Here is a 57,671-nt window from a genome sequence, read left to right as displayed (position 1 = left end):
TCGTGCTGCATCACGCGGTCTTGTAACAGATGATCAATGGAGTCAAGACTCCCTCTATACAGTAGAACCGTAAAAATCACCGTAAGTAGAAGCAAAATATGTGCTAACTTTACTCTCAAGGTTCGTTTCTCCAATCTATGTATTATGCAATGAGTCCGAGCCAGCGCTATAATAAGCGTTCAAATACGTTGGTAATTGATAAGCAAAGAAGAAGGGGGCAGTGGATAACAGAATAAGGAATATAAGCAATCATGGATGAATACCCATTCCTGCGCCAATTGGAAGAAGTGCCGTAACAAGGAGAATAACTGCCGGATCATCGTGAATAACTAGTGTAACAACGAAAGATATCATTATGACTGCCAGCAGGAAGCTAGATTATGTCTATTAAAAATTTATTCAAAAATATTATATATGAAAAATCATATGAATAGTAAGAATTTCCTGCTTTGCTAGAAGAAAAGGAATATAGAATGCAAAAAATGACAAAAAGCAGGCCAGAGTTACCTCTGCCTGCCTTTGCCATACTATTCTTATAAATTGATTATTCCATATAACAGTTTTGCAATTTCAGCACGGGTTACTTTGCCACGAGGATCGAAATGATTGTCGCCCTTACCGTCAAGGATTCCCTTAGCTTGCAATTCACTTACCGCTTGCTTCGCCCACTCTGATACGCTGTTTATATCCTTAAAGCTTGCAGTAGCAGCAATGGAAGACTGCACTCCAGCTTTGTATTGTATCAATTTCTGCAGGACAACAGCCGCTTCTTCACGTGTAATTGCATCTTTAGGACGGAACTTGCCATCACTGCCTTGGATGAGTCCAAGCTGGACAGCTTTGTCTATCGATGATGCATAATAAGCATCTTTTGATACATCTACAAAAGCACCATTCCCCGTAGTTTCACTTGTCTCATTCAATCCGAGTGAACGAATGGCTAGTGTAACAAAATCTGCACGGGTTACATTCGCTTGTGGACCATAGTGCGTATCGTCGATACCCTTAATCACATGCTTAGCCGTCAGCTTGGAAATGTACAGTTCTGCCCAGTGACCAGCGGTATCCCTAAATTGCTTATGGTATTCCAGTACCGCAAAGGAAGAGAAATGATCTGTTGTAAAGGTAACGGTATTATCCTTAAACACTCCACCCAAATATTCCAACGTGCTGCCATTTACATAATATACACCCGCAAAATCTGTATCCAGCTTAGCAAGCTGTTCTTTGGTCAGCGTCAAGGTAATCGTAACAGCACCTTTAAGCTGGTGGATAGCCGTTTCTTTGCCCCCTGCTGATATACTGAGGTTCAGAATAACGTTAGCTCTGGATGGACTCATTCCAGCGACATTGCTTTGTACAGCTGTCGTACTTGTATCAACGCTCAGCAGCAGCATGTCACTTCCGGCCGGGATCGCTGGTAAAGAGCTTGTTGGTACGCTTAATGTAACGCTGGAAGATACAATATTCAGATTCAGCTTCTTGTCGGCAGCCTGTTGGATGCTCGTTGCATCAAGTGCAATTCTAATCTGATCTTGAGCCGAGGTTGCTCCGCCTACGCTAATCTTTAGGCTTCCCCCTGTAGCAGCTTCCTCTATCAGCTTCTTCAAGGCTGACGGATCAGCTGTATACGTTCCATTACTTCCTAATGCCAGTTCAATGTTTCCTTTTCCCGCTCCAGGTGTGGCTGTAGGCGTTGGAGTCACTGTTGGCACTGGTAAAACTACTGGAGGTGCCGATGTCACCTCTGGTGCTGGTGTCGGCGTCACTTCTGGCGATGGCGATACCTCTGGTGTTGGTGTTGGTGTTGGTGTTGGTGTTGGTGTTGGTGTTGGTGTTGGTGTTGGTGTTGGTGTTGGTGTCACCTCTGGTGTAGGTGTTACATTCTCTTTCCCAGTGTAGAAGCCCCAAATGTCTGAAAGCACACTACCAGAGTTATCATCCTCGACTTTTGTATACCACTGGTAGTAGCTTTCTGGATTTAGCTTACTCCAAGTGACCTGAGTCTCCGTACCGCTCTCTACTTGCTGCTGGGTCGCGATTGTCTGATCACTGTAAACCTTAACTCCAATGTAATCGGTAGCTACACGTTTGGTTACAGGCTGCAGATCGAGATCTAGTACGAACTCATCTTTGCCAGGGAACTCATTTTCATCATAATAATTATAATCATCCAAGTAAGGCGAATAAGTCTTCACACGAAGCTTGTTGTTAGCTACATCGAACTGAAGCAGACGAATATAACCAAGTCCACCCTCTTCGGCACCTTGATAATCTGCCAGCATTTGATATACACTGCGGTCCGCAATGCCATCTCCATTATCATCCAACTCATCTACCTTAAGCTCCGCATCATGATAATGACCGGACAAAGCTGCGATTACGTTCTTGTTAGGTTTTACAACCTTTTCAAAGATCGTATCGGCAATCGGTGCGCGGTTATTAGATACGAGCAGGTATTCATGAAGACAAAGAATCGCTTTACGTTCTGGATAACGAGCAACGATCTCATTCATCCATTCAATTTCTTCTTCAGCCAGTCCCCAGCCCATATATACGATAATGAAGTCATTTCCGTTCGCAGATACTAAATCATAATGGCCCCGGTTGTTGTCATAGGATCCGCCAAAGGTTGGCATGTCCTTAAATCTCCATTCCCCAAAGTATTGCCAGAATTTCGTGTAATCTCCGGTTTGATGGCCTACATCATGATTACCCGCAAGAACACCATATGGAATACCTGCATCCTCAAGTACCTTCATATCCCGATCGGCTTCTTCCCATTCATATTCCTGATAGGATTTGTCCACTATATCTCCGGTATGAATTACATATTTCAAGTTCAAATTATCCTTATTGTCGGCAATCCACTTTACATTTTTCTGATAAATGTAAGGGTAGCTTTGAGAATAATATTGCGTATCAGACATCCATACAAAAGAAAAATCATAGGTATCCTGCGTAACTGTAGGTGCAGTCTTAGTCGCGGACGCAATCTCATCCTGAACCATGACAGCAATGCTACCTCCGCTAGCGAATTCTCCAACAGTCACCGTAGATTTCAGTTCAAAATCCTCAGTACCAGCAATCAAATGATCCAGCTGTATCCACTTCTCTTCAGCAGGACTCCACGCGTAGAGACTTACTTTACGACCTGGAAGTGAATTACCCTTCCATTCAATATCCACACGATCTGAAGCCTTCACCGATTCATCCAGCTTAATTTCATAGCGCTGATATGGGAATTGCAGGGCCGCATCGTTAATTAAGTACTGTCCGTCAACTGCACTTATTTTGCTGTATTCGTCACTGCTAAGGGCTTTTTCGCCCGCAGGAACGGATTGCTTCGGCGGTTCTGTATCGGATGCGTTCTTAAATCCAGTAAATCCTTGCTCTGGATGGTTACCATCGTACTTGAAGCCTCTATAGAAGGTAACATCCATCTTATCCTGGTTAGGATCTTCAACCTTAACCTTCAAGGTCGGATTCGTGCCCACACCAATCTCCCAGTTCTGAGGTGAGATCAGGAGTGGTGCAAATGGATTTTCATTCGGTACATGGAATGTAATTACCTTTTCCACCTGATTACCTATCTTATCCAATGCGGTGATAGAAAGCGTATGGTCTCCACCGGACAACTTTCCGGATGAAGTAGCATAAGGCAGTTCAATAACATTGCCGTCCAGCTTCACGCTAACTTTATCTACACCTGCGTAAGTATCCTTGATCTCAGCAGTAATTACGAAATTACCACGATAAGTTTTTCCATCTTCAATCGATGCTTTAATAGATGGTGGCGTGTTGTCTACAACTACGTTTGACGATACCTTGGATCCACCTTCGGTCACTGTTACTTTATGTTCTCCGTCCGTTATTTCTGTAGTATTCCAGTTATAAGCCTTCGAACGGAACAAATCAGATTTCAGATCGAACCGGAAGCCGATGGATTCATGCTTACCTGCGCTGTCCCCCATCTTAATTTCTTTATCACGTTCTGCATAAGCAGGGTCCCAAACTTCAGTACCGTCTGCAAGTAATAGGCGCACATTCTTTACTTCAAAATCATCTTTATTCTCCTCGGGACGAGGGTCAAAAGGCGATGATTTAGAGCCCGCCCGAATGTAGATCACATTATCCTTGCCCACTTGCAAAGCGGCAGAGGAGATCGGGAAGGTCAATGTCGTATACGTAGTAATCGGGTCCATAAAGGTGTATAGAATACTCGCATCCCCTAATTCTTCTGGTCCCATGGTGATACCGTTTTTGAAATAATAATCTACATTCTTCGCATCAAATACAAAGTAAGCATCATTCTCAAGCGCGGCATATACCTCGTTATTGCCAAGCACCTTATTGTCGATGCTCAGGCCCACTTCATCAGCCTTTGCGGTAGCAGAGGTTCCTTTTACCGTCATAGAGCCATTAATGAATTGCCCATCCTTCACATTCAAACGAAGTGATGATTGATCTGGACCACCTGTAATTTTCACTTTCATTACCGGAGATTCAGTCTCATTTGTGCCATCGGAAACGACGAAATAATATTGTATTTCATTTCTGCCGATCAAATCAGCAGACGACAATTTATAATGATACAAGCTATCGTTAAAGTCTTGGGATAAATTATGGCTGACAAAATCAGGCTGCTTATCCGAAGCTACCCTTACTTCTACAGACGTAACGGCTTTATTGTCATCCGCGAAAGCCTTCAAATCCAGACTCATAGACTGATCAATCTCCGTTACAGCAGTCAGATCATTTACCGTCGGATTTTCGGTATCCGGATCCACATGGATCGGTGTGTTAGGAAGCAGTGCAACATCTACCTGCCCTGGTGACGGAACCGCTGATCCTGTGCTAATCTTGAGCATTTTACTTTGCCCATTCACAGGATACTTGTATAGAAGGGCTTTATTTTCTTTGGTGTCGTCACCTTTAGCCCCACCATCATAGGTAAGATCAGCATCATAATACGCAGAGGAGATTTCTTTCTCGGTATTACTTTTGATTACGACGGCCCGGCGGCCAGAGTTCGCCATCCCATCGCTTTTGATTTGAAAGAGATTCGTGCCATCCATCAGATTAGTGTTGAATTCTGCATTAAAATCACTAGCGGTGTATGTACTGTTAGCACTATTAATAACCCAAAACACTACGGACTGCTGTGCAGGAATTACAAAACTCTCTTTCGTAGAGGGCCACTTCACATCAGAAGCATTGCCTTTATCAGGATAGCGATAATAGATCTTGTAGTTTTTAAAATCAATCGGCGCATCAGTATTGTTATACACCTCAATGAATTCAAAAGCATCGCTGCTCGTACCTTTTACATTCGTCGAATTGGGCAGCAGCTCTGTAATTAACAGCGGCGGCACACTATTCGAATCGAATGCAGGCAGGTTCACATGAACAGAATAGCTCTCTGTTACATTGTTTACACGAATGCTGTAGTGCAGTTCTGGTTCTTCCAGTGCAGCCGCAGGAATCACGGCCGTATATTCCCCATCACCTTTTGAGGTCATGGTGATTACCGTATCTTTCACCTGAGAAGGAGAGCCGTATTGCAACTTCACTACCGGTAGTGTTCCGTCTGGTCCAATCTCTAGGTTCGTAATCTTCGCGGTGATGGGAAGGTCCGCTGGATCCACATTGCTCTGCGAGTGGTGTTCAATTACCGGTTGCTTGTCTCCAGGATCTAGCTCAGGCAGTTGTTCTGGATCTACGGTTCCTGGTGTAGCCGCAACCGTTCCCGAAATCGCCATGAGACTCATCATAGAGCTGTCGGATTGCGAATACTTATAGAAAATCCCGTTGTTTTCCTTCACCTGTTCTTTTCCATAAGAAGCAGAGACAATAAGAGCATCTCCTGCTTTACTTTTAATTTGTAAGTTGCGCGCAGAAGCGTTGGCCATACCACCGCCACCGTTAATACGGAACAGGTTTACACCTTCCTGAAGAGATGCAGAAGGATTAAAGTTTTTGATGAAATCCTCGGCAGGAACACTCAGATTATTGCCGTTCATAATCCAGAAGACGATATTTCCATGCGCCGGTATGACCGCATCGCCATTTGGTGTCCAAGTATCTTTGTCATTATAAAAGAAATAATAATCCTTAAAGTTAACCGGCTCGTCCGTATTATTGTAAACCTCAACAAATTCGTAACCATCTACAGAGCTACCATCCGCGCCTTTTACATTTTTAGTATCTGGAACAACCTCTGTAATAAGTAAAGAGCCTGGATTGGTTGGTGTCGCGTATACATCTGTCATTACAGTCGGTTGACTTAAAAGCGTGTTGAGCTCAACCTGTTCATCAAAATGTGCTCCTAATTCGGAAGATGTCTGCTCCGTATCCGGCTGCTGTTCTTCCGCATATCCTGCTGGAACCATGATCCCCAACATCAGACTACTTGCAATTACGCTGGATAGATAACGTTTAGCTTTTGCTGTTATTCTCAAAACTCCGAACACTCCCCGTAAGTTTGATTGTGACCCTTCTGCATAAATATGCAATTTAGATCATCTGGAAATTATACTAGGGGTATATTATCGCTATATCATTTCAATGTTAAATCTTTAGGTTATCTTAAATATTGTTTAAGCTTCAGCTCAGCTTTCCGGGTTATAATAGAAATAAGTTAAACCACAACCATCACAGACACTTTCAACAGAAACCATAGAACGTTATTCGTAAAATAAGAAAAGAGGACTCTAATGGATATAAAAAGAGTGATTATAGTAGGAACCGTAGTTATAGTAATGTCTTTCGGAAATGCTTGGAGTAGCCTTACTGCTAACGCAAGCTCGTCAACTCAATGGTCCACCACAAGTGTTGCGGATAAAGACGAATTATTATTGAAAGCCCTTAACCAACCCACAGATGATGATCTGTACGATGCCTTATATGACGGCAAATCACTTCAAGATATTGCAATAGAACAAAACACAGATATTGAAGATGTGATCGATCTACAGGTAACCCAGCTAACGGAACAGCTAGATTCACGACTAGCTTCCGGAAATATTACAATCGAGCAGTATGCAGCACACAAAGCGGAGCTGAGGGACATCGTTACGGAGAGCGTTCTCACTTCTTTCGGCTAAGAAAGATACATACATTGGCCGTACAACATTTCTCCGCGCCCAAGCTATAACGCCTTGGACGTCCCTAATGGACGGTAAGCGTTTATGCGAGAAATATAAGGATAATATATAGCTTGGAGATTATAAATTCTTATATTTAAATAAAGAGGGTGATCCGATAGCCATTGAATGGCTATCGGATCACCCTCTTCGTATATTCAACGCTATTTAACTGAATTCCTAAGTCTCTATCTTGTTATCTCTATTGATCTCCAGTATATCCAGGAAGAATACAAAAATTGGAATACCGAGAATTAGACCCCATACGCCCATATAGTGCTCAGAGAAGAGAAGTACGATAAAGGTGTAGAACATAGGCAGGTTCATTTTGGATGACATCAGTTTTGGATTTAAGAAGTAACCCTCGACAAAATGTAGTATGGCGATCATAACCAATACATATATCGTCATTGCTATACCACCAATGTTGTAACCAATAATACAAAGTGGTATTAAGGAGATTACAAAGCCTACAACTGGAATCAAACTAAGCAGGAAGATCATAATCGATAAGGCGAATAAATACGGAAAACCTAAGATCCAGAGTCCGATCACCGTAAAGCATGTATTAAACAGCGCGATCAGAATTTGCGCTTCGATCACTTTACCAAACGATGAGATGAATTTTCTACCGAAATACTCAAGCTCAACATAGAACCAGGAAATCTTGCTCTCTTTAAGACGGGCAGTGAAACTGACAATTCTGTTCTTCTCAAGGATAAAGACAAAGCTCAGAATGGTGGATAATACGAAGCTTGTGCCCCAATTACTTATTTTCAGGACGTATTCAAGACCATCTTTCACATAAGACTGGTAGTTCAAATCCTTAAGCTGGGCAAATAAATACTGCACGATTTCGTTCTGCGGAATGTTTGCAGGGGTTAAACTGGTCAGAAAATTAGTTAACTGCTTTATCTGTGTGAAGACCTTCGGTAAATAATTCACTAAGGTCACTACGATCAGAGCAATCAGAGCTAAATACAAAATAACAATAATGACTTTACTGTTGACCGCAACATATTTATTGATTCGCTTCGTGAGCAGCACCTGAAAGCTGTTCATTACATAAGCAATCAGAAATGTTAACAGTACTAAATTGAGCATATCTCTAATACTGAATAGCAGCAGGGCAACCAGCCCCAAAATAAAAAAACGCCGGACCGTTAAATTCGCGTAATAACGCTTAAATACTTCCATCTGTTCTCTCCATTCGCCTACCAATTAGTACTCTAATTATAGTCTACAGTAAGGAATTCACTTATAGCAACTAGTGATTCGCCCAAATTGGCGAAATTTCTCACTTTTTGTAAACTCCTAATGAACATAGGGAAAGCTGATATCCATTCCATACATTTCCTTAGCCGTTTATGAGCCTCCCGTTGTGTTCATTAACTTAACGATTCGACTCTTCTGATCGTAGTTGAGATCAATATGTAGATCCTTGCATAATTGTATAAACGGAACCATCAGGGTCCCTTTCCTCATTTCGGGCGCACTTCCTATCAGAGCTACTCTTTGGTTATTCAAGGTTAATTCCATAGGTGAATCTATATGTTTAACCTGCTCAAGAGTTTGGACTGCAGTTAGACTCTGACTTCCCCCGTTGATCCGGGAGGCATTCCGGTCCGTTCTCGCATTGATCCCATCCTGGATTTTAAATGTTAGCGAAATTCCGAGTGAATCACATGCCGATAGCAATCGGTCATTGTATGATCCATAAGGAAAGGCAATCGCTGAATCGGTATTCCCCAGCTCTTCCTTCAGTCTTTGCTCCGCCTTGGCTAAATCACGAGTAACTCTGCTGTAGTACTCCGTATTCATTTCGTTTCTGTTCTCATCATCGATATATAACAAAGCACTGGCGGCTGGCCGCTCCCCACCCTCAGCATCCACGATACCATAATGGTGTAAATCGTACGTGTGACTATAGAATCCCATTCCGTCCCGCTTCATTTCCCGCATCTGCTCCCAATTGAGCTTCGGCACACTATTCGGATCTGGGTGATCAATCGTAGATACGATAACAAAATTCACTGCCGTATAGCCATATTTTTTGAGAATAGGAAAAGCCAACTCATAAAAGCTCTCATATCCATCATCAAAAGTCAGCAGCACCGCATTATCTGGAACCGTGCCGCCATTCAGCATAAATTCACGATATTGTTCCATCGTAATCACGTGAAACCCTTCTTGCTTCAGCAGGTTCATTTGATCATCAAACCGATCGGCAGATAAGATCCAAGGAAACTGCGGCATTGGCTTCTCTGAAAGATGATGGTACATCAGCACAGCTACATGGTCTCTATAGTAAATACCTTTCGGAAGTGCCCCCTGCTTCTGCCAGCCGATACGCATATTAAGGGCCTGTTCTGCTGCAGCCTTGGGAATCATTAGCTCATCAGGCGAGCCCGGATATGTAGCTACTGTCTTAATGATTTGACCGTTCACATCTATAGTAACTGCAGAAGACTCGTGTTGATTGTTGAAAATAGCAGCAAGACTTATTAGCAGAACAATGACTAAAAGTATCATATATTTTTTCGTATGCAATCTCTGAATCTCCTTAAAAAGTTCTTTTATTCACTATGTAACTACATATTTGGTGACAGTTCCACCTACTTTTGGTTACATTTTCTTTTTAATTTTGTTTCTTATCATAAAAATAGGAGGCGAACCCTAAGCCTGAACTGGCTTAAGGAACACCTCCCTCACATGGAGATCTATATATAATTATGTACATCTATGTGTAATTGTAGACGGTCTAGGATCTTCTCTTGTCTACAAAGTAATTTTCTTCCCCTAGCTCGTCCACAAACTGCTGCAGCCAATCATAATATTGAACGGCATGCTCCAGCTTCTCCAGATCCTTCAGGCAGAATTGCCGCTCCTCCTCAGGGGTATCCACGGCATGAACCAATCCCTCCAGCTCAGGAATAACAACATCCAAGGCTTGCCTCATGACATCAATCTCCCGCTGCAGCTTCATTCCAAAAAAGTTCTTAAAGGTCTGAAAGAAATCTGTTTCCACTGCATACAGATCTTTTCGCTCCCGCTTCTCCTCCAGCTTGGTCACCATTTTGGAAGCCATCAAAGATCGGACTCCATAGCTCATATTACTCTTACTCATATTCATCACATTCTTCATCTCTTCAAGCGTCATCGGCCGGTCTTCAAAGAACATAATTCCATACAGCTGCCCGAATGAGTAATTGGCGCCATATAAGTCCATCGTCTGAGCAATTGCATCAATCATCGGACGCAGCAGCTGCTCGCGTGGAGATAAGTCTCTATTCTCTTCACCAAAGGCTACCTGTTTCATAGCTGCACCTTCATTCCACTTAGAATCTAACTTCTATTTTACACAAAATAGCAACTACTTTCGCTAATCTCTTAAACTTTTACATAATCTCGCATCGATCTTTACGCCCGCTTGACCACGCAGCTGCTCGATGAGTGTACAATTTTTTTTGAACGGAGGAGCTTTCCTCAGAATTATACCGCAAAAAACAGAAGATGGAATGGGGTATCGACAGAATAATGAAACGCACAAGATTTATAGGTGAGTTAAAACCGGTGCTCTTCACCTTGCCGGCAATGATTCCATTCGTGGTATTTTGGCTCGCGCCATTACTTTATGTATTTTATCTCAGCTTTACTGAATGGGACTTCATGAGCCCCGAGAAAACCTTTGTCGGACTAACTAACTATCTGGATCTGTTCAGCAATCCCGCCTTCTATAAAGCGCTAAGAGTAACCTTGTTATTCTGTGCGGGAAGTGTACTGCCCGTTATTCTGATCGGACTTGGACTAGCACTCCTGATGAATGGGAAGCTGAAAGGCTCCACTCTCTATCAGGTACTTCTTTTCTCCCCTTGGGTCACGCCGACCGTGGCGGTATCCATTGTCTGGTCCTGGATTTACGAACCTGAAATCGGTCTTGCCAATACTGTACTTGATCTATTCGGTCTAGAAAAAATCGGCTGGCTTCAAGATCCTAAATGGGCACTGCTCGGCGTTCTGCTCGTGACGATATGGAAATCGGTAGGCTGGGCGATGATTTTTTACTTGGTGGCACTACGCAATGTCCCTATCGATCTGTTGGAAGCCGCTGAACTGGATGGAGCAAATGCTGTTCAAAAATTCAGCCGTATTACTTTACCGCTAATCTCGCCAACGACACTGTTTCTGTTCATCGTACAGATCATCGGTGCCTTACAGGCATACGACCAGATTAACGTACTCACACAAGGTGGACCGTCGGGATCAACACGTACCCTGCTCTATATGTATTATCAGTCTGCCTTTGAAGCCTTTCAGATTGGAGAAGCCTCTAGTGTCGCAATGATTCTGGTATTTATATGTATGCTGCTCTCCGTAATCTCACTAGAGGTTAGTAAACGGACAACCCATTATCAATAACTACTGCTGTAAAGGAGAACGACTGATGAATGCCACGACCGTACGAGTGGGCAAACTGGCCCGCCATCTATTTTTTGCAGCTATTGCACTGATCATGGCCTTCCCCTTCTATTGGATGGTCACCAGCGCCTTAAAAACCAATGATGAAATCTGGCAGTCTCCGCCGACGATCTGGCCGAAAGAGCCGCTGTGGAGTAACTTTTCAGCCGCCTGGCACGAAGCCCCTTTCTTTAGATATATGGGCAATAGCGTATTTGTCGCCGTCTCTATTGTTATTTTGCAGGTGATAAATTCCGGGATGATGGCCTATGCGCTTACGCATATGAAATTCCGCTTCAGAGGGCTGTTCGCAGGTGTCATTCTTTTCGGCTATATGGTCCCTGCCACCGCCGTTTATCTTCCCGGATATCTGGTATTGTCCCAGCTTCATCTACTGGATTCATATGCCGGGTTGATTCTATCTAACTGTGTAAGTGTCTTCTCCATCTTTCTAATTCGGCAAGCGTTCCTTCAGGTTCCCCATGAGCTGGTAGAGGCTGGAGAAGTGGATGGTTCCTCGCATATGCGGATTCTCTGGACCATTCTTGTACCCATTACACGGTCTTCCTTTGCTGTGCTAGCCCTGATCACCTTCATTGATCAGTACAATAACTATTTCTGGCCAATGCTCATCACCAAAGATCCTAATCTACAGCTGGTCTCGGCCGGTCTGCGTAGTTTCTTCACTCAAGGAGGTGCTTACGGATTGAAATGGCCGCTGATCATGGCCGCTAGCGCATTCACCATCGCCCCGTTGCTGCTAGTATTTCTACTAGCTCAGAAAACGATCATGCAAAGCGTCAACATGACCGCTGGTTCCAGCAAAGGATAAGCTAACTATTCTATTTAATAAGAGGAGAATGATGATGAACGTATTGAAGAGACTGTCCGCCCTATCTTTGGTTGCCGGATTTACAATGTTAACAGCTTGTGGAGGAAATGCGAATACAGATAATGTTACAGCGGCAAATGGAGCTTCTTCCTCCCCCTCCGCAGAGGCTGCGCCTACACAAAATGCACCGGTAACGATTGAGTTCTGGTATGGTCTCGGCGGTAAGCTTGGTGAGAATATGGAGGCACTGATTCAGAAATTTAATGCCTCTCAGCAAGAGGTCATTGTCAAAGGTATCGCGCAGGCAGACTACACTGAAACCGAGCAGAAGCTGCAAGCGGCGATTGCTACAGGAAAAGTGCCTGCTGCTGCTCTCTCCTCAAATGTAGATTGGGCCCGCAAAGGATATTTCGCTCCGATAGATGAGCTTATGGCATTGCAGCCAGATTTTAATAAAGAGGATTTTGTCCAAACCTTTCTAAATCAGGGCCAGGTTGATGGCAAGCAATACTTCCTGCCGATGTATGGAACAACACAGATTATGTACTATCGCAAAGATGCTTTTGAGAAGAACGGAATTGATGCGAGCACATTGAAGACTTGGGAAGACCTAGCTGCCGCAGCTGCGAAAATGACCGTGAAAGACGGCGGCAAAACCACCTTCTTTGGTTGGGAGCCTATGTGGGGTTCAGGGAACATGATTGATGCCGTGCTCAGCAAAGGAGGCACTATTCTTAGCGAGGATGGGAAACAAGTCATGATCGACTCTAAAGAGTGGATCGAAACCTGGGATTTGTTCCGCAAATGGATCCACGAGGATAAGATCATGCGGATTCATTCAGGGGGTCAAGGCTGGGAATATTGGTACAAAACAATTGATGATGTAATGAAGAATCAATCCGCAGGCTACACCGGCTCCAGTGGCGATCAAGGTGACCTCGACTTTAACATTGTTTCTGCTATGGAGCAGCCAGGCTGGGCAGGGATTGGCGAGGGCAAACCCGTAGCCCAAGCACTGATGGCCGGCATTCTATCTAAAGCTAACGACAGTGAGAAACAAGCGGCTATGAAATGGTTAACCTACTTCACAAATGCCGAGAATACTGCCTCTTGGTCCATTAATACTGGATATATTTCGGTTCGCCAATCCGCATTGCAAGACCCGGCGTTTGTGTCATTCAGTGAAAGCAATCCACAGATTAAGGTTCCGTTGATGCAAGCTTCTCATGGCTCTGCACCATTCCAAGATCCTACTGGCGGCAAAATCAACGATGCGCTGAAAATCGCCGCTGATAAGGTGCAAATTGAGAATATTCCTGCAGCACAGGCACTTAAGGAAGCACAGGAAACAGCGCAAGCAGCGCTTGATAAACTAAAATAAAGGCGGTGGAGTTCATGTCTGAGCTCATCACGCCACAAGGCAGATACGCTGTAGCAGCTATTCTATTCGACAAGGATGGTACGCTGCTCCAGTTCGTATCCCTCTGGGGCAGCTGGGGCGAGTGTTTTTTAGAGCGATTCACGAAGGATATGAAGCAAAGAGGACTACAGATTCCAGAAGAACAGCTCCCTGCATTAATGGGAACTATACACAATGCCCAAGGAAGCATTACCGATTATGATCGGAACGGACCCCTGGCTATGGGGACTATGAGTGATCTCTATGCCATCCTGTCATGGCAGGGTTATTTGCAAGGTTTATCGTGGGCAGAGTCCATGGAGCTTGTTCATCAGTGCCGTCTGGAAGCGGATGTTATGTTGGAAAAGAAACGCCCCGTTCACTCGTTGCCGGGTATTCATCGTTTTCTCGATGAGTGTGCGAGTGCTGGTATCCCTCTCGCCGTGGTGACCGCAGATGAAACAGATGCTGCAGAGAAACATCTCCAATGGCTCGGCATACGGCACTATTTCTCCGAGGTAATTGGAACAGACCTTGTGGATCAGGGTAAACCTTTCCCCGACATGGTGCAGCTTGCCTGCGAAAGGTTGGCCGTTGAACCCGCGCACACAGCAGTTATCGGTGATACTAATGGGGATATGCGAATGGCTAAAGCAGCGGGTGTGCAGGTAGCTATAGGTATCACTGAAAATGAAGACATTAGTGCTTCGTCGCATATTCTCCCGGATGCAGATCTCATTGTGCGATCTTACGCTGAACTCAGCATCGAGGTTACTTCCCTGTGAAAATAGAAGGAATATGGGCATGGATGTTTCTGATGCTAGCGATTGTGTTCGAACTGTCAGGGACCATCTCAATGAAAATATCTCAGGGGTTCACTCAGCTCTGGCCTTCCGTGCTCATGTTTCTGTTCTATGGAGCCAGCTTCACCTCCCTGAATTATGCCCTCACCTCTATTAAGGTAGGCGTTGCTTATGCGATATGGTCAGGGGCGGGAATCATCCTCATTTCTTTCATAGGAGCCCTATTTTTCGAAGAAAAGCTAACCCTGTCCTCCCTACTATGGATAGCCGTTATCATAACCGGGATCATAGGACTGAACATTAGCGGGAAGACGCACTAGTGAACAGCAAGAGTGTTTCATAGATTCATACGATGAAGGGGGATGCCTAAACATGAGTGCGAACACATTACCTGAAGAGAAGCCTGTTATTACCTTTCAGATCATCACGGATACGCATGTCACCGCTGACCGAAATCATGAGTACAATCTTAACTTTGAGCTGGCGCTCCGTGATATAGCCGCACATGGAAAAGGCAGCAGTGGGATTATGCATATCGGTGATGTCACAAACCATGGTTTTTCTGCTGAATATAAAGAAATGCTTCGTATCATTAATCAACATAAGGCTGACTTGCCCGACATTACTTTCACTTTAGGTAATCATGATGTAGGCCTCGGGATTTGGAAGTCTCGCTTAGGGATGTATACGTCACAGACTGGAATGTCTGGACCCTATCATGATCACTGGATTAATGGCTATCATTTTATTTTTCTAGGTACAGAAAAAGGATTGCCTAAATTCTGTCATCTTTCCTCTAAGCAGCTTGATTGGCTGGAGCATAAGCTTGGGGAGCAAGCTTCACCGGATCAGCCTATCTTTCTTTTCCTGCATCAACCGCTTAAAGATACAGTAGCTGGATCGTTAGAATCACAAGATTGGTATGGTGTCACTCAAGATAAGGAATTAAAAGAGATTCTTTCGAGACACCCCCAGACCTTGTTATTCACTGGTCACACCCATTGGGAGCTAGAGGTAGACAACACTATGCACCCTGGCCATGGAGAGATGGCAACGATGTTTAATGCTGCTTCTGTCGCCTACCTTTGGACAAACGAAGATAAGCATAAGACAGGCAGCCAAGGCTTCTATGTGGAAGTATATAGAGATAAAGTGCTTGTCCGGGGCAGAGACTTTAAGACAGGAACCTGGATTGAAGCTGCACAATATGAGGTTGCTTATACAGCAGTAAACGTATAATGAAACTCCCCGCAGCAAGCTGCGGGGAGTTTCATTCTGTGAATTACACGCAGAAGGATTAGCCGTACCGCCACGCTCTGCGTTATTCATCCCATGCTGCTAACAGCTTCGGAATGCCTTCTACAAGAAGCTTGTGGTATACCTCGGAAATATCTTCAATATCATCCGTATTCGCCACACCCAGCAGCGTCTGCATAACGATCCCGTCAATAGCTCCAATCAGCAATGAGGCAATGGCTTTATTGTATTTCCCGGGTTGTTTTTCGTACAAGCGTTGTAACAGCTCCTCGGTATGACCAATCCATTTCTTATACTTAACTTTCAATTGATTGGAGATTTCCTCGTTCCCGAGTATCGCTTCCTGGGCAAGATAGAACTGCATTCGATTGTCATCTATTTTGTTAAAACGATCTTTCACATTCTCGCTGATTTGCTCAATAACTTCCCCGCGGCTATACTTCCCTTGCTGTACCTCCTCGGCAATTCTCGTAGATACGGATAGACTGCGATCCATCGCATCATAAAGAATCTCTTCTTTACTATTGTAATGATGATACAACGCCCCCGTGCTAAGCCCGGCTTCATCGGCAATTCTCCGCATAGTCGTACCCGCAATACCCATTCGATAGATAACACGATTCGTCGCCTCAATAATATGTAATTTTTTATCCTCAGACATAAACTCCCCGCCCAACTAAATCGCTTGTTGCGAATTATTTTTATATGAAAAGAGTACTGAATCTACTTTGTTTTTTGTGTGTTAATTAGCACAGACAGAACCAATTAATTCCTAATACAATAAAACCGAACAGTTGTTATGTTTATGAATTAACCAAGCTTTGTAGGGTTGAAGCTCAGTATCGGCACAAATTGATTACGCTTTCACAAAAAAGGAGGTTTATCATGGATATTCCTGCATGGCAGTACGGCGTTAGTATGATCGGCTACATAGTTCTGCTTCTTATTGTTGTCAGTATCATGCGCAAGCATTATAAGTTTGCCCACTGGTTCTGGATTGCTTCTTTACTAACCTTTCCCTTATGGCTTATGGGCGGTGTCGAAGGCTGGTTTCGGTGGGCCAAGATTTTAAGTGTAATTCTTCCAACGATATTTGTTGGATTCATTCGTATTGCTAACTACGAGAAACGAAAAGGACCGTTCTGGAATGGGTTACAGAAGGATTGGGTATTGTGGTTCGTATATGGCGTTCTATTCCTTAATATCATGGAAGCGACCATTAAAGACTTTACGATGGGGAATACGTTCAATGCGCTTACCGGCCTCCTATTATGTATAACCATCCCTTTTGCGCCAAAATATTGGAAAATATCTACAGAATCACACGGCGATCTCATTGCATATACGACAATCGGCTGGAACTTCCTCTATACAACTTGGAATGCAGCCTTCGTCTATGCCGAGAGTCCGAAGTTCTTTGCAAGCTCGCTATGCATTCTTCTCGCAGCCGAGCTCTATCCCATCATCAAACGCCGCCCAGAACTCTACATCATTGCGCGGGTCTATACATTAGCGGCACATCTACTTCTACGTGCCTGCTTCGTTAGCCTGTTCCCGACACTAATGGATGCTTCATCGTGGTACAATGCAGACGTCATGAACTATTGGGGAATCATCAACTTTATTATGATTGTTCCGTTTGTATTCTGGCATATGTGGCAGCTGCACACCGGCAAAGCAGAAATCAGCTTCCGGCGTGGCCGGATTGAAGTGAACTAACCAAGAACGCCCTTATCCTTTCCATGAGGAAAAGGTAAGGGCGTTCTTTCTTTATTTCTTCTCTGCTCGGAGAGGCTATCGTTGAATCGGCTCGATCCGGTAGCTTGCGTTAGCGCTGGCACCGTCTTCCACGCCGGCTCCACCGTGAATCTGCCAGCCGAATGACAGCACAGATTCCAGCCGGTTCTTCTCGGCTGTCGTCAATACTATTTCTATGGCTTCTTTACCCTCTTCAAGCTCCAACTCTGCCTCTTTACCAAGAACAACCCATATCCAGCTACGAATGCCACGAATCGTGTTGTACTTGATCTGATAGCCTGTCTTCACCGCTTGCTCGAACAATTCTGGCTGCTCCGCTTGTAAAGTGGTCAACTGCTTATAATCAAATTCGTATTCACTCTCGTCAACGGGCAAATCGCCCTCCGCCACTTTACGAAGAATATCCTCATTGGACCAGCCCAAAGCGCGAAGTGATTCTACCAGTAAAGCATCCCACTGGGATAACTTTACCCGGTTCAAACTGTCTGACATCCTGATTCCCCCCATACCTGTATATAGATTCTACTTATTCCGTGAAATCATAAGCAACATAATGACCCGGACTAACTTCCTGCAATGTAGAGGTCTCAGCCCTGCCGTACTCTGCCGAATATCCATCTAAAATAATTCTCTGATTAGCCCGCTTAGGGTCCGTCTCCAAAATCGAAGATAGCAGCGCCTTCGTATAAGGATGAATAGGGTTCTCGTATAGTTCGTCACTTTCGGCTACTTCTACGAGACGACCGCCATACATCACGCCAATCCGGTCCGAAATATGCCGTACCATCGACAGATCGTGCGCAACAAAGAGGTAGGTCAACCCAAATTCCGACTGCAAATCCTCCAGCATATTCACTACCTGAGCCTGAACAGATACATCCAGCGCTGAGATTGGTTCATCGCACACTACGAATTCAGGTTTCACAGATAATGCCCGAGCGATCGAAATCCGTTGGCGTTGCCCGCCACTGAATTCATGAGGAAAGCGATAAAGATGCTCTCTTTTTAAACCCACCTTATCCAGCAGTGCCGCAACAGCCTCTATACGCTCGTCGCCTTCGTGGATCCCGTGGATTTTCATAGGCTCACTGATCAGATCAAGCACATTCAGGCTTGGATTCAACGAGGAATATGGATCTTGAAAGATCGATTGAATTCGTCTGCGAAAAGGCTTAAGCTGCTTCTCTCCAAGCTTGCTCAGCGGCTGCCCGTCAAAAGACACTTCACCATCTGTATAGTCATACAATCGCAGCAAGCAGCGTCCAACCGTGGACTTGCCGCTCCCCGACTCTCCGACCAGTCCAAAGGTCTCCCCCTGACGAATCTGAAAGCTTACGCCATCTACCGCCTTAAGCACAGATGTATTACGTCCCCATATATCCTTGCCTTTGGAGAAATGTTTCTTCAGATTATTTACGTCCACTAGAATCTTATTATCACTCAACAGAACCGCTCCCTTCAACACCAGCTACGGCTGGAGTCTCCTGCACACCGTCTGCCAGCCAGCACATCGAACGATGGCCAGGCGATAATTCGATGACTGGAGGACGTTCGCTGCAACGGGCAAAAGCATTAGAGCAACGTTCCATAAATGGACAGCCCGAAGGAGGATTCAGCAAATCCGGAGGTGTGCCTTCGATAGGGACAAGGCGTTCCCGCGACTTGCCGTCACGTTTTGGAATCGAGCGAAGCAGACCTTTCGTGTAAGGATGCTGTGGGCGATAAAAGATATCCTCTACCGTGCCCTCCTCCATCACAAGTCCACCATACATTACGATAACCCGTGTACATACCTGTGCTACCACACCCAAGTCATGGGTAATGAGCGCTACAGCTGTACTGGTATTATTTTTCAACTCTTTAAAAAGATCGAGAATTTGCGCCTGTATTGTTACATCGAGCGCAGTTGTCGGCTCATCCGCAATCAATAGCTCTGGCTTACAGGAAAGAGCCATGGCGATCATGACCCGCTGGCGCATCCCGCCGCTGAATTCATGCGGATATTGCTGCAGCCGCTGTTCAGGATTATTAATTCCTACCTGACGCAAGATGCTTGCTGCCTCTTTAAGCGCTTCTTGTTTATTTAAACCCCGATGCCGACGGATGACTTCCGTAAGCTGCTGGCCGATTTTTTTTACAGGATTAAGAGAGGTCATGGGGTCCTGAAACACCATTGCTATACGATTGCCGCGTAGCTTTCTCCACTCTTTTTCCGAAAGGTTCGATAAATTCTCACCCCGAAAATTAATATTTCCACCGATAATTTTACCCGGAGGTGTAATTAACGACATAATCGCCTTGGCAGTTACACTCTTCCCACTACCAGATTCTCCGACGATTCCTACCGTCTCACCAGCATCTATATGAAAGCTAACGCCGCGAACTGCTTGATTCTCTCCGTCCCTTGTATGGAACGAAACCTTCAAATCCTCGACAGACAATAGCCGTTCCGTCATGATGTCTTCACACTCCTATCTTCGGATCAGCTTCGGTTCAAAGCCTACCCGCAAAATATCACCCAAAACATTAAAGCTCAGTACCGTTAATAGTATCAATAATCCAGGGAATAAAGCCAGATATGGCGCTTGAGCGATATATCCCTGCGCATTGTTAAGCATACTGCCCCAAGTCGCATTCGGAGGCTGTACCCCGAACCCGAGGAAACTTAGGGACGACTCCATCATTATCGCCGAAGCGATATTATTCGTCGCACCTACAATGACAACAGGCACTAGCCCCGGAAGAATATGACGCCAAATAATTCCGAAATTGCTCTGTCCGGAGGCTTTTGCATAGAGTACATATTCGCGTTCCTTAATCGTCATCGTCTCTGCCCGAATGACACGGGCGATATTCATCCACATTAATAGAGCAATAATAATGATGATATTCCCAACACTCGGCTTCAGAAATACGCTAAGCAGCAGCAGAACTAAGAAAGAAGGAATGGACAGCACTACATCAAGCATCCGCATGAGAAGATTATCAACCCATCCGCCAAAGAATCCACTGATTACGCCTACCGTCACACCTATACCTGTAGCAATGATCATTGAAGCAAAGCCAACTAGCAGTGATACCCGGCCACCATACAATGCGCGGGCAAAATAATCCCGGCCATAGTCATCCGTCCCGAACCAGTGATCGGCTCCCGGCGATTTCAGACGTGCCAGAACATCCATCGCATTCGGATCATGTCCAGATAAAAAAGCAAATATAGAGCCCAGTGAGAAGATGATTAAAGTAATGAGGGCTGCGACGCCCAATTTATTCGTAAATAGCTCATCTCCAACACTTTTCCATTTACTGCGATTCATGAGGTCACCTCGTTAATTTAATTCGTGGGTCCACGAAGCTATATAGAATATCCGCGACCAGATTACCGATGATCAGCATTAAAGAGGAGAATAGAGTAATTCCCATAATCACGGGGTAATCCATCCCTTTAACTGCAGTCATCCCCAAAGAGCCAATACCTGGCCATGAAAATACTGTTTCTGTAACAATTGCGCCTGCCACCAGATCACCCATAGACATCCCGAGCAATGTAATTACAGGAAGCAACACATGCTTCATTACATGACGGAACAGAATTGTTGTCTTGTTAGATCCAAAAGCATATTGAATCTGCACGTACTCTTCTTTTAGCTGTCCAATGGTACTAGAGCGAATGTATCGCACATAACCAGCCAAGAATCCAAAAGCAAGCACGGTGCAAGGCAGGATACCATGCTTGAATACATCAAACGCCGATTCCACACCAATCGTTCGCATCCCCATAATAGGAAGCAGATGCAGCTTAATCGCGAATAAGTACATTAGTAAGATGGCAAGCCAAAACAAAGGCACGGATATTCCGACATAGGATAAGAAATTAATCAGCTTATCTACCCAGCGGTTCCGGTTTGCTCCAGCAATAAGACCGAGTGGAATCGCCAGCAAAACAGCGAGACCGATCGCAGAACCCATCAAACCTGCCGTTGCAGGCAGGCGTTCTAGAATTTGATCCAATACTGGCTGATGATTCACTAGGGAATAACCGAAATTCCCCTGCAATATTTCTTTAATCCAGATTAAATATTGAATGTAGGCTGGCTTATCCAGCCCAAGGTTATGCCGGATGCGCTCAATATCATCTGCGTGCATATTCGGCGTAACGAAGGATAATACCGGATCCCCCGGAGCCAGCTTAATCATCGCAAAGCACACAACCGAAACAAAAAACAACATCGGCAGGGTTTGCAGTAATCTTCGGACGATAAGTTGTCTCATACGTTTATTCTCCCAGTTCTGTATCGGTAAAAAAGTAAGCTGGATAACCCAGCTTACTTTTTCCCGTTTTTATTTAAGGTAGATTTTCGATAAATCTTCAAAAATAACGACAGGCTTCAAGACTGCTTCTTCTAGACCGCCGTAGTTCTTGGAGACAGCTACAATAGTCTTAGTATTAGCAATTGGATAAATCGGTGCATCGTCAGCAATGATCTCTTGGATCTTCTTATAGATCTCACCACGTTTAGTCACATCTGCTTCTCCTGCACCTTCATTGAACAACTTATCGACTTCAGCATTATTATAATGCGAGTAGTTAGAGTCAGCAGTAGAAGTATACAAAATTCTGTAAGCATCAGGATCGTAACCCATAATATAACCTGCAATCGCAAGTTCAAAATCTGTTGAATTCATATCACTGAACTTCTGGCCATATGCCGAGGCATCCATATTTTGCAGTTCAACTTCAGCGCCAATGGCCTTTAGCTTTTGCTGCACGTATAGTGAAATAGCTTCCTGAGCTTTATTACCGCTCGATACAATCAATCTCAATTTCAGATCGCTAACCCCTGCCGATTGCAGAAGCTCTTTCGCTTTTTCCACATCATTATCGAAAGAAGGTACGTCATTAGTATAGAACAATGCATCCGGAGTCAAGAATGACTTCGCCGGGTCAGCATACTCGCTAGAGGAATAAGCAGCCTGAATGATTTCATCACGGCTTAGTGCTAGAGACAAGGCTTGACGAACTTCTTTTTTAGCAAGAGCACCTCTATCGCTGTTCGCGTTGAACAACAGGTACGACAATCGGCCTTCACTATAAGGAAGAATTTCGAAATTGTTCGAAGCTTCAATCGTTCCAACATCCTGTGGATCTAGATATTTAATGTTGATCTCACCACTCTGAAGTGCGAGGTTCGCAGCATTCGTATCTTTAGCAATCCGGTACGTAACAGAATCAAGATGTGGCTTGCCGCCAAAGTAGTTATCAAATCTTTCTAATGTAACATATTCGCCCGCTTTATATTCTTTAAATTTAAATGGTCCAGATCCAACAGGATTAGCATTCTTGGTGCTTTTCTCTAGATCCGTCTCATTTTCAAAAATATGCCTTGGAATCGGAAATACTTGCACTAGTGTAGCTTCAAAAGCTGGGCTGACCTGCGGAAGCTTGAACTCTACGGTCAGATCATCCACCTTAACGGCCTTAACGGGTTTATCACCGATGAATAAGTTCGCTCTCAACATGCTGTTTTGCTTCTCATCGAGGATGCTATCAATCGTGAACACGACATCGTCAGCAGTAAGCTTTTCTCCGTCATGCCATGTCAGTCCGCTTTTCAGCTTCAACGTATAAGTCAGGTTATCTTCTGAAAGGGTCAGGCTGTCTGCCAAGTAGAAGGTCTTCTTACCATCATTTACTTGGAACAGTGGAGCATAGAGCGCTTGGTCAATCGTAAGACTGACACGGTCACCCGCGTAGTTCGGATTTAGAATAACAGGATCAGCAGCGACTCCAATAATCAAGTTGCCTCCATCTTTTATCTCAGTGCTTGCTGTCGTTCCATCATTAGTAGCAGGTGTCTGATTTTTATTTGTAGAAGTGGCGGTGTTCCCTCCGGAGCACGCACTAATCAAAAATGTTAACAAAATCAAAGTAATAACTCCAGATAATCCTTTACGCATAAGTTTCTCCCCCGTATTCTATGTTCTGCGTTGCTTGTGTTTTTTTATATTGTATATCGGAATACTAGGAATTACAATGGATAGCATTTCACATTAATGTAATATTGAGGGAATCGATTGGTGATTTATCCATAGCGCTCATCCTTTGCTGTTCATGTTGTCATCTGTATCTAATTATTCGGTTATTGTACAGCAGATTGTTACGAATTAATACATCTAACATTCATTTACTTTACAGAACTTTGAAAAATAAGGATTATTGCCGCTCTCCTGTAAATATATTGAGAACATAAGGATCATCCAAGGAAAGAGGGGCGTTCCCCAAGGAGGCGGCAATGACGGAAAACAAGATTCGCGTATTAATTGGCAGTCCAATCCACCAAAAGCCTATGGTTTTAAAAGAATTTCTGAATTCCCTGCTTCGTCTGAATATTGCCGATATTGAGCTGGATTTCCATCTAGTTGATGATAATGATGATGAGGAGTCAAGTCGGCTGCTCCAGGAATTCCAAAGCATGGGTGATCATATTTATCTTCAGAGCTCCGGCTTTCACGATGCGTATATTCGCAATGATACTACCCACTTTTGGAATACCAACTTAGTCTGGAAAGTAGCCAATTTTAAAAATCTCATGATCAACCGCGCCCAAACCTTGAACTATGATTATTTATTCCTTATAGACTCTGATCTCATCCTCCATCCTGATACCCTCAGACATCTAATAGGTACGAACAAGGATATTATTTCAGAGGTGTTCTGGACACAGTGGCAGCCAGAGACTATGTTTCAGCCGCAGGTATGGATGCACGACGAATACAATCAGTGGGAGCTACTGCCCGGTGAAAAACTGCAACCAGAGGAGATTAATCGCAGATTTCATGAATTCATAGCAAAGATGCGGATTCCCGGAATCTATGAGGTAGGCGGACTCGGGGCTTGTACATTGATTAGTCAGCATGCGATAAAAGCTGGAGTCAGCTATAATCAAATTCGCAACATTTCATACTGGGGAGAAGACCGTCATTTCTGCATTCGTGCCGCTGCCCTTGGCATCCCCTTGTTCGTCGATACCCATTATCCGGCGCTACACTTGTATAGAGACAGTGATTTGAGTAAAGTAGAGGATTTTATCAAAGAAACTACGGAGACCAAAGCTGAAGCCACTGATACTGAGAACAGTTCATCTACGGACGAATTACCTGCATCAGTAATGCCGACACCCACAATAGACAATCCAGACAACGAAAGCTCCAAGGAGACAGTCCCCCCAGCCAGAAAGCGGCCCAAGCTAACCCTCACCATGGTTGTGAAAAATGAAAGTGGACGCTTTCTGCGGCAGGTTCTGGAAGAGCATCGCAAATACATCGACGAGGCCGTCATTATCGATGATGGCAGCACCGATAATTCAGCAGCTATCTGCCTGGAGGTGCTTGAAGGCATTCCCGTTCATCTCGTGCACAATACCATTTCCAAATTCAGCAATGAAATCGAGCTGCGAAAGCAGCAATGGGAAGAGGTTCTGAAGACGAAGCCCGAGTGGATTCTGAGTCTGGACGCAGACGAAATCTTTGAAGCGAGCTTCGCGGCAAATATCGAACCCCTGCTGTATGCTGACGAGGTCGATTTATTCTGTTTCCGTCTCTATGATTTATGGAACGCCACCCATTACAGAGAAGATATTTACTGGCGCTCTCATTTGAATTACCGTCCTTTTTTGCTTCGTTATAAAGAAGACTTCAACTATGTATGGAATGAATCTCCACAGCACTGTGGGCGATTCCCGGAGAATGTCTTCGAGCTTCCCCACCAGCTAAGCAACTTGCGACTCAAGCATCTAGGCTGGTCGAAGGCAGAATTCCGCTTAGAAAAATATCTGCGTTACATGCTCCTTGATCCCGATGGCCAATACGGCTGGAAGGAGCAATACCTGTCCATTCTGGATGAACACCCTCATTTAATACCTTGGGTGGAATGAGGGTAATCATAAAAAGGACGTCCACAAAACCTTAGTGGCTTTGTGGACGCCTTTTATTTTTACATAGTATCAACATCTGGCTTTATAATACTCACCGTCAGGCCGCCGCCGGATTCGTCTACTTGAATCACCGTACCTTCTGCTGCTTCTCCAGCAATGATCGCACGTGCCACACGGGTCTCCAGACTTCGCTGGATGAAGCGTTTCAGCGGTCTCGCCCCATACACTGGATCAAAACCTTCCTTAGCGATAAAACGTACCGCGGGTTCAGTTAACTCAAGACCAATCTCCCGGTCAGCAAGACGTAAACGTAATCCGTCCACCAGTTTGTCCACGATTTTCTCGATCTCGCCCAGGGTCAACGGCTTAAACATCACAATATCGTCAACCCGGTTCAGGAACTCTGGACGGAAATGACCAGTTAGTTCCTTCATTACGCTATCCTTGGCAGCCTCCGTAAGCTGACCCTTCTCATCGGTGCCTTGAATCAGATGTGGTGAACCGATATTTGAGGTCATGATAATGATCGTGTTCTTGAAGTCGACCATCCGGCCCTGCGAATCGGTCAGACGTCCATCATCAAGCAACTGCAGTAGAATATTAAATACATCGGGATGGGCCTTCTCCACTTCATCGAGCAGCACTACTGTATAAGGCTGACGCCGTACAGCTTCTGTAAGTTGGCCGCCCTCCTCATATCCAACGTATCCCGGAGGTGCACCGACTAGGCGAGAAACACTGTGCTTCTCCATATACTCCGACATATCGATACGGATCATGCCATCTTCGCGATCAAAGAGAGAGACCGCGAGTGATTTAGCCAGCTCCGTCTTCCCTACCCCAGTCGGACCGAGGAACAGGAAGGAACCGATCGGCCGATTCGGATCTTTGATCCCGGCTCTTGCCCGAAGCACGGCATCGGCCACCAAGCTGACAGCTTCATCTTGGCCCACAACTCGTTCATGCAGCGTTTCTTCCAGACGCAGCAGCTTATCCCGTTCGCCTTCAACCAGTCGGCTAACTGGAACGCCCGTCCAACGCGACACAATATCTGCGATTTCCTCCTCGGTTACAGCTTCACGCAATAATCTTGTATCCTGATCCTGCTGTGCCGCTTCTTCCGCTGCTTTCAATTGCCGCTCTAGATCAGGAATGATGCCATAGCTCAATTCGGCTGATTTATTAAGATCGTATTCCTCCTGTGCATCGACCAAATCCTTGCGGGCTTGCTCCAGCCGTTTTTTGAGGTCGCGGATGCCTTGAATCGCTGACTTTTCCTTCTCCCAACGTGCGGTCATCCCAAGCTGCTTCTCCTTGAGATCGGCGAGTTCACGTTGTAAGATTTCCAAACGGCGTTTGCTGGCGTCATCGGTTTCTTTTTTAAGCGCTGCTTCCTCAATCTCCATCTGCATCAGACGGCGGGTCACTTCATCCATCTCACCCGGCATGGAATCAATCTCCGTACGGATCATGGCACAGGCTTCATCCACTAAGTCGATCGCTTTATCCGGCAAGAAACGATCCGTAATGTAGCGGTTAGACAGAACGCCTGCAGCGACGAGGGCGCTGTCATGGATTTTGACTCCATGATGGACTTCGAACCGTTCCTTCAGACCGCGTAGAATGGAGATCGTATCCTCTACATCCGGCTCGCTGACCAGCACCTGTTGGAAACGGCGCTCCAGCGCAGGGTCCTTCTCTATATACTTGCGGTATTCATCTAGCGTTGTAGCACCGATACAGTGCAGTTCGCCGCGAGCCAGCATCGGCTTCAGCATATTGCCCGCATCCATCGAGCCTTCAGTTTTCCCTGCACCTACAATCGTGTGCAGCTCATCAATAAAAAGAATAATACGGCCGTTACTTTCACGAACTTCCCTCAGTACCGCCTGCAGGCGTTCCTCGAATTCACCACGGAATTTCGCACCTGCTACAAGGGAACTCATATCCAGCGAGAAAATCGTCTTGTCCTTCAGCCCCTCTGGTACGTCTTTGCGTACTATCCGGTGAGCCAAGCCTTCCACAATCGCTGTTTTACCTACACCTGGCTCTCCGATCAGCACAGGGTTATTCTTCGTTTTACGGGACAGAATTCGGATCACACGACGTATCTCAGCGTCACGTCCGATGACTGGATCGATCTTACCCGCACGAACCTCTGCTACAAGATCACGTCCGTATTTCTCCAGCACCTCATAAGTAGCCTCCGGCTCCCGACTCGTTACACGCTGATGCCCACGAATCTCAGCAAGTATAGACATCAGCTTCTCGCGTGTTAATCCACGACTGACAAAAAGATCACGCAGCTCACGATTATCCCTGCTCGAATCCGACACCATGGCCAGCACGGCATGCTCCACCGAAACAAACTCGTCTTGCATCTTCGCCGCTTCTTTCTCCGCCTGTTCCAGCAGATGGATCAGCGATTGCGAGGCATAACGCCGTACTGTGCTTGCCCCTGATCCGCTTATGCTCGGCTTACGCTGAAGCAGTTCATCCGTGCTGCGCAGCAGCTCAGCTACGGGGACGTTCATCTTTTGCAGCAATCTTGGCAGCAAGCCTTCTTGCTGCTGGAGTAACGCTTTTAACAGATGGAGATTATCGATCTCCTGATGTCCGCTTTCTGAAGCCAGCGACTGCGCCGCAGCCACTGCTTCCTGCAGCTTTTGAGTAAGTTTATTGAAATCCATAGCTCTCTCACCTTTCTATTTAGGAATGTTATATAGGATCGGCCGTTTTGGCCGGGATAGATTAATTTAGCGGGATTAATACCGTTGAATTGGGCGGATGGGCCGTATTTGGCGTTATCTGCGGGATTAATACCGTACATTTCGGGTGATCAGCCACATTTGGCATAATCTACGGGATTAATACCGTTCATTTGGACGGATGATCCCCATTTGGCGCTATCTGCGGGATTAATACCGTTCATTTGGACGGATGATCCCCATTTGGCGTTATCTGCGGGATTAATACCGTACATTTGGACGGATGGGCCGTATTTCGCTCATTCTGGGGCATTTTTACCCCTCTTTTCGCTAATCGAGCCGAATTCGGCGCATTCTGGGGTATTTTTACCCCTCTTTTCGCTCACAGAGCCAAATTCGGCACGATCTGGGGTATTTTCACCCCTCATTTCGCTCATCGAGCTCAATCCGGCGCATTCTGGGGTATTTTTACTCCTCTTTTCGCTCATCAAGCCCAATACGGCTCATGCTGGGGTATTTTTACCCCTCTTTTCGCTCATCGAGCCCAATACGGCTCATTCTGGGGTATTTTTACCCCTCTTTTCGCTCATCGAGCCGAAATTGGCGCATTCTGGGGTACTTTTACCCCTCTTTTCGCTCATCGAGCCGAAATCGGCACCTTTAGAACACTTTTACCCTTCCTTTTCCCGACACTTCTTACAGGTCTCTACTATAGTTAGTTTCTAATTAAGTTACTTTTCTACTACTAGCACTCTATTCACCATATTCACCAGCCAAAATCGATCACGAACATACAAAGTTACCTCTACCTACCTATTAATTACCCACTTTTGCCTTCGGACGCTGCGCACTAGCGCTTTGACGTTTAGCTCTAGCCTCGAAATTACTGGATTCAGCCAGTTTACGGTACAAATTCTTCTCCGCTTCGCTGGTTGGCTCAGGGACAACAATCTCAATACCAAATAAAATATCACCGTTCGCACCATTCTCACGCTTCAAACCTTTGCCTGGGATGCGCAGCGTTTTACCACTTTGAATTCCTGCAGGAATCTTCAATTTCACAGCACCGCCACCCGGTAATGGAACCTTCACCTCACCACCCCATACCGCTTGCCATGGAGCAACTTCAACTACACCGTATAAATCGCCAGCTTGAAGCTCGTATATATCATGAGGAAGAATATGAAGTGCCAGCAGTATATCGCCACCCGGAGCTATGCCACTCTGAGTGGTTCCTGCGATTTTTAAAATCGTGCCTTCACTAGAACCCGGGGGAACTTGAACGTCCACAGTTTTATCACCGATCTGCACTCTTACAGTTGCTCCCTTATAAGCCTGCTCCAACGTAATATCCAGCTGCGCCTGCGTCGAACTACGCGCCTCACCCCATGGATTGCCGTTCGAACGCCCACTACCACTACTAGAAAAGAAATCAAAGCCAGCGCGATCCGCCGATCCCCGATTCCCAAAAAACATTCCGAACAAATCTTCCTCCGAAATGCCAGAACCTCCTGCAGAATAAGTCCCACCGTTCCAGTTTCCACCAAAATTTGAATCCCACGAAGAGGCCCCGCTCGACGCACCTCCACCAGCTCTACCACGCTGAGCCCCATAAAGCAGCTCCTCATCGTAAAGCTTGCGTTTCTCCTCATTGCCCAGCACTTCATAGGCTTCAGCCGCTTCTTTGAATTTCGCCTCTGCCTCAGAGGCTTTGTTCACATCGGGATGCCACTTCTTGGCCAGCTTTTGATAAGCCTTTTTAATTTCCTGTTTAGTTGCTGTTTTGCTCACGCCCAAAGCATCATAATAGCTTTTGTTAGCCATTCGGATTCCTCCTTTCAACGCTTGATTAAATACAACTCATCGTACGATTCCGAGAAAAGACGCACCATAGCCGGAATCCTCCACTACAATGCGCCTTTTATTCATAACACTATATTAAAAGCTCGCTGCCTATCTCTAAAATGCTGAGCGGAAACTATTACCGCCTAAATTATGCTTATTCAGACTGCGAAGCGCTAGAATCTCCGTCTTGAATCTCAATGCGTTTCCCTTGTGGTTTTTGCTGTTTTGGAACTTCCAGCTTCAGTAATCCGTCTTTCAAAGACGCGCGAATCTCTTCCACTGCAATATCCTGAACATAGAATCTGCGAACATATTCACCATATCGACGTTCTCTACGTACAATTTGATGATCCTTGTTCTCCTCCGCATTCTCTTCCTTCCGCACCGCTTTAATCGTCAAGTAAGGGCTGGCATAATCAATGTCGATTTCTTCTTTTTTAAAGCCAGGAAGTTCAGCTTCAATCAGGTAAGCCTGCTCACTCTCGCGAATATCCGTTCTGAAGGACATCGTGGAGCTCTTGATCGGTGCAAAAAAATCATCATTAAAAACATCATTCAAAGACTTAGCTAGCATACCAAAAGCATCATCTCTACGTTTACCAAAAGGAACCAAATCAAACATTATCCATTCTCCTCTCATTGACTTTGACTTTATTTGACCTATGACCTTATTATATTCCTCTGCCAGAGGAATAACAAAACCGATTTAAGACAGTTTTCGGTCAAATTCAGGCAAATCAGCTGATTTAATGCTGCAAATTTTAATGTTTTTAATGTTTTGACCTTTTTTGACCTTTGTTTGATCTATACTTCAAAATTCAGCACGATTAGTATATGTTTAGGCCCCACGTTCCATACAAGCCGGCAATTTCGCTTTCATTACATCGCCAAAACATCCTACTCAAAAAGAAATGATATAATGAAGGTCAAATAACGACCATTTTTCTTACGGGAGACCAATTGTATGCAACCAACCTATACTATGGATGATACGCAGTGGAGTAAGCTCATCCAGAATGTCGCCTATTATTTCGATGACCTCACCCTCAAACGAGGGTTCCAATATTATAAGCAAAGCCGTATTCGTTCGTTCACTATGACGGTGCCATCTAAGATCAATGCCCTTGTTGAAGGTAGAGAGGATTACCGCGTTACTATTGATCTGGACAGCTTCACTCGGTGCCATTGCAACTGTCCTGTTTCAGGTCATTGCAAGCATATGGCCGCTGTGCTGCTCAGTTTTGCTGAACAACAGAATAGGTCTGTACAAGTTCTAGCTAACGCCAAAGCCGCATCTTTTCTCCCAAAAACATCAAGTAGTTCACCTGTCGGAACTGATGGAAAGCACCAGCAGCAGCTAAAAGAACATGCCAGCCGGATCGCTGACGGAGGCATCACGGAGTGGCGCGAGTATTTTGCGTTCTGCATCACGCCTCTAGCACATACCACTCGGAATCCTGAATATGTGGATCGGGCATTATCTTCCATTACTAAATTTAAGCCGAAGTTATCACCGGAAATGGACAAGCTATTTACCCTGCATGCCCATCTTTTTCTTCTAGAAAAGCTGGCTAAGCCTTCCGCCAATCTACCCGGTCAGGTCGCCTTCACCTCATCACTCGGCTATTACACGCAAGTAGCGGTCTCTGAGCTACAGGAAGCAATCACACGTCTGTTAAAAAGCACACTCCCGCTGTCTCCCGAGCAAGAGCAGGAATACGATCTGTGGCCGCATATCATCGAGACCCTCTCCTACTTGCGGCGTGAGATGTTGACGGAGTCGCGCGATCGCTTGCGGGATCAGCCCTCTTTTTCACTGTGCTATGACCTGCTGTGGAGAAACTGGATTTATCCGAATACCGGTGGAACTAAGCTTTATCTGGATGAAATCAAACAGCTTCAGCAGGCAGAAAGTGAATTAGGCGCTTCCCTGTCACGCCATGCGTGGCTGTTAGCCCAGAGCCGCATGTATTTTTATCTGAAGGATGACCCAAAGGCATGGGAATTACTGAATAAAGCTGCCGAGCGCCCAGGTCTCCATCCTGATGAGCTTATGAGCTTCACCTCCCCGCTTCTGGATGCAGGTGAATGGTCACGCTTGGTGGGCTGGCTTGCTCAGATCGGTCCACTGCTGAGCAGCAGACTCTATAATCTGAATAACTATTCGAACAGATGGGAAGAGGCCGTTCGCCATCTTCCTGAAGCTGAGCCGCAAATGTGGAATACATTAGCCACCATGTTACCTATCTCTGGAGAAGTATACGAAGAGAAGTTAATTACCTATGAAAAATGGCAGACATGGATGGATTATCAACTGTCCATCGGTAAGCTGCCTTCCGAATTTCGTGTTACAGACCTCCAGCCTATGGAGAAAAACGCACCTGAAGTTCTGCTCCCCTTCTACCATCAGGCCGTCGAAAGATTTGTGCTGGATAAGAATAGACATAGCTACAAGGCGGCTGTGAAACTATTGAAGCGATTATCCAAGCTGTATAAAAAAATGAAACAAGAAGAACGGTGGGAAGAGTTCCTCATTGCCTTCACCACAAAGCACAGCAGACTCCGTGCGCTGCAAGAGGAGCTTCGGAAAGGAAAGCTAATACCATGAACATGCATTTGCGCACGCTGACCATCCGGCTTGCATTAAGCCAGTATGGGGACGCTTTATTATACGGATTGAATGAAAGAGAAGATCTCGTGCCCGGTTTGCAGCTTAAACAGCGGTTATTCGCCTGGCATGAGGCGTCTTTTTATGGAACGGAGTTAACGGTTCAACCAGCTGGTGAAGGTGTAGAGCTAGTGATTCTACCTGCGGAGCAGGTCATCCCTTTCTTTGCAGAGCAGAAGCTGCTGGTGCACATCGAATGGAACTGGGAGGGCGATGCGGCTCACCTGACTGAACTGGCGCCACTTCTGGCTATATGTCTGGAGCACAAACAGTATATTCCCGATATCTCCGCTTATCGTGCCGGGAGGTTGCAATGGACCTGGGATGAGGGCGCTTTGGCGCAGGTGGCAGTGGATAATGACACTGCCAAAGGGGCTCTTGAGGCGCTAAATGACGGCAGCGAATTTAGCCGTGGGTTACGCGCGGCGTTCTCCGCCGCCGTATCGCAGAGGTATTACAGCACGGAGGCCGAAGCAGGCGACCTCCGGAGCGATTTCCCGCTTCTATTCGATAGAAGCGGGGCTCTTGCAGCGGGCATGGATACCGCTGCATGGCTTATCGCCATTGGCTGGAAGGCGGATACCGCGCCTTTCCGGCCTGCACTTCAGCTGCTGGAGCCGGAAGGGGATGAATCCCCTTGGCGGCTGCAGCTGATCCTTCAGGACAAGCGCGATGAATCCGCGCTTGTTCCCATCAGGCTCGCCGATGATGGCGAGCCGCACGGCTTGTGGCCGACAGCATGGTCGGCCCACGTGCACGAACGCGCCGCGGGATGGCTGGAGCGCCTCCGCGGCAGTCTGCCGCCCGAGCGCTTCGCGGCGGGCGGCGACGTGCTGGCCGAACCGCTCAGCGATGCCATCGCTTGGCGGTTCTTAACCGCCGAGAGCCAGCGGCTGCTGGAAGCAGGCTGGCAAGTGCTGTTGCCGGCGTGGTGGGAAGCCGCCAGCCGGAAAAAACCGCGCCTGCGCGCCAAGATCAGCTCCGGCGAGGACAAACGCAGCGGCGGCGAGTCGCTGTTCGGCCTCGATTCGATCATCGATTTCGATTGGCGAATCTCCATCGGCGACGTCGACCTCACCGAAGCTGAATTTGCCGAGCTGGTCGCAAGAGGAGAACGACTCGTCCGCTTCAAAGGCAAATGGGTCTCGCTCGATCCCGCGCTGCTGGCGCAAATCCAAAGAGCCATGGCTGGTATGGACAAGTCGCAAGGCTTGTCTTTCCAAGATGTGCTTCAGCTTCATTTGCTGCAAGCGAGTGAGGAAGCTGATGCTGAGGCTACAGAAGAGCAGCTTCAAGAGGATGCTGCGCGCCTGCGGCTCGAGGTAGAGCTAAACGAGCATTTGATCAGCCTCATTGGTCAGCTCGGCCAGCGCTCACAGTGGCCGAAGCCTCCAGTGCCCGCAGGACTCCAGGCAGAGCTACGCACCTATCAGCATGAAGGATATGCTTGGCTGACTTTCCTGCGTCAATTCGGTTTGGGGGCTTGTCTAGCCGATGATATGGGGCTTGGCAAGACCGTCCAACTCATCGCATATTTACTTCATATCAAAGAAAATACCGATCCGAGCTCATCCCGTCGCCAGACCGACCCTCCGGGTTGGCCTGCTCTGATCATCTGCCCTACCTCCGTGCTGGGCAACTGGCAGAAGGAATTGCAGCGCTTCGCGCCTTCTTTGAATGTGATGCTGCACTACGGAAGTCGCCGTTTGGACGCAGGATTCTTCTATGGTGCTGCTTCGCAAGCTGACGTGGTACTCACCTCTTATGCGACTGCAGCGCTTGATCAGGAGTTGCTGAAGGAATTCACTTGGGCGGCGATTTGCCTGGACGAAGCACAGAATATCAAAAATGCTCAAACGAAGCAGTCGGTAGCTGTGCGCAGCTTCCCGGCTTTACACCGGATTGCGCTGACAGGAACACCTATTGAGAATAGATTATCTGAGCTGTGGTCCATTTATGATTTTATAACCCCAGGTTATCTGGGTAGCGCCAAAGCCTTTAACGACCGATTCAGTAATGCCATTGAGAAGGAACGCGACGAGAAGCGTACAGCGGACTTACAGAATCTCGTGAAGCCGTTCATGCTACGCCGTAAGAAAAAGGATCCTAACATTCAGCTCGATCTTCCAGATAAAAACGAGATGAAGACCTATGTCCATCTGACAGCTGAACAAGCTGCGCTCTATGACCAGACCGTAAACGGACTGCTCGACCGTATGCAGAAGTTGGAAGGTATTGAGCGTAAGGGCGCCATTCTTGGGGCTTTGACCGGACTTAAGCAGCTATGTGATCACCCGATGCTTGTGACTAAGGAGGCCCTCCCTGAAACGGATTCGGACAACAAACTGGATACCAGTATACTCATTAACCGTTCCTCTAAACTTGAAAGGCTGCTGGATATGGTTAAGGAGCTGCGTGCAGAGGATGAGCGCTGTCTCATCTTTACGCAATATGTCGGGATGGGAAAAATGCTTCAGGCTGTTCTACAGCAGGAGCTGGGAGAGCCCGTCCTTTATTTGAACGGAAGCACCTCCAAACAGGCGCGTGACCGAATGATTGAGCGATTCCAGACGCCTGCGCCTTCCGCGGACGAAGGGTCCAGACGTCCAGATGCACCACCGTCTGATCAGCCGAATGTATTCATCCTTTCTCTCAAAGCCGGAGGTGTCGGTCTGAACTTAACCGCAGCCAATCACGTATTCCACTTCGATCGCTGGTGGAATCCGGCCGTTGAGAATCAGGCGACAGACCGCGCCTATCGGATGGGCCAGACGCGCGATGTACAGGTGCATAAGTTCATCGCTCTCGGGACGCTCGAAGAAAAGATTGATGAGATGCTAGAGAGTAAGCAGCAGCTAAGCGATAATGTCATCTCCAGCTCCGAAGGCTGGATTACCGAGCTGTCTACTGAGGCTTTGAAAGACCTCTTTACATTACGGCGAGGCTTAACAGACTAATCTTAACGCTTGCAACGACCATCAAAAGGAACATTCGCATCTACGCGGATGTTCCTTTTTTCAATCACTAGAATTTATCTTCAGTACTGGATTAAAGAACGCTCACCATTGCTCGGACATCTTAAAGGTGACTGCGAGATCATCATCACCTGAAAGTGAGTTAACCACCAGAGTAACCGGCTCATTCTGAAGCTCGTAAGAGAGTCGCTCGTTAAGCAAATTAACAGCCAAATTCGCATAAGCACCGGAGATTCCCGATCCTGTACCTTGCATAATCACCTTTCCACCCGTGACCGTAGTGCAGGTGTAATTCACCAGCAGTGCCGTGTCCGTGACAGGAATATCCGTAGTTGGCGTTGGGAAATTTTCGAATGTCCCATCCAGAGTGCCACCTGCGATGACCATATATCGCACAGGTCTTTTGGATAGAATATCTAAAGCCGCCGGTCTAATCTCAGCCGCAAGACCTTGTGGAATAGTAAAGGCAGAACTCCTCATAAAGCTAATCGCCGCGAAGTCAGTCGATGTAACCGATACGTTATCACGGATTTCCGAGGTTATACGGCTTACTTGAAACAATTCCAGATTAACAGCTGTCCAGACACCGTTCAAATCCACAAGAAAAACCTGAATCTTCAATTGTTCCTGTGAATACACAAAATTAAATTGGAATAAATCCTCTACAATAGTGTAGGTCTTGCTTGACGTTTCCCGATATTGCAGCTCAAATAATTCTTCAATAAAGACTGTCTGAGGACTTGCACTATTGGCTAAACCCGTTAAATAACAAGCCGCGCCAGCTGATCCATTGTTAACCACTTTGATCACAACTTGATCTATTGGACGAGTACCGTCGACAGGTAAATTAGTGATGGTGTTTGTAGAGAGGACAGGCAATGTCTTCACACCTCCTATTCATATCAAATTATATATATATGGTATGCAATCATTTTTTAGAATTCTTGGATGATACTAAAATAGAGAAGTGCTTCACCGAGCATAAAATACAGATTTGCCACCAAATAAAGGATGTGGTAAACTCGACTTAACTTTTTATGAACGGAGGGTTACGTGTGATAGACTTTATCCGAGTTAGAACTTTGCGCGGCTAATTGAATAGCGCTAAAGCTCTGCCCATGTGCAGAGGACTCAGGATTGGTCTACCCATTTAACTCCATAGAAGCCAACACTCTAAAACGCCTTCGGCGTCCTTATAAGGACGGTAGCGTTTATGTGAGAATTATAAGGATAAAGTATATCGTGAAACTTATACTTTCTTATAATTTAAACCAACTGCTACTAGTAAGGGATTAATTTATCATTCCCCTATGACCGAGCCGTTGTTTGCTTCGATATATCTATGGAAGACCCTAATGTCGTAACGGAGATTTCTCCTTACACATTTGTTCTGACGTCCTCTAACGAACCGTAAGCACAGGCAGATGTCCTGTGTTTTTTTGCGTTTACTATTTACTTACTGGAGGATGAATAAATATATGGAACAACTACGAGAAAAAGCTATTATAGTCGGTGTCCAGCTACAAAACGAAACAAACTTCGACTATTCGATGGAAGAACTCACTAATCTGGCAGCTGCCTGTGACCTAGAAGTTGTCGGAGAACTTAGTCAGAAGGCAAGCCGGATCAACCCCTCCCACTATATCGGCACAGGCAAAATCCAAGAATTATCTGCGCTCTTAGAAGCGCATGATGCTCCTATTGTTATTTTTAATGATGAGCTGTCTCCTTCACAGATTCGCAATTTGGAGTCTTCTCTAGGCCGTCAGGTCATTGATCGAACGATTCTGATCTTGAATATTTTCGCAGAACGAGCGAAGACCAAAGAAGCACAGCTGCAAGTAGAAGTAGCCAAGCTGCAGTATATGCTACCCCGCCTGACAGGTCTCCGAGAATCCCTCGGAAGACAAGGCGGTGGTGCTGGGCTGAAGAACAGAGGCGCTGGTGAAACGAAGCTGGAGCTGGATCGCAGAAGAATTGAAGAACGTATTTCAGCGTTACAAGTTGAGCTTCAACAGCAAGTAGCCAGACGCCAAATTCAGCGGAAGCAGCGGCATAAGAATGAGGTTCCGGTCGTCTGTCTCGTCGGCTATACGAATACCGGCAAGTCCAGCTTAATGAATGTGATCGTGGAGACGTATCATCCAGGCTCTAATAAGCAAGTGTTCGCCAAGGATATGTTATTTGCTACGCTGGAGACATCCGTTCGGAGCATTGAGCTACCGGATCACAAAACCTTTTTGTTAACAGATACCGTCGGATTCGTCAGCCAGCTTCCCCATCATCTGGTCAAAGCCTTCCGCTCCACGCTCGAAGAGGTGACCGAAGCTGACTTATTGATTCACGTAGTCGATATTTCCGATCCGCAGCATCAGCAGCATATGGCCGTCACTGATGAGACTTTGAAAGCGCTCGGCGCGGACCAAATTCCAACGGTTTATGCCTACAATAAGGCTGACCTAACTGACTTGCCTTACCCTCACCTTGAGGGTGACAATGTCTATCTCTCTGCCAAACAAAATAGCGGGATAGCTGAACTTACAGATCTGATTCGCAGCCATGTGTTTACGGATTATGTACAGTGTGAAATTCTGATTCCATTTGATCGCGGCAATGTGGTCTCCTATTTCAACGAGCATGCCCATGTTCAATCGACTAGCTATGAAGAAACAGGCACACGGCTTGCGCTAGAATGTAGAAAATCTGATTTCGAGAAATTCCGCAACGACTTTGTTGAGCTTTAGGCTATTAGACATAGTAAATCCCGGACCTTATCGGAGGTCCGGAATTTTTTTCAGGAAGATAGCTCTTCTTAGCACTCTCTTAGCTGCTAGATCTTATAAATATAGCTTCTAGTCCCTATTCTTGAAAACACAGTGCACTCAGAGCCTCTATTTTCCGCCATGGGTAAGACAGAACCTGTAGATAGTCGCTGTAAATAATTAAAATCAGGATGTATCGACTCATTCGTAAGAAAAGCTGAGGTATTGCTTCCGGGCGATCTTTCCTCATTAAGAGAGGCTATGATGACTTCTGCAGTGGTTATCCCAATGCCGTGGCCATAATACAGGTCTTCTTCAAGCTTAACAGCATTTTCACCCTGCCATTCTGGCTTGCTAGGCGCATGATCTGGATTCCTGAAATACACAATATCTCCCCGCAGCATCTGATCCTTATTATAGTTCGTAATTAAGCGCAGATTCTCGTCGTAGTTCCAATCCCATAAGAATAAATCCGTAAAATACCTATTAAAGGCTTCTTCACCTATAGCTTCAATTGTCGCCCTGTACATAACAATGACCATCGCTGTCGCGCATTCGAAGGCATATAAATGTCCGTTCTGAAAAATGTCTTTAATCCCCACCGAAGGCGCCACACCAGCGTTCAGCTGTAGTCCTCCAATATCTGTACGCGTCCAAAACTGCGGGTTGCAGCGCGACTCATCAAATGTTGCAAAATCCGCTCCACTGTTATTTAAAGCTTCCGCCGATTCCACGATGCTGTCTCTCATTTTCCGTTCAAAGTCAAGGGCATCGGGTGAACGAACTTCCTTCACCATGCTTAGTCCCTCCAATATTATAGGTTCTAAATATAGGTTATTGTACGTGTTCGCTGCCCAGTTGGTGCTTAATTCATTTTATTCCCCTGACTCAACAAACCACTGATTGAGCTGCCTGGTCTCTTCCGTCAAAATATCCAAATATAAAGAAGTGCGGTATCCCGTATCCTTTAAGCTTTTTCCCGTAATCTCTGCTATGCGATTTAATCTGTACAGCAATGTGTTGGTATGAATATGTAAAAAAGCGGCGGATTCCTTCAAGTTTCCACTGAGTGATAAATAAACGGCAATGGTTTTTAGAAAATCACTTTTATGCTCGCGATCATGCTCTTTTAGCGGATACAGTAAAGGACTTTTACGGGTCCGACTACGTTTTTGCTCTATAATAGCCGGAACATACGCCCAAAATCCAATATCCTCATACAATAGTAACTCTCGGCCATGAAAAGGCAGCAGCTTCTTGATTTCCAGAATGGAACCCGCTTCCCAGTACGCAATGGCTGCCGACATATATTCAGTGTAATCCAGGCTACAGCCTGCAGCCAGCATACAGCTCTCACTCTTACGCATATCCTCGATAATTTTGTGCATGAACGAATACAGACCACCCGTACCTTCCATGCGAAAGCTGAATGAAAACAATATAATTAACCGATTGTGCTCAGCAGTCAGAAATAATAATTTCAGCCCCGGATAGGAGGTCATAGTTTGCCGAAACCGAAGTACGAAGTGGTCATTGATGACCTTGTCACTCTCAAACACGCTAATATAATATTTGTCCGGCAAAAGAATCGACCAAACTTCCGCGTCCTGCTTGATATTCGCTTCATTGTCATAATGGGAGGTGAGCAGCTTCCAGAAAAAATCCTCCTGCGTTTTCTCCTGCTTCGTCTTCCAACCCCGTTGCTTCAATATATAACGACCAACGATGGTCGCCGCTTTCTCTACAATATTCTCTGCGTGTCCTTCAACTAGATTGCCTGCATCTACTACCCATATGTACCCGAGAATTTCCTTCTGATGTTTGATGCAAATAGCGAGTCGGGGGCCAAGACCTACCTCCATGACCGCAGGAATCCGAATCGGACGTGTAGCGCTCTCAAGCTGCTGCATAATCCCCTTCTTACGCAAGCCAATAATGACAGCGTTAGGTACACGCTTTCCAATAATGGTCGAAATTCTCGCGGAATCACTCTCAAATTGATGGGAGCTGTATCCGATCACATGATGATTGCTGTCCTCAATCGTAACTTGGGATTGAAGAGATTCACTAATCGCATCCGCCAACGATTCCATACTATCGAAGAAACGATCAAACAATGGATCCTTTTCCGTCACTAGCCCCACCCCTGCCTGAAAAAATAGCCGAACCATGTACTCTAGAGTGATTTTATTATAGTATGCGTGCTCCCAGCTGACTATAAGATAATGGGATGGGGCGAGATGGCGGGACCTTGAGGTCGCCGGGTGGAGGAGTTACGAGGTTATAGAGTTGCATGGGGGCGGAGTTGCTGAGTACAGGTTACGTTGGTTGCGAAATGGCGAGGTTATGGAGTGGCGTGGAACGGAGTTGCAAGGTTACGTTGCTGCGGATTACGGGAAGCGAGGTGACGGAGTGGCGCGACAACACTTAAACCGCTACTTGAGAGAGCCCCCTTATAGTTTTCAGGGAATTCCTCCCTAAAATTCTGTGGTTAAGGCTTGGTTTACTACTAATTAGGGAAAAACTCCCTATAATTCCTCCAATTCAGGCACAATCGGGGATATTCTTCGTATTTATAGGGAGAAATTCCCTAAAAAATAGCGTTTTAAGCTTTTTTCGCGTAATTTACAGGGAGGATTTCCCTAAAAATTCTCCAACAAACCTCTCGCCGTCTTAAAAGCCAAGAACTAACAAATGTTAGTTGGAACTAGCCAAATCTAGCTGCACGTAGTTGGAACTAGCTACTTTTGATCGAATTTAAACCAACTTCTCTATACAGAGAAAATACCTCTGAAATCGTACTAGTATTCTCTGCCGGATCTCCACCACATCGAAAGGAGCCAAAAATATTACTCCCAGAAACAACAAACAGCAAACTCCCATAGCGGGAATTCGCTGTCTATCAGTTCCCAAATATCACCACTCATTTGGAACGCATCTATTCATCTCTATTTAGCTCTATTTAGCTCATCGTGAACGTCTGCTCCATAGCTTGTTCTACCGTAAAATGTTTCTCGCCAAGCGCTTCAGCCACGGCTTGGCAGGTGATTTTACCGTTGGCGACATTTACGCCGCTTCTTAGGCCGGCATTATCCTGAATCGCCTTGATCACGCCTTTATTGGCAATTTGCAGGGCATATGGAACGGTGACATTGGTTAAAGCGATCGTCGAAGTTTTGGCCACAGCGCCCGGCATATTAGCAACAGAATAATGCAGCACGCCGTGCTTGATAAATACAGGATTATCATGTGTTGTCACTCTGTCGATCGTCTCTACGATACCACCTTGGTCAATGGCCACATCGACAATCACCGATCCCGGCTTCATGGTCTTGACCATTTCTTCTGTAACCAGCTTCGGTGCTTTCGCACCCGGAATCAACACCGCACCTACCAACAGGTCTGCCTCAGCTACCACTTTGGCAATATTATAAGGGTTAGAGATCAGCGTATTGATCTGTGCCCCAAAAATATCATCTAATTGACGCAATCTTTCAGCACTGAGGTCAACAATTGTAACATCAGCACCCAAACCGATAGCCATTTTTGCAGCGTTTGTACCTACTACTCCACCGCCGATAATGCTAACTTTGCCACGACTAACCCCGGGAACACCGGAGAGAAGAATCCCTTGTCCGCCATAGTTTTTTTGCAAGAACTGAGCGCCAAGCTGAACAGACATCCGGCCCGCTACTTCACTCATCGGTGTTAATAACGGCAAGGTACGTTCATGAACAACCGTCTCATACCCGATGGCAAAGACACCCTTGTCTTTGAGCGCAGCGGCCAGAGAAGGTTCAGGCGCAAGATGCAGATATGTGAACAAAATAAGGCCTGGACGGAAATAAGGGTACTCGCTTCCCAGCGGTTCTTTCACTTTCATCACCATTTCGGCAGAGCTCCAGACCGTAGCTGCGTCCTGAATTAGCTTCGCTCCGGCAGAAGCATACTCTTCGTTCGGAAATCCGCTTCCCACACCAGCCCCAGCTTCCACCAGCACTTGATGTCCTTCTTTAATAAGGCTAACTACACCCGCAGGCGTTATGGCTACACGATTCTCATTATTTTTAATTTCTTTAGGCACTCCGATAATCATCATTCATCTCTCCCGTCTAATGTAGATCCCTTATGTAAAGAATGATAACATACGTTTAGTATTCCCAATTTGGTAAAAAATTAAAATATTATCTATCATCATTGTGTTTTTACACAAAGGATTCGACTTAAACCGCCCAGTAACTTTATGTCATTTGGTACCCAACACAACCCTAATCATTATCTCATAAAAAAAGACACTGCTTAAAGTGTCTTTTTGACGATTTTGTATGAAATTAAAGCACTACTTCCATATTGGAATGTTATGTTTAGTAACGCGTATTACTTTGACAACAATAACATCACCGTTTCTAAGATTACATTTACCCCTTTTTCACAGTCTTCATAAGAGGTAAGCTCCTCTTCACAATGGCTTTTTCCCTTCACACTAGGTACAAACACCATCGCGGATGGCAGAAAGCTAGCTACAAACTGAGCATCATGCCCTGCGCCACTAGCAATCTTCCGATTAGAATAACCTAAGACTTGTGTCGCTTGCTCCACTAAATCACATATCCCCCGGTCAAACCAAACAGTCTCTCTACCCCAAAGCTTGGTCTTACTTACTCCGCAGTCCAGTAGCATCTCCGGCAAGCTATGAATAATAGCTTCCACCTCACGGACAATCTCCATATCTTTATGTCTAGCCTCAATGGTGAAGATCACTTTATTGGGAATGACGGTATGAATATTAGGAAACACATTCATTCTGCCCATGGTATACACCAGTTCAGAATCGAGCGCACTAAGCTTGCTTCTAAGCTCCGTGATCAAATCCGTGGCAGCGAACAAGGCATCCTTGCGCATTGCCATAGGCGTAGTGCCCGCATGATCCGATTCCCCCGTCACCTCAATCTCATAACAGGCCATGCCAACTACACAGTCCACCAGACCAATCGACAGTTCTTCTTGTTCTAGCACGGGACCTTGCTCGATGTGAAGCTCCAAATAAGCAGCGGCTTCAGTAATTCGATTGCTCGCTTCTCCCTTATAGCCGCTCTCCTCCAGCGCTTCGCCAAAGGTAATGCCCTCCGGATCTTTTTTATTCAACATTTCTGCCTTGTCGAACTTACCGGCCAGCACACCAGAAGCCATCATCGAAGGCTCAAAGCGAGCCCCTTCTTCATTTGTGAAATTCATAATGGTCACTGGTAGCCTCGGCTTTATTCCGTGATCCACGAGTGTGCGGACTACCTCTAGTCCAGCGATTACCCCAAGGATACCATCGAATCTGCCGCCTTTTTTCACAGTATCCATATGCGAACCAATCACAATAGGAGGCCCAGATGCTACACCCGCAAGCGTAGCGTACATCGTGCCCATGTCGTCCATCTTCACAGACATCCCCAGCTCTTCACAGCAAGCGCAAAAATATTCCCGAACCTTAAGATCCTCTTCCGTCAGCGATAACCGGGTCACGCCGTTGTTATCTGTACGCCCATAATCCGCAAATGCCTCAATCGTATTCTTTAATCTCTCACCGTTCACGAATATTTTTTGCAATTGCATCGTAGGTCCCTCCGCTTCGAGCGTTTATGATTTTATGGCTTTTTATATATGTTATACCAATCCATTTTATTTTCATTTTACATACTGTAATAATTATTATTCGCGTAATGTTACAACAAAATAGAGGTAGCAATAAGTAAACTAAAGTAGTATATACAATCTTTTGAGACGGAGGGTAAGCTTAAGATAGCTATTTATCCAGTTCTACCAAGGAAAGGAGCAGCACATGAATCTAAGCATTGTGGTCCCAGTATACAATATAGAACATTATATAACCCCTATGTTTAATTCACTCCTTACCCAAAGTGAACCGCATTTCGAGGTTATTATCGTGGATGACGGATCTACGGATAACACTTACAACGTTATAGCAAATATTCTCGCACTTCACCCCACCCTTTCCTGCAAAGTCATTCGATCAGAGAATCAGGGGGTTAGTTCGGCTAGAAATAGAGGCCTAGCAGAAGCCACAGGGAATTATGTGTTGTTTCTGGATGGAGATGATTATATTTCTGCAGACTTAGTGCGGACCATTCATACCTATATCCATGACGCTGGCCCCGAGATTATCTGCTGGGGTTATAACCATGTTTCAGAGGATGGAGTCACTACTTTGAGTTATACATCCGCTTATAGCGACATAACAGGCAGTGAAGCGCTGACTCATATTTTTGTGGACAAAAGCTTACGAATATGGACAGGGAGCATTGCGTACAAACGGGAATTGTTACTCCTTCATGATCTCCAATATACGGAATGCTGTGTGAATGGAGAAGATCAGGAATTCATCTACAAAGCCTTATCCAGAGCCACCAGAGTTGTCACGCTTCCGGATATTCTATCGTTTTATTTACAAAGAAACACGTCAATTTCCAACAGCTATAATGTGAAAAAATTTGATGTCGTCGATGTATTCAAACGGGTCGATGCCTACTTTCAGGCACATCCCTTTGAGCAGTTGGATACGATATCCCCTTATATAAGAAATCGTGAGCTGATCGAGAATTACTTTTTCAACATAAAGACCTGTCTAAATGAGACAGAAGGGGTAAGCATTCAGGAGTTACTTCGCGACATCGATCATACCTATCCTGAACTAAATCAAGAAATGTATGAACTCATAAGACATTATAGGGGCAATGATCGAAGATTAGCCCTTTATATCCGAGCATTCTTAATCTCCCCGCTTCTATATCACAGATTCATTTCTGTGGAGAGAAGCTTATCCAGGTTCAAGCGAAGGGAATCTAGAATATGAAAAAGATGCTGATCTATGCCTATACCGAATTTAATTTGGGCGATGATTTATTCATAAAGGTGTTGTGTGAGAGATATCCGGATACGGAGTTCAGAATCTGCGCTCCACGCCTATACAAGCTATGCTTCAAAGAGATCAGGAACCTCAAAGTGTATCCTTCCGATTCCATTTTCTTAAGAGGCATTGCCTTTATTTGCAGAAGGTTAAAGATACATAATCTGGCGCAAAAATTCATGGCAAATCGCTCGGATGGTGTTGTTCATATCGGCGGCTCGATCTTTATGCAGGCAGAGCATTGGGAGGAGCATTTTAAGAACGCAGAAGCCATCCGGAATAAGAATAAGCCCTACTATTTATTAGGATCGAATTTCGGCCCTTATACAGATAAAGAATATTATGAGGAACACAGGCGGATATTTAAGGACTATACAGACATCTGTTTTAGAGAAAAGTACTCTTATGATTTATTTGAGGATCTGGATCATGTCCGTTTAGCACCCGATATTATTTTTCAGCTTAACCCGTCAGATCTTCAAACCGAACCAGAGGATTATATCGTCTTATCCGTCATTAAGCCTTCTGCTAAAGGTCTGAACGGTTTTGACAACCTCTATTATGAAAAAATGAAAGAACTCGCAATTTATTTCATTGAAAAAGGCTACGCTGTTCATTTTATGTCATTTTGCGAACACGAAGGAGATCAGCTGGCGATTGAGGAAATCCGGAGTCTTATGGGTCCCTCCTATGAGGATGCCACCCAAGTGCATTTATATAAAACGAATATGGAAGAGGTCTTGGCCGTTCTAGCCCATTCCAGCTTTATCTTAGCTTCAAGATTCCATGCGATGATCCTCGGCTGGGTATTGGGTAAACCAGTGTTTCCCGTCGCTTACAGCAAAAAAATGATCAATGTAATGGAAGATGCCCAGTTCAAAGGGCTATATACCGATTTCACTACACTGGAGCAGCTCCAGCCTGCGCAGGTTTTTGAAAGTATGACTACTCACTATATGGATGTCACGCCGCAAGCCAAACATGCCGAAAGGCATTTCGAGCATCTGGATACGTATTTATCGCTTTACGAAAGGAGGATACGTTATGAGAGCCAAGCGGAGCATTCTTAACTTATCTTTTGGACTCGGGAGTCAACTCATCACGATCATCCTCGGTTTTTTTATCCCCCGACTGATTATGGTCAACTATGGCTCAGAGGCCAATGGTTTAATCGCTTCTATTGTACAAATTATTAGTTATTTGGCACTGCTGGAAGCCGGCGTAGGCGCCGCTTCGATCCAAGCCCTATACAAGCCAGTAGCTTCGGATGATAAGAACCACATCAACTCTATTTTGGCCGCCACCTCTAGCTATTATAAAAAAACAGGCATTTATTATTTCTTCGCCGTCCTTCTAATCGCCACCGTGTATCCATTAGTGATCACTTCTGACATCGATCGATTATCGATTATGCTCATTATTTTACTCACAGGAATGGGCGGAGCGATCAATTATTATTTCCAAGGGAAATTCAAAGTGCTTCTCGCTGCAGAGGGAAAAAGCTATGTAGAGACTTCTATAGTCACCGTAGCTAATATTCTGAACAATGTAATTCGGATTCTGTTATTACTTCAAGGCGTTAACATCATTGCTGTGCAAGCTTCCTACTTCATACTGACCATACTTCAAATCGTCGTCTTCTATATTTATATCAGTAAGCATTACAAATGGATCAACCTAAATCTTAAACCAGACTATGAAGCCATTGGTCAAAAAAATTCCGTCTTAGTCCATGAGATCTCCTACTTAGTGTTTAGAAATACTGACGTGCTAATCCTGACTATATTTACGAACTTAAAGATCGTCAGCATTTATGTCATGTACAACATGATTTTTACGATTGTAGATAACATCGTCCAAACCATAAACGGAAGCGTGAAGGCTGCTCTCGGTCAGAGCTTTCATGAGAGTAAAGAAGCTTTCATTAAATTTTATGATGCTTACGAAGTGTATTTTATGGGGCTCATTTTCTCGATTCTAACGGTAGCTTACATTCTAATTCTACCTTTTATGAAACTGTATACCGCTGGGGTAAATGACGTGAATTATATCGATATGTGGCTGCCGATCCTATTCGTAGTCATCAAATTATTAACCAATGCCAGAGCTTCTTCTAATAATGTGATTACGATCGCCGGACATTTCAAGAACACACAGAACCGTTCCATTCTAGAATCCGCTATCAATCTAGTCGCTTCTATTGTCTTCGTTATCTTTATGGGTATTTACGGTGTATTGATGGGGACGATAGCCGCTCTCTTGTACCGTTCCATAGATATCGTGGTCTATGCTAGCAGACATCTGCTGGATCGGAGCCCTTGGGTCACTTTTAGAAGATGGCTAACGAATGCAGTAGCTTTTGTGGGCATTATTCTGGTCTCCAGCGCCATCGACATCCCTATCCATTCCTATGCAGGAATTATGTTGTGGGGTGTACTGTTAGGGCTTGTGATCCTGCCCGTATATTTCGTAATTGCCTCCTTAATGGAACGGGAAGTATTCCTATATACATGGGGGCATCTCAAAACGTATCGATATAAACTCAAAAGTAAAATTGCAGCTAGACCTAAGGTAAGTGGTTTATCCAAATAACACAACAGGAGGCCCCCAAATGGATCATAGCGAGGTTTTGCAGCAAGCCTGTTACGTCTTTCTAAATGACCTTAATGATGAAATCAACCATTCATCTGCCCTTCAATTGGATGATCAAGAGATATTCCAACGATGCCGCATGATCATAGATAAAGAACAAAATCCGCAAGTTAAAACCTATCTAGAAATCTTATCTGAGGTGATCCTTGCTTATCTCACAGGGAGAGCTTCAGAAGATGCATTAAGGTTCTATCTGTCAGAGCAATTCAGTATTGTGAACGAAGAAATTGACGGGTTAATCCATGGGATCGTTGCAATCCAACATCAGTCCTCCCATACGGATACTTCACACTCAGCACTCCTTTCCTTTGCCGATTATCCCAAGGTTAGTGTCATTATCACTACTTACAATAGAAAGGCATTTCTATATCAAGCGATCCAAAGCATCTTAAAGCAAGACTATCCTTATATAGAGATCACAGTTATTGATGATTGCTCTACAGATGGCACGGAAGAGTTAATGCATCAAAGCTTCGGAGGCGAGTCACGGGTAATCTACATGCAGAACGAAAAGAATAGCGGGCCGGGAAATAATCGCCGTAAGGCTTTTGCTGCTCATGGTGATGGTGAGTATGTTCTTTTTCTCGATGATGATGACTATCTGATTGACATGAATTATTTAAGTAAGGCTGTGGACTTTCACAATCACCATCCCGAAATATCATTTGTGGCTGCTAATGTGTTTCTTGAATTTTCAAAGGCCAAGCAACTGAAGATCAGCAGCCTACAGCTAAGCAGGATTATTAAGAAGCAGGATTATTTCATGAATTTCGAAAAAAAAGGATATCCGAAGCCCTCCTCCACCTTAACAACTGTCTTTAAGCGTGAGGCTTTAATGGCTATGGATATCCTGAATATGAACATGGTTAACGATGCTTCTATTTATCTGCGTTCCTTGCTCATCGGTGATGCTGGCTTCATAGATACCCTTGCCGGTGTGTACAGATTACACGGGGACAACATTACTTTTAATTTGAGTCAGCGATTCTTAATTGAGAATCTGGAAGAGAAGCTGTTAATTAAGAATATGGCCGTTCAGAAATATGGCTATCACGAGCAGGAAATGACGGAATGGTTTAACCATAATGCATATGATACAATCTCATACTATTTATTAAATTCTGCGAAAGACGCCACAGACTTTAAATTCATGTATCATTGGGCCCTTAACCATTGCCCGCCGATCTACAATCAATTAAGAAATGAATTCCGTACAAAGCTTATTAAAAAACAATTATTACGGATCTCATTACTTCGGACGCTGCTCGGAAGATGATTCACGCATTAGCTTATCGAGCAGCAGTAAGAATCCTTTTACCTCTTCTTTAGGGATGTCGGCGTACTTGTCTCCAATACTGATCTCACAATAAGAACTATGTTCTCCCGTTGGTCTTATCGCTGCGCTTAAACCGATTCCTGTTGCCTCATATGCAGAAGACAGGATCGGTTCAATGCTCTCCCTAGACATTTGAAAATGCATATGAAACATGTTGGAGACAGGCTCAGCAGGTAACGTAGTCACCGCATGACATTGATTAACTAAAGCAGCAAGCTCTTTAGCCCCTTCATAATACTGCTGCATCTTATCTACTCTTTGCTGGTAGTAATAATCAGAGGAAATAATGTATGGATACAGACTGATTAGGTCGCCACCATGCCGCCGTTTCCATATCTTCGATTGCTTCGTAAACTCCTCACCGCCTGCAAGAATCGCGCCAGCAATTCCTCCGATTCCTTTATACAGTGAGATATAGACACTATCAAAGAGGGCGCAGATCTCAGCAGCTGTCTTTCCATAATAAGGAAGCGTCTCAAGCAATCTTGCGCCATCCAAATGCAGCTTAATTCCCCGAGCACGGCAATGTGCAGAAATCGCTTCAAGCTCCTGATACTCTGGTAACTGTCCGCCAATCTCACGCTGTGGCAATTCAAGCAGCAGACAAGCAATATCATCCTTCATTTGTAATACATCATCCAAGGTAATTAGTCGATTCTTATCCGCAAGTAGGACAGGCTCGATATGATGCAATTCCTTCAACCCATCCTGCTCATGGATCTCTAAATGACATAAAGGGTGATAGGCGACGCTCTTGAGTCCTTTTTCATCACACCATATTCTTAAAGCGATTTGCTGTGCCATCGTTCCACTCGGAAAGAAGACTGCTGTTTCTTTTCCCAAAAGCTTCGCCATTTCCGACTGGAAATCCTCAATCACCTTTCCCGATCCATAAATATCAGATGGTGTACTATTCTCTACAGCTTCAAAGGCTTCCTTCAAGACTTGAACATCTCGATCCCCATGTCCTACGATTCGATAAGTCGTTTCATTAAACGCCTCTTGCACTGATTTTTTTCCGTTCATTGGTAGAATTGCCCCTTCCGTGTTTGCCTTGTCCCTAATATAGACGAATTTCAAAAAATCCCATCTTAATTTTACCCGATCTAAGGTGAAAAAACATGAGCGCTGTGCTACAATATTGGAATTGCAACGGCAATCTTAGGGAGGGTTATTGAATCACATGCTCATCATTGGTATCGCCGGCGGCACCGGCTCGGGAAAAACAACCGTAGCCCGCTCCGTCATTGACCGTCTTGGAACGGGAAAGGTAACTTTCATATCTCAAGATAACTACTATAAAGATCATTCACACCTCAGCTTCGCTGAACGTGAATCCATCAATTACGATCATCCTTTCGCTTTCGATAACGAGCTGCTTATTGAGCATCTTAAATGTCTGCGAGAAGATAGGGCCGCATATGCACCGGTGTATGACTTCACAGTTCATGCCCGCTCCACTACGGAGACTGTAGAACTGAAACCCAACAATATTGTAATCATCGAGGGACTCCATGTTCTATCCGACGAGAACCTCCGCGATATGCTTGATATCAAAGTCTTTGTTGATGCTGATCCTGATGTACGCATCCTCCGCCGGGTACTCCGAGATATCGAGGAACGTGGTCGGAGCATTCAATCGATCCATCACCAATATTTGAGCACGGTTAAACCAATGCACGAAGCTTTTATTGAGCCATCCAAAAAATACGCCGATTTGATCATCCCTGAAGGTGGCCATAATGAGGTCGGTATCCAGTTGTTGTCCATCCTAACTGAGAAACATTTATATAACGACTGGACGTCCTAAAGCTCTTAAATACCTAGTTCTAGCCCTAGCTGTCGAGATTCTCTCGACGGCTTTTTTTTGCATGCTCATCCCCAAACCTGCAGTTGATTATTCAAAGAATAATCCCACCGCATTTTGGTAATAGCTAATTTCACAGCAGCTTGCGGAAGAGGGATAACAACTATGGGATTTCTAAACAGAAACATAACAAAAATATTCAAAAACCCTACATTAGGGCACCCCAACCCCACTAGAGAATTACCTAAAGAACCTCTCAAAGAAAACCTTCAAGATAATATTGAACATATAAAAAAGGCGCTTGGCAATAGCACAGACCTTGTGATCAGAGATTTCTTCATTGGCTCCAAGCAACAAATGAAAGCCGCTATTTTCTATACAGATGGACTTGCTGACAGTAAAGCTATTCAGGATTTCATTCTGGAGTCTCTTGTCTTAGAAATTCCAGATTTGAGCTTAGAGCCTGATAGTGACAACTATTCCTTATTAAAAAATCACATGCTTACCGTAGGTGATATCAAAGATGCGACGGAGTTCCATTCTTTGCTAAACTCCCTATTATCAGGAGATGTGATCCTTTTACTAGATGGATACGCTAAGGGCTTCACGATTGGCATGCGTGGTTGGAAAGACCGTGGTGTCACGGAAAGTGCTACAGAAACGGTGATCCGTGGACCTAAGGAAGCCTTCACAGAAAGCTTGCGTACCAACACTGCATTAATCCGGCGGAAAATAAAAGATCCTAATCTGTGGTTAGAAACACAACAAATCGGACGTGTGACCCAAACCGATGTATCCATTATGTATATCAAAGGAATTGTAGATGATGGGATTGTACAAGAAGTACATACACGTTTAGATCGAATCGACATCGATGGCATTTTGGAGAGTGGTTATATCGAGGAATTAATTGAGGATGAAACCTATACTCCATTTCCAACGATTCATCATACCGAACGACCTGATGTTATTGCAGCTGCGCTTATGGAAGGAAAAGTAGCTATTTTAGTAGATGGAACGCCTATAGTCATGACGGTTCCTACTACATTCGTTTCCTTCATGCAGACCGCTGAGGATTACTACCAACGTGCAGATGTTGGTACCTTAGTTCGGATGCTCCGTTATTTCTGTATATTCATTTCTCTTTTAGCCCCATCCTTATATGTAGCTATTACTACTTTCCATCAAGAGATGTTGCCTACAACCCTACTCATTAGCTTAGCTGCTCAACGGGAAGGCGTACCGCTTCCAGCGTTTATTGAAGCCCTCTTAATGGAGCTTGCTTTTGAGATTCTAAGAGAAGCCAGCGTGCGTATGCCTCAAACCATAGCCCAATCTGTCTCTATAGTGGGAACGCTAGTCATTGGAACGGCTGCAGTAGATGCTGGCATTGTTTCTGCCGCCATGCTCATTGTCGTTGCTGTCACGGCAATCTCCAGCTTTGTTCTACCAGCCTTTGATCTCGCCTTGACGGTCAGAATGCTTCGTTTCCCAATGATGTTTCTAGCCGCTTCCTTCGGATTGTTCGGGATCATTATCGGAATTATTGCGATTGTTCTGCACATGTGCAGTTTACGCTCCTTTGGAGTTCCTTATATGAGCCCGCTAGCTCCGTTTAATCTTGTTGATCAAAAGGACACCTTTTTCCGAATGCCTCGTTGGGCTATGTTTACCCGTCCTAAGCTAATCAATCAAAAAAATCTCGTTCGGGAAAAGAGTACACCGCCGGAAAAACCGGGAGATCTGACGGAGGAATAAATCTTGAAACGAAAATCTTTGTGAAATTCGCTTGTTGGGGAAAGTAACTAACTCTTTCTTGGAAGAAATGAAGTAATCATTAGGAGTGAACGAAACCATGTTAGAAAAGGGAAAAATAAGTGCCCGTCAGCTAACCATTCTTGTCATGCTCCTTACTATTGGCGATTCTATCCTTATAATTCCCTCTTCCACTACAGAATACGCCAGACAAAATGCCTGGATTTCCACTTTAATTGGGATGGTAGCAGGTTTATTAGCAGTCTATATGTACAGCAAGTTCGCAAAGTCATATCCCAATTTAACGCTTATTCAAGTGATTCAAAAGGCTTTTGGAAAATGGATAGGAACTATTATATCCCTTACATTTTTAATCTATTTTCTTATGGTTTCCGTTGGAAGTATGCGAGAAATCGGTGATTTTGTGACCTCGGAAATGTTACCTGGAACCCCTATTCCGGCCACTCTAATCTTGTTTATACTGATTATGATTATGGCAATACGACTCGGTATTGAGGTTATAGGGCGAGCTAGCGAGCTCTTCATTCCTATGTTCATTGTCTTATTCCTAATCCAGACGATTGCTATTATTCCCCAGATGGAAATTGTCAGAATACTGCCCGTATTGGAGGACGGAATAAAGCCTGTTCTAAGAGGGGCTATCTCCATCACTACTTACACCTTTTTAGAAACAGTTGTCTTTCTCATGATACTTCCTTATGTAAATCAACAAAAAATGATAACAAAGAGTTTCTTACTGGGTACGCTTCTAGGCGGTATTGTAATTTTTATTACGCTCACCGTCTCCATCCTGGTGTTAGGTCCGGATCTGACGACTAGAGATATCTATCCCAGTTATAACATCGCAAGGCGTATATCAGTTGGCGGATTCTTCGAACGGGTTGAAGCCATGATAGCTCTACAATGGATGTTAACTTTGTTTATAAAAGTAACTTTGTACTTCTATGCTTTCGTTCTGGGGTTGTCCCAATTATTAAAATTAAAAGATTATCGCGTGTTATCCTTACCCACAGGGATGATTTTAGTGGCACTCGCTCCAATCATTGCTCCGAATTTCACTTATTATAACGCTATTTTTGATAATTATTGGGTGTACTATGTTATAACCTTCGGTATTTTTATACCGTTTGTGTTATTAAGTATGGGCATCTTTCGTAGAGCACTCAGCAAAGACTTAACATCTCGGAACTAAAGATTGTTTGGGAGGTTGTGAACATTGGGTATAGTAGTGATCCTCATCATTGTAGCCGTTATTATAGCCTTCGAAGTGCCTCTTATGCTGAGGAAAAATTTAATCAAGGAATTTTGGGTTTTTTTATTTCTTCTGTTGCTGGGAACTTTTTTTAGTCTGATTTACGTCATGAATATCTCGATCTCAGACCCGTTAGCCTGGATGGTGTTCATCTATAAACCTGTAGCCGACATGGTAAATGCCTGGTTATCTTAAAAATAATGGGACTAAACCCGAGAGATCTAACGGAGGAATACACCATGAAACGAAGATCACTTCTACTTTGTCTTCTTGTTCTCATACAAATTGGGTTAACTGGTTGCTGGAGTCGACAGGAAATGAATGATCTCGCGATTGCCGTAGGGATCGGCATCGATAAGATCGGAGATCAATATCAAGTTTCTGCACAAGTGGTTTTACCCAGTCAAATCGCTGGCTCAAAAGGGGGAAGTCCTCAATCACCCGTTAACCTTTACAAAGAGACAGGAAATACTGTATATGAAGCGCTTAGGAAGATCACAACCATTAGTCCACGTAAAATTTACATCTCTCATCTGCGGATCTTAGTCCTTAGCGAGGCTCTGGCTAAAGAGGGAATCAATGACGTTCTTGATTTCATGTCAAGAGATACCGAAGCGCGAAATGATTACTTTATTGTGGTGGCAAAGGATGCACGGGCAGAAGATACTTTGAAAATATTAACTAGCCTCGAAAAGATTCCTGCTGTGCGATTGTTTTCCAGCTTGGAAACATCGGAGAAAAAATGGGCACCTACATCTACTGTGACATTAGGAACACTGATTACAGAACTTGTAAGTAGGGGTAAGAATCCAGTCTTAACAGGGGTTGTCATCAATGGAAATGTAGATGCAGGAGAAACTCCTAAGAATGTAGAAACCGTAGATTCTCCAACAGAATTGAAATACTCTGGATTGGCCGTATTCAAAGAGGACAAATTGATCGGTTGGCTAAACCAAGAGGAATCAAAAGTGTATAACTATTTAACGAATAAGGTAAAGAGTACGATTTCCTTCATTAATTGTCCCCAAGATAAAGATAAAAAGATATCTCTTGATATATTTAAGGCCGAATCAAAAGTAAAAGGCAGCATGAATGGCAACAACCCAGAAATCAGTATCGAGCAACATATAGAAACAGATTTAGGAGAAGTTCAATGTAGAAATCTAGACCTCACCAATCCAAAGACCATCACCGAATTAGAACAAATCGCTAACGTGAAAGTAGAGCATTTATTCCAGACTACGATTAAAAAAGTACAACAAGAATACAAATCCGATATTTTTGGATTTGGCGAGGTCATCCATCGCTCTAACCCACAGGCGTGGAAAAAACTGAAGGATAATTGGGATCAAACCTTTGTTAACTTACCAGTAAACGTAAAGATGAACATAGAGATTCGCCAGTTAGGGAAAGTAACTAACTCTTTCTTGGAAGAGACGAAGTGATAAATTGGAGGGAACAAAGCCATGCTCGAAAAGGGTAAAATAAGTATTCGTCAACTTACCATTCTTGTTATGCTTCTTACCATTGGGGATTCCATTCTTGTAATCCCCCCTTCCACTACACACTACGCCAAACAAAATGCCTGGATTTCCTCCTTAATTGGAATGATCGTAGGTTTACTAGCCATTTTTTTGTACAGCAAATTCGCAAAGTTATACCCCAACCTAACGCTTATCCAAGTGATTCAAAAGGTTTTTGGAAAATGGATAGGGACTATTATATCTCTTTTGACCTTAATGTATTTTCTCATCGTTACCGTAGGAAGTATGCGGGAAGTCGCTGATTTCGTGACCTCGGAAATGTTACCCGGAACCCCCATTCCGGCCATTCTAATCTTATTTATACTGATTGTCATTATGGCAACACGACTCGGTATTGAGGTTATCGGACGAACGGGTGAGATCTTTACTCCCATGGTTATAATCCTATTTCTAATCCTAACGGTCGCCATTATTCCTCAGATGGAAATAGTCAGAATGCTGCCCATATTGGAGGACGGAATAAAGCCAGTGCTAAGAGGGTCCATCTCCATTTCGGCTTACACCTTCTTAGAACCCGTTGTCTTTCTAATGTTCCTCCCTTATGTAAATCAACAAAAAAAAATAACAAAAGCCTTATTACAGGGCTGTTTCCTAGGTGGGATTATCATCTTCCTGACAGTCACTGTTTCCGTATTAGTACTAGGTCCGGATTTAACGACCAGAGATATATATCCCAGTTATAACATAGCAAGACGCATATCGGTTGGTGGGATCTTTGAGCGGGTTGAAGCCATGATAGCTCTAATGTGGATGTTAACCTTGTTTATAGAAGTAACATTATACTTCTATGCTTTCGTCCTAGGGTTATCCCAATTATTAAACTTAAAAGAGTTTCGGGTGCTAACTCTGCCTACTGGGATGATCCTAATCGCACTAGCACCTCTCATTGCTCCGAATTACACCTATTACAACGCGGTGTTTGATAATTATTGGGTGTACTACATTATAACCTTCGGGTTATTTCTACCCTTGGTATTGTTAAGTGTGGGGATGTTTCGAAGTGCACTGAGCAAAGACTTGAAATTTCGGAATTAAATAGGAGCGCCCTTTTTTACCTAATAACAATCCGAATCCGAGTAGGGTCACCGAATGCGGTGAGAAACCGTGTGATGTTGCTGATTCATTAAGTTTAATCTCTTGCGGCTCTATCTCCCCACCCCGATTCGTAAATAAACATAAACCTATAAATTTTTTTGACACTACAATATAGATCTCGTAGATTCTCTAACGATTAATTCTGCAGGGAAAATCTGATGCGCATGATTTACCTTCTTATTAATGAGATCAAACAAAATCTTAATCGACGCTTCCGCAATTTCTACTACTGGCTGTTTGATGGTAGTAATAGAAGGATTATAATAGAAGGAAATATCCAGTCCGTCATAACCTGCCACAGAGTAATCTTCTGGCACTCGCTTGCCTGCTTCAAATATGGCTTTACAAGCACCGATGGCCATACTATCTGACAAGGTGAAAATAGCAGTAAACTCTTCCCCTGACTCTAGCAACTCTTTTGTAACCGCATATCCATTTTCCATACTATAGCTGTCAATATTCTCTTTCATCCGCCGTACTAGCCGTTCATTATAAGCTATTCCATGATCAGAAAGAGCCTTTTTATATCCTTCATATCTTAATTTACCGATACTCACATCATCTTCAGGCGCGGTAATAACTGCTATTTTTTCATGTCCCAAATTACATAAATAGTCTACAATTTTATAGCTCTCATTAAAGTCATCTACAGATACAGAAGAATAGTTACTTAGATCAAACTCTTCCGTCATCCCAATCGTGCTGAGGACAAATGGAACCGTCAATTGCTGTAATTTTTCTTGAGAGTG

General features: G+C 44.7%; 46 protein-coding genes (2 of these 46 cut by a window edge). 23 read left to right on the top strand and 23 right to left on the bottom strand.

All coding sequences use genetic code 11. The features are described from left to right. Positions 1 to 119, bottom strand: partial view of a CHASE2 domain-containing protein gene (locus ACFWMP_RS24085; protein WP_379424886.1) — the beginning only. 1,642 nt of this gene lie to the left of the window's left edge; 119 of the gene's 1,761 nt are visible here — the first part of the coding sequence; it begins with the start codon at positions 117 to 119; its stop codon lies beyond the left edge, outside the window. A gap of 414 nt (positions 120 to 533) precedes the next feature. Next, positions 534 to 6,461 carry an S-layer homology domain-containing protein gene (locus tag ACFWMP_RS24080; protein WP_379424885.1) on the bottom strand — a complete coding sequence of 1,976 codons (5,928 nt, stop codon included), beginning with the start codon at positions 6,459 to 6,461 and terminating at the stop codon, positions 534 to 536. Between the two features lie 255 nt (positions 6,462 to 6,716). On the opposite strand from ACFWMP_RS24080, the gene ACFWMP_RS24075 reads away from it, so the two are divergent. Next, positions 6,717 to 7,106, top strand: coding sequence for a hypothetical protein (locus ACFWMP_RS24075; protein WP_379424884.1), 390 nt, complete (start codon positions 6,717 to 6,719; stop codon positions 7,104 to 7,106). A gap of 219 nt (positions 7,107 to 7,325) precedes the next feature. On the opposite strand, the gene ACFWMP_RS24070 is transcribed toward ACFWMP_RS24075, so the two are convergent. From ACFWMP_RS24070 to ACFWMP_RS24060, 3 genes are all read right to left on the bottom strand, one after another. Continuing rightward, complete coding sequence (locus ACFWMP_RS24070; protein WP_042184192.1) at positions 7,326 to 8,342, bottom strand: AI-2E family transporter; 1,017 nt, start codon at positions 8,340 to 8,342, stop codon at positions 7,326 to 7,328. 168 nt (positions 8,343 to 8,510) lie between these two features. Continuing rightward, a complete protein-coding gene (locus tag ACFWMP_RS24065; protein WP_339244370.1) occupies positions 8,511 to 9,695 on the bottom strand; it encodes a polysaccharide deacetylase family protein in 1,185 nt (394 codons plus the stop codon). A gap of 211 nt (positions 9,696 to 9,906) precedes the next feature. Further along, a complete protein-coding gene (locus tag ACFWMP_RS24060) occupies positions 9,907 to 10,464 on the bottom strand; it encodes a GbsR/MarR family transcriptional regulator (protein WP_042184190.1) in 558 nt (185 codons plus the stop codon). A gap of 218 nt (positions 10,465 to 10,682) precedes the next feature. Between ACFWMP_RS24060 and ACFWMP_RS24055 the strand changes: the two genes are divergently transcribed. The 6 genes from ACFWMP_RS24055 to ACFWMP_RS24030 are packed head-to-tail and all read left to right on the top strand — an operon-like array spanning position 10,683 to position 15,876. After that, the gene (locus ACFWMP_RS24055; protein WP_379424883.1) at positions 10,683 to 11,564 is read left to right on the top strand and encodes a carbohydrate ABC transporter permease; all 882 of its coding nucleotides are present in this window, start codon (positions 10,683 to 10,685) and stop codon (positions 11,562 to 11,564) included. Positions 11,565 to 11,589: 25 nt separating this feature from the next. After that, positions 11,590 to 12,435, top strand: coding sequence for a carbohydrate ABC transporter permease (locus tag ACFWMP_RS24050; RefSeq protein WP_149646299.1), 846 nt, complete (start codon positions 11,590 to 11,592; stop codon positions 12,433 to 12,435). A 34-nt stretch (positions 12,436 to 12,469) separates the two neighbouring features. Further along, positions 12,470 to 13,816: an ABC transporter substrate-binding protein gene (locus tag ACFWMP_RS24045; protein WP_379424970.1), complete on the top strand. Its 1,347-nt coding sequence runs from the start codon at positions 12,470 to 12,472 to the stop codon at positions 13,814 to 13,816. A 14-nt stretch (positions 13,817 to 13,830) separates the two neighbouring features. After that, positions 13,831 to 14,619 (top strand): HAD family hydrolase, encoded by a 789-nt coding sequence (locus ACFWMP_RS24040; RefSeq protein WP_379424882.1) that lies wholly within the window; start codon positions 13,831 to 13,833, stop codon positions 14,617 to 14,619. Beyond that, the gene (locus tag ACFWMP_RS24035; RefSeq protein ID WP_379424881.1) at positions 14,616 to 14,957 is read left to right on the top strand and encodes a DMT family transporter; all 342 of its coding nucleotides are present in this window, start codon (positions 14,616 to 14,618) and stop codon (positions 14,955 to 14,957) included. Before ACFWMP_RS24040 ends, ACFWMP_RS24035 begins: the two co-directional genes overlap by 4 nt. A 52-nt stretch (positions 14,958 to 15,009) precedes the next feature. Next, on the top strand, positions 15,010 to 15,876 hold the full coding sequence (locus tag ACFWMP_RS24030; protein WP_042184182.1) for a metallophosphoesterase family protein: 867 nt from the start codon (positions 15,010 to 15,012) through the stop codon (positions 15,874 to 15,876). An 82-nt stretch (positions 15,877 to 15,958) separates the two neighbouring features. Here ACFWMP_RS24030 and ACFWMP_RS24025 read toward each other — a convergent pair whose 3' ends face one another. Beyond that, the gene (locus tag ACFWMP_RS24025; RefSeq protein WP_042184180.1) at positions 15,959 to 16,555 is read right to left on the bottom strand and encodes a TetR/AcrR family transcriptional regulator; all 597 of its coding nucleotides are present in this window, start codon (positions 16,553 to 16,555) and stop codon (positions 15,959 to 15,961) included. 224 nt (positions 16,556 to 16,779) lie between these two features. Between ACFWMP_RS24025 and ACFWMP_RS24020 the strand changes: the two genes are divergently transcribed. Continuing rightward, the gene (locus tag ACFWMP_RS24020) at positions 16,780 to 17,613 is read left to right on the top strand and encodes a hypothetical protein (RefSeq protein ID WP_042184178.1); all 834 of its coding nucleotides are present in this window, start codon (positions 16,780 to 16,782) and stop codon (positions 17,611 to 17,613) included. A gap of 75 nt (positions 17,614 to 17,688) precedes the next feature. Here the strand turns inward: ACFWMP_RS24020 and ACFWMP_RS24015 are convergent, their stop codons facing one another. The 6 genes from ACFWMP_RS24015 to ACFWMP_RS23990 form a co-directional block, all read right to left on the bottom strand. Then, positions 17,689 to 18,144, bottom strand: a complete 456-nt coding sequence (locus ACFWMP_RS24015; protein ID WP_042184176.1) for a hypothetical protein — start codon at positions 18,142 to 18,144, stop codon at positions 17,689 to 17,691. A 34-nt stretch (positions 18,145 to 18,178) separates the two neighbouring features. Continuing rightward, positions 18,179 to 19,099: an ABC transporter ATP-binding protein gene (locus ACFWMP_RS24010; protein ID WP_143759515.1), complete on the bottom strand. Its 921-nt coding sequence runs from the start codon at positions 19,097 to 19,099 to the stop codon at positions 18,179 to 18,181. Next, on the bottom strand, positions 19,089 to 20,108 hold the full coding sequence (locus ACFWMP_RS24005) for an ABC transporter ATP-binding protein (RefSeq protein ID WP_379424880.1): 1,020 nt from the start codon (positions 20,106 to 20,108) through the stop codon (positions 19,089 to 19,091). The genes ACFWMP_RS24010 and ACFWMP_RS24005 overlap by 11 nt, the downstream gene beginning before the upstream one ends. 15 nt (positions 20,109 to 20,123) lie before the next feature. Continuing rightward, positions 20,124 to 20,969: an ABC transporter permease gene (locus ACFWMP_RS24000; RefSeq protein ID WP_042184173.1), complete on the bottom strand. Its 846-nt coding sequence runs from the start codon at positions 20,967 to 20,969 to the stop codon at positions 20,124 to 20,126. Positions 20,970 to 20,973: 4 nt separating this feature from the next. After that, a complete protein-coding gene (locus ACFWMP_RS23995) occupies positions 20,974 to 21,924 on the bottom strand; it encodes an ABC transporter permease (protein ID WP_042123467.1) in 951 nt (316 codons plus the stop codon). A gap of 69 nt (positions 21,925 to 21,993) precedes the next feature. Continuing rightward, positions 21,994 to 23,610, bottom strand: coding sequence for an ABC transporter substrate-binding protein (locus ACFWMP_RS23990; protein WP_379424879.1), 1,617 nt, complete (start codon positions 23,608 to 23,610; stop codon positions 21,994 to 21,996). 335 nt (positions 23,611 to 23,945) lie between these two features. Here ACFWMP_RS23990 and ACFWMP_RS23985 point away from each other — a divergent pair, with 335 nt between their 5' ends. Continuing rightward, the gene (locus tag ACFWMP_RS23985; RefSeq protein ID WP_379424878.1) at positions 23,946 to 25,586 is read left to right on the top strand and encodes a glycosyltransferase family 2 protein; all 1,641 of its coding nucleotides are present in this window, start codon (positions 23,946 to 23,948) and stop codon (positions 25,584 to 25,586) included. A 59-nt stretch (positions 25,587 to 25,645) separates the two neighbouring features. Here the strand turns inward: ACFWMP_RS23985 and clpB are convergent, their stop codons facing one another. From clpB to ACFWMP_RS23965, 4 genes are all read right to left on the bottom strand, one after another. Then, entirely contained in the window at positions 25,646 to 28,276 is a 2,631-nt protein-coding gene (gene clpB / locus ACFWMP_RS23980; protein ID WP_341059018.1) for an ATP-dependent chaperone ClpB, read from the bottom strand. A gap of 149 nt (positions 28,277 to 28,425) precedes the next feature. Next, complete coding sequence (locus tag ACFWMP_RS23975; RefSeq protein WP_379424877.1) at positions 28,426 to 28,569, bottom strand: hypothetical protein; 144 nt, start codon at positions 28,567 to 28,569, stop codon at positions 28,426 to 28,428. 541 nt (positions 28,570 to 29,110) lie between these two features. Beyond that, positions 29,111 to 30,118 (bottom strand): DnaJ C-terminal domain-containing protein, encoded by a 1,008-nt coding sequence (locus tag ACFWMP_RS23970; RefSeq protein ID WP_379424876.1) that lies wholly within the window; start codon positions 30,116 to 30,118, stop codon positions 29,111 to 29,113. A gap of 175 nt (positions 30,119 to 30,293) precedes the next feature. Continuing rightward, a complete protein-coding gene (locus ACFWMP_RS23965; protein WP_076299931.1) occupies positions 30,294 to 30,761 on the bottom strand; it encodes an Hsp20/alpha crystallin family protein in 468 nt (155 codons plus the stop codon). A 342-nt stretch (positions 30,762 to 31,103) separates the two neighbouring features. Between ACFWMP_RS23965 and ACFWMP_RS23960 the strand changes: the two genes are divergently transcribed. Both ACFWMP_RS23960 and ACFWMP_RS23955 read left to right on the top strand, forming a co-directional pair. Further along, positions 31,104 to 32,747, top strand: a complete 1,644-nt coding sequence (locus ACFWMP_RS23960) for an SWIM zinc finger family protein (protein ID WP_379424875.1) — start codon at positions 31,104 to 31,106, stop codon at positions 32,745 to 32,747. Then, positions 32,744 to 35,764 carry a DEAD/DEAH box helicase gene (locus ACFWMP_RS23955; protein WP_379424874.1) on the top strand — a complete coding sequence of 1,007 codons (3,021 nt, stop codon included), beginning with the start codon at positions 32,744 to 32,746 and terminating at the stop codon, positions 35,762 to 35,764. The genes ACFWMP_RS23960 and ACFWMP_RS23955 overlap by 4 nt, the downstream gene beginning before the upstream one ends. Positions 35,765 to 35,866: 102 nt before the next feature. Here ACFWMP_RS23955 and ACFWMP_RS23950 read toward each other — a convergent pair whose 3' ends face one another. Further along, on the bottom strand, positions 35,867 to 36,670 hold the full coding sequence (locus ACFWMP_RS23950) for a hypothetical protein (RefSeq protein ID WP_379424873.1): 804 nt from the start codon (positions 36,668 to 36,670) through the stop codon (positions 35,867 to 35,869). 590 nt (positions 36,671 to 37,260) lie between these two features. On the opposite strand from ACFWMP_RS23950, the gene hflX reads away from it, so the two are divergent. After that, on the top strand, positions 37,261 to 38,526 hold the full coding sequence (gene hflX / locus ACFWMP_RS23945) for a GTPase HflX (RefSeq protein WP_042184155.1): 1,266 nt from the start codon (positions 37,261 to 37,263) through the stop codon (positions 38,524 to 38,526). An 86-nt stretch (positions 38,527 to 38,612) separates the two neighbouring features. Here hflX and ACFWMP_RS23940 read toward each other — a convergent pair whose 3' ends face one another. Beyond that, positions 38,613 to 39,341 (bottom strand): hypothetical protein, encoded by a 729-nt coding sequence (locus tag ACFWMP_RS23940; protein WP_042184153.1) that lies wholly within the window; start codon positions 39,339 to 39,341, stop codon positions 38,613 to 38,615. Positions 39,342 to 39,419: 78 nt separating this feature from the next. Further along, positions 39,420 to 40,679, bottom strand: coding sequence for a PucR family transcriptional regulator (locus ACFWMP_RS23935; RefSeq protein WP_379424872.1), 1,260 nt, complete (start codon positions 40,677 to 40,679; stop codon positions 39,420 to 39,422). Positions 40,680 to 40,837: 158 nt separating this feature from the next. On the opposite strand from ACFWMP_RS23935, the gene ACFWMP_RS23930 reads away from it, so the two are divergent. Continuing rightward, the gene (locus ACFWMP_RS23930) at positions 40,838 to 40,975 is read left to right on the top strand and encodes a hypothetical protein (RefSeq protein ID WP_379424871.1); all 138 of its coding nucleotides are present in this window, start codon (positions 40,838 to 40,840) and stop codon (positions 40,973 to 40,975) included. 531 nt (positions 40,976 to 41,506) lie between these two features. On the opposite strand, the gene ald is transcribed toward ACFWMP_RS23930, so the two are convergent. Then, the gene (ald, locus tag ACFWMP_RS23925) at positions 41,507 to 42,640 is read right to left on the bottom strand and encodes an alanine dehydrogenase (RefSeq protein WP_379424969.1); all 1,134 of its coding nucleotides are present in this window, start codon (positions 42,638 to 42,640) and stop codon (positions 41,507 to 41,509) included. Between the two features lie 281 nt (positions 42,641 to 42,921). Then, positions 42,922 to 44,148, bottom strand: coding sequence for a Zn-dependent hydrolase (locus ACFWMP_RS23920; protein ID WP_379424870.1), 1,227 nt, complete (start codon positions 44,146 to 44,148; stop codon positions 42,922 to 42,924). A 226-nt stretch (positions 44,149 to 44,374) separates the two neighbouring features. On the opposite strand from ACFWMP_RS23920, the gene ACFWMP_RS23915 reads away from it, so the two are divergent. Genes ACFWMP_RS23915 through ACFWMP_RS23900 form a run of 4 tightly spaced genes read left to right on the top strand, consistent with a single transcriptional unit; the run spans position 44,375 to position 49,388 of the window. After that, entirely contained in the window at positions 44,375 to 45,406 is a 1,032-nt protein-coding gene (locus ACFWMP_RS23915) for a glycosyltransferase family 2 protein (RefSeq protein ID WP_379424869.1), read from the top strand. Continuing rightward, entirely contained in the window at positions 45,403 to 46,530 is a 1,128-nt protein-coding gene (locus tag ACFWMP_RS23910) for a polysaccharide pyruvyl transferase family protein (RefSeq protein ID WP_379424868.1), read from the top strand. The genes ACFWMP_RS23915 and ACFWMP_RS23910 overlap by 4 nt, the downstream gene beginning before the upstream one ends. Continuing rightward, positions 46,505 to 48,052: an MATE family efflux transporter gene (locus ACFWMP_RS23905; RefSeq protein ID WP_379424867.1), complete on the top strand. Its 1,548-nt coding sequence runs from the start codon at positions 46,505 to 46,507 to the stop codon at positions 48,050 to 48,052. Before ACFWMP_RS23910 ends, ACFWMP_RS23905 begins: the two co-directional genes overlap by 26 nt. A 19-nt stretch (positions 48,053 to 48,071) precedes the next feature. Then, a complete protein-coding gene (locus tag ACFWMP_RS23900) occupies positions 48,072 to 49,388 on the top strand; it encodes a glycosyltransferase family 2 protein (RefSeq protein ID WP_379424866.1) in 1,317 nt (438 codons plus the stop codon). Here the strand turns inward: ACFWMP_RS23900 and ACFWMP_RS23895 are convergent. Further along, positions 49,362 to 50,474 carry a threonine aldolase family protein gene (locus tag ACFWMP_RS23895; RefSeq protein WP_379424865.1) on the bottom strand — a complete coding sequence of 371 codons (1,113 nt, stop codon included), beginning with the start codon at positions 50,472 to 50,474 and terminating at the stop codon, positions 49,362 to 49,364. The two genes, ACFWMP_RS23900 and ACFWMP_RS23895, sit on opposite strands and share 27 nt — an antisense overlap. A 157-nt stretch (positions 50,475 to 50,631) precedes the next feature. On the opposite strand from ACFWMP_RS23895, the gene udk reads away from it, so the two are divergent. The 6 genes from udk to ACFWMP_RS23865 all read left to right on the top strand — a co-directional run bounded on the left by udk (position 50,632) and on the right by ACFWMP_RS23865 (position 56,862). Continuing rightward, the gene (gene udk, locus ACFWMP_RS23890) at positions 50,632 to 51,258 is read left to right on the top strand and encodes a uridine kinase (protein ID WP_042123429.1); all 627 of its coding nucleotides are present in this window, start codon (positions 50,632 to 50,634) and stop codon (positions 51,256 to 51,258) included. Positions 51,259 to 51,420: 162 nt separating this feature from the next. Next, on the top strand, positions 51,421 to 53,013 hold the full coding sequence (locus tag ACFWMP_RS23885) for a spore germination protein (protein ID WP_379424864.1): 1,593 nt from the start codon (positions 51,421 to 51,423) through the stop codon (positions 53,011 to 53,013). Between the two features lie 97 nt (positions 53,014 to 53,110). Continuing rightward, entirely contained in the window at positions 53,111 to 54,223 is a 1,113-nt protein-coding gene (locus ACFWMP_RS23880; protein ID WP_379424863.1) for a GerAB/ArcD/ProY family transporter, read from the top strand. Between the two features lie 24 nt (positions 54,224 to 54,247). Continuing rightward, complete coding sequence (locus tag ACFWMP_RS23875; protein WP_339244335.1) at positions 54,248 to 54,478, top strand: hypothetical protein; 231 nt, start codon at positions 54,248 to 54,250, stop codon at positions 54,476 to 54,478. A gap of 44 nt (positions 54,479 to 54,522) precedes the next feature. After that, positions 54,523 to 55,728: a Ger(x)C family spore germination protein gene (locus ACFWMP_RS23870; protein WP_341059028.1), complete on the top strand. Its 1,206-nt coding sequence runs from the start codon at positions 54,523 to 54,525 to the stop codon at positions 55,726 to 55,728. A gap of 21 nt (positions 55,729 to 55,749) precedes the next feature. Continuing rightward, positions 55,750 to 56,862 (top strand): GerAB/ArcD/ProY family transporter, encoded by a 1,113-nt coding sequence (locus tag ACFWMP_RS23865; protein WP_076286656.1) that lies wholly within the window; start codon positions 55,750 to 55,752, stop codon positions 56,860 to 56,862. Positions 56,863 to 57,026: 164 nt separating this feature from the next. Here the strand turns inward: ACFWMP_RS23865 and ACFWMP_RS23860 are convergent, their stop codons facing one another. Continuing rightward, positions 57,027 to 57,671, bottom strand: partial view of a LacI family DNA-binding transcriptional regulator gene (locus ACFWMP_RS23860; RefSeq protein WP_042184130.1) — the 3' portion only. Its footprint extends 387 nt past the window's final position; only the last 645 of its 1,032 coding nucleotides appear in the window; the start codon falls outside the window, past its right edge; its stop codon occupies positions 57,027 to 57,029.

This window comes from Paenibacillus sp. NPDC058367, from assembly GCF_042723305.1.
GTDB lineage: Bacteria > Bacillota > Bacilli > Paenibacillales > Paenibacillaceae > Paenibacillus_AQ.
Note: the sequence above shows the minus strand (reverse complement) of the source record. Positions and strands in the feature narration are given on the sequence as shown.

What these genes read in the sequence shown, in the direction of transcription:
- ACFWMP_RS23965 (WP_076299931.1), bottom strand. Translation starts at nt 30,761, where the DNA reads ATGTTTGATTTGGTTCCTTTTGGTAAACGTAGAGATGATGCTTTTGGT.
- ACFWMP_RS23990 (WP_379424879.1), bottom strand. Translation starts at nt 23,610, where the DNA reads ATGCGTAAAGGATTATCTGGAGTTATTACTTTGATTTTGTTAACATTT.
- ACFWMP_RS24050 (WP_149646299.1), top strand. Translation starts at nt 11,590, where the DNA reads ATGAATGCCACGACCGTACGAGTGGGCAAACTGGCCCGCCATCTATTT.
- clpB (WP_341059018.1), bottom strand. Translation starts at nt 28,276, where the DNA reads ATGGATTTCAATAAACTTACTCAAAAGCTGCAGGAAGCAGTGGCTGCG.
- ACFWMP_RS23895 (WP_379424865.1), bottom strand. Translation starts at nt 50,474, where the DNA reads ATGAACGGAAAAAAATCAGTGCAAGAGGCGTTTAATGAAACGACTTAT.
- ACFWMP_RS23960 (WP_379424875.1), top strand. Translation starts at nt 31,104, where the DNA reads ATGCAACCAACCTATACTATGGATGATACGCAGTGGAGTAAGCTCATC.
- ACFWMP_RS23915 (WP_379424869.1), top strand. Translation starts at nt 44,375, where the DNA reads ATGAATCTAAGCATTGTGGTCCCAGTATACAATATAGAACATTATATA.
- ACFWMP_RS24055 (WP_379424883.1), top strand. Translation starts at nt 10,683, where the DNA reads ATGAAACGCACAAGATTTATAGGTGAGTTAAAACCGGTGCTCTTCACC.
- ACFWMP_RS24015 (WP_042184176.1), bottom strand. Translation starts at nt 18,144, where the DNA reads ATGTCAGACAGTTTGAACCGGGTAAAGTTATCCCAGTGGGATGCTTTA.
- ACFWMP_RS24040 (WP_379424882.1), top strand. Translation starts at nt 13,831, where the DNA reads ATGTCTGAGCTCATCACGCCACAAGGCAGATACGCTGTAGCAGCTATT.
- ACFWMP_RS23975 (WP_379424877.1), bottom strand. Translation starts at nt 28,569, where the DNA reads ATGTACGGTATTAATCCCGCAGATAACGCCAAATGGGGATCATCCGTC.
- ACFWMP_RS24070 (WP_042184192.1), bottom strand. Translation starts at nt 8,342, where the DNA reads ATGGAAGTATTTAAGCGTTATTACGCGAATTTAACGGTCCGGCGTTTT.
- ACFWMP_RS23880 (WP_379424863.1), top strand. Translation starts at nt 53,111, where the DNA reads ATGTTAGAAAAGGGAAAAATAAGTGCCCGTCAGCTAACCATTCTTGTC.
- ACFWMP_RS24025 (WP_042184180.1), bottom strand. Translation starts at nt 16,555, where the DNA reads ATGTCTGAGGATAAAAAATTACATATTATTGAGGCGACGAATCGTGTT.
- ACFWMP_RS23865 (WP_076286656.1), top strand. Translation starts at nt 55,750, where the DNA reads ATGCTCGAAAAGGGTAAAATAAGTATTCGTCAACTTACCATTCTTGTT.
- ACFWMP_RS23910 (WP_379424868.1), top strand. Translation starts at nt 45,403, where the DNA reads ATGAAAAAGATGCTGATCTATGCCTATACCGAATTTAATTTGGGCGAT.
- ACFWMP_RS23940 (WP_042184153.1), bottom strand. Translation starts at nt 39,341, where the DNA reads ATGGTGAAGGAAGTTCGTTCACCCGATGCCCTTGACTTTGAACGGAAA.
- ACFWMP_RS23985 (WP_379424878.1), top strand. Translation starts at nt 23,946, where the DNA reads ATGACGGAAAACAAGATTCGCGTATTAATTGGCAGTCCAATCCACCAA.
- ACFWMP_RS23870 (WP_341059028.1), top strand. Translation starts at nt 54,523, where the DNA reads ATGAAACGAAGATCACTTCTACTTTGTCTTCTTGTTCTCATACAAATT.
- ACFWMP_RS23995 (WP_042123467.1), bottom strand. Translation starts at nt 21,924, where the DNA reads ATGAGACAACTTATCGTCCGAAGATTACTGCAAACCCTGCCGATGTTG.
- ACFWMP_RS24030 (WP_042184182.1), top strand. Translation starts at nt 15,010, where the DNA reads ATGAGTGCGAACACATTACCTGAAGAGAAGCCTGTTATTACCTTTCAG.
- ACFWMP_RS24075 (WP_379424884.1), top strand. Translation starts at nt 6,717, where the DNA reads ATGGATATAAAAAGAGTGATTATAGTAGGAACCGTAGTTATAGTAATG.
- hflX (WP_042184155.1), top strand. Translation starts at nt 37,261, where the DNA reads ATGGAACAACTACGAGAAAAAGCTATTATAGTCGGTGTCCAGCTACAA.
- ACFWMP_RS24000 (WP_042184173.1), bottom strand. Translation starts at nt 20,969, where the DNA reads ATGAATCGCAGTAAATGGAAAAGTGTTGGAGATGAGCTATTTACGAAT.
- ACFWMP_RS23970 (WP_379424876.1), bottom strand. Translation starts at nt 30,118, where the DNA reads ATGGCTAACAAAAGCTATTATGATGCTTTGGGCGTGAGCAAAACAGCA.
- ACFWMP_RS24060 (WP_042184190.1), bottom strand. Translation starts at nt 10,464, where the DNA reads ATGAAACAGGTAGCCTTTGGTGAAGAGAATAGAGACTTATCTCCACGC.
- udk (WP_042123429.1), top strand. Translation starts at nt 50,632, where the DNA reads ATGCTCATCATTGGTATCGCCGGCGGCACCGGCTCGGGAAAAACAACC.
- ACFWMP_RS23885 (WP_379424864.1), top strand. Translation starts at nt 51,421, where the DNA reads ATGGGATTTCTAAACAGAAACATAACAAAAATATTCAAAAACCCTACA.
- ACFWMP_RS24045 (WP_379424970.1), top strand. Translation starts at nt 12,470, where the DNA reads ATGAACGTATTGAAGAGACTGTCCGCCCTATCTTTGGTTGCCGGATTT.
- ACFWMP_RS23955 (WP_379424874.1), top strand. Translation starts at nt 32,744, where the DNA reads ATGAACATGCATTTGCGCACGCTGACCATCCGGCTTGCATTAAGCCAG.
- ACFWMP_RS24005 (WP_379424880.1), bottom strand. Translation starts at nt 20,108, where the DNA reads ATGACGGAACGGCTATTGTCTGTCGAGGATTTGAAGGTTTCGTTCCAT.
- ACFWMP_RS24020 (WP_042184178.1), top strand. Translation starts at nt 16,780, where the DNA reads ATGGATATTCCTGCATGGCAGTACGGCGTTAGTATGATCGGCTACATA.
- ACFWMP_RS23920 (WP_379424870.1), bottom strand. Translation starts at nt 44,148, where the DNA reads ATGCAATTGCAAAAAATATTCGTGAACGGTGAGAGATTAAAGAATACG.
- ACFWMP_RS23930 (WP_379424871.1), top strand. Translation starts at nt 40,838, where the DNA reads ATGGGGGCGGAGTTGCTGAGTACAGGTTACGTTGGTTGCGAAATGGCG.
- ACFWMP_RS23905 (WP_379424867.1), top strand. Translation starts at nt 46,505, where the DNA reads ATGAGAGCCAAGCGGAGCATTCTTAACTTATCTTTTGGACTCGGGAGT.
- ACFWMP_RS23900 (WP_379424866.1), top strand. Translation starts at nt 48,072, where the DNA reads ATGGATCATAGCGAGGTTTTGCAGCAAGCCTGTTACGTCTTTCTAAAT.
- ald (WP_379424969.1), bottom strand. Translation starts at nt 42,640, where the DNA reads ATGATTATCGGAGTGCCTAAAGAAATTAAAAATAATGAGAATCGTGTA.